Origin of the sequence: Streptomyces sp. NBC_00984 (assembly GCF_045162475.1) — a bacterium.
Classification (GTDB): domain Bacteria; phylum Actinomycetota; class Actinomycetes; order Streptomycetales; family Streptomycetaceae; genus Streptomyces.
Map to the genome: position 1 here is coordinate 1 of NZ_CP108734.1, position 57,671 is coordinate 57,671.

Here is a 57,671-nt window from a genome sequence, read left to right on the forward strand (position 1 = left end):
CGAACGCGACGCGGTGCCGCTACGCGGCACTTCCCCGAATTGCTTCGCAATTCGGTTGCTGGGCCACTCCGTGGCCCAGGGTCAGGGTCGGCGCTCCGCGCTGACCCTGACGATCCGCCAAGGCGGATCACTACCAGCCGCTCCGCGCCTGGTAGTTGGGCCGCTACGCGGGCAGCGGGCTACGGGAGGTTGGCCGAGGGTTGGGTGAGGTGACGAGCCATCAAGCTGCGGGGGCGGATTCTGTCGAGGTTCGCACCTGATCGTATCGAGTGCGAACACTTCCGGTCATCCTCCCACGAACTGCATGCGTCATAGTTCTGAGTCAGCTACCTTGTTCCTAGAGGACAGACACCCACCAGCACTGGAGAGTCCGAGGAAATGACACTCTGGCTGCGTCCATAAATCCTGTTGAGGATGCGTCAAATTCACGGCCTGGATGGTTTGTCCGCCCGGGGGCGGATGCCTCCGCGGCACTGGAAGCTGAGAAATAGTGTCGCTCTTTCTTTCGTGTCCGTTTCTGATTGAGGAGAAGAGAATGTCTCGGGTGAGTTTCTACGGAAGCGGATACTGCGAAGAGTGTGACTCGACGTGGGAATTCGGTCCGGTAGAGGACGGAACGCTCCTGGAGTCTGACCACGAGTGCGAATCCGAGCGGGACGGCGAGTAACGGGGAATGGTGACAGACCAGGGCCTGAGGGCGCACCAGATCGAGGCGGTCGACGCCGTGCTCCGTCATCTCCAGTTCCCGGCCGGCGTCGCGGTGCCGGAGGAGGGGCTGCGGTGCCAGGTGATCGCGGCGACCGCGTCAGGGAAGACGAGGATCGCGGCGGTGGCCGCTCAACGACTGCGTGCCCGGCGGGTGTTGGTGCTGGTACCGACGGTGGATCTGCTGGCGCAGATGGCCGCGGAGTGGCGTCGGGCAGGGCGTGCGGGGGCGATGGTCGGTGCGTGCGAGTCACGGGTTTCGGCGTCCAGCGGGATGCCCTGCACCACGGACGCGGCGGAGCTCCTGTCCTGGGTGGGGGACGAGGATGTGGTGACGGTGTTCTCGACGTACGCCACTGCCTCCACGGCGGTGCAGGGGGCGCACCGGCTCGGGCTGGACGCCTTCGACCTGATGGTCGTGGATGAGGCGCACCGCACCTCGGGGGATGCGGCGAAGGCGTGGGCGGCCGTGCACGACCAGGTGAAGATGCCGGCCGTCCGGCGGCTGTACATGACGGCGACGGCGAGGATCTGGGAGTCCGCCGAGGATGCCCGCCGGGGCGGCCGGGAGGCTCCGCGGCTGATCGCGAGCATGGACCCCGAGTCGCCCGTGTTCGGGCCTGTGGCCTGGAAGCTGACGCTCTCCCAGGCTATTCCGGGGGCTGGTTGCCCCCTATCAGGTTATTTGCGTTGATATTTCCGATCCGGACTTGTATGCCGCGCAGGCGGGTGGCGACCGGGGCTCGGACCTGGTGCGCGGGGCGCGGCTCGCGGCGCTCCAGGCGGGGCTGCTGACGGCGGCTGCGGACGAGAACCTGCGGAAGTGCCTCACCTTCCACTCCCGGATCGCGGAGGCCGAAGCGATGGCCGAAGGCCTGCCCGCCGTCGCGAAGCGGCTGTATGCCGAGGATCCGAAGCACTACCACCCGGCGGAGCGGGTGGGGGCGTCCTGGCTTCATGGAGACCACAGGGCCGGCTACCGAAAGGCAATGCTGGAGGAGTTCGCGTCGAACGTGGTCAAGGTGCCCGACGGGAAGGGTGGCACGGTCTCCTGTCCGGCCATGTTCAAAATGATCGCGTCGGTTCGCGTCCTGGGGGAAGGAGTCGACACGAAGAACTGTGACTCTGTTGCCTTTTGTGACGCGCGCGGGTCAATGGTCGATATTGTGCAAATGGTCGGGCGGGCTCTCCGAATGCAGCCTGGCGAGGGAAAAATCGCCAGCCTGGTCGTCCCTGTTTTCCTTGCTCCTGGTGAAAGTCCGGACGAAATGATGACCTCCAGGGGGTACGAAACCCTCGCGAAGGTCCTCGGGGCGCTGCGTGCTCACGACACGGACGTGATCGAGGCGCTCGCCGACTCCCGTCCCCGTACAGGGCGTTGGAAGCCCGACGGGGCCGAGGGCGTCGACGGGGCGGAGGGCCGGGAGCGGACGGGCGAGGCGAAGGGTCCGAGCGCGCCCGCGCAGGGGCTGCTGAGGTTCTCCACTCCGCGGGATCCGGCGGAGGTGGCGCGGTTCGTCGCGCTGCGCGTGCTGCACCCCGAGACGGACTACTGGCGCAGCGGGATCGCGGCTGCGGCGCGGTACGTGCGCGAGGTGGCGAAGGACGGGGTGCTGAAGGTTGCGTACGACTACGTGACGCCGGTGGATGAGGGTGGGAGTCTGCGGGGTTCCCGCTGGGGACATGGCTGCGGAACCAGCGCATGGACTACCGGGCCGGAACACTTGCCCCGGAGCGCGTGAAGGCGTTGGAGGAGCTCGGGGTGGTCTGGTCCCACCGCGATCACGCCTTCGAGGAGGGGCTTGCCGCTGCCCGGCGCTGGGCCTCCGAGCACGGCCATTTCCTGCCGCCGGCCCATGCTGTGTGGGACGGGTATCCGGTCGGGACCTGGGCGAAGAATCTCCGCACGGCCGCGAGGCTCGCGGATGCGCGCGCGGAGCAGTTGGAGGCCGGACTGCCCGACGATGCTTTCGCGGGTGGCCTGTCGCAGGAGCGGCGGGAAGCACTGGACGAGATTGACCCGGGGTGGTCACCGGTCTGGGACGCGGGGTGGCAGCGCTGCCTGCGGCTCGTGCAGAACCATCTCGCCCAGGGCGGCAGCGTGCCTTGGGAGGCTGGGGAGGTCGTGGTCCAGGGCGAGGACTTGGGGCGGTGGGTTAAGGGATGCCGGTTGGGATGGGACGCCCTGCAACCGGCACAGCAATGGCTTCTGGAGAACGCCCTCGGGCTCGGACCCGCCGGTGAGGACGAGCGCCCGGTGCAACGCACCCAGGACGACAAGTGGATGCTCAACCTGGCGGCCGCGCGGCAGTTCCACGCCCGCGAGGGGCACCTGCGCGTACCCCGCAAGCACGAGGAGCAGCTGGTTTCCGATGGCGGCGGGTTCGGTGCGCAGGTGGGCGCTGGCGGGGTCGTGGTGGTCAAGCTCGGCACGTGGATTGACAACGTCCGCAAACGCGCTGGGAAGCTTCCCGAGCAGCGGCGGGCGGAACTCGACCAGCTCGGCATGCAGTGGGCGGCGGGCACGGCGGGGCGGTCGCGGTGAACGCCGGGGTGTTACGGCTGCCTCCTCTCGCCGGGGAGACGACGTTCTCCTTTCTGTGCCGTATCGCTGCTTGCTACGGAATGGAGGAGCAGACGTTCATGGCGCGCTGGCAGGCGGTGAACCACCGGCCCCGTCATGAGGGTGGGGCCGTGCGTGCGGATGGGGAAGTGCTGCTGGACGCGGCAGCCCGAAGGACGCTGGGCGCTGTGTGCGGGGTCGGGGAGCTGTCGCTGGGGCGGGCGTTGCCGTCGTGGGGGCGGGAGGATCCCAAGCTCGACGGACCGGAGGGCGGCCGGGGGCGGGTGGTGTGGAGGGTCGGGGGCGTGGTGGCGGGGCCGGTGGCGTTCGGGTGCCGGCTGTGCACGGCACGGCGTACGGGCGAACCGGCCCGGGTGATGCGGTACGCGCCACGGTGGGAGCGGGTGTGCGTGCGCCATGGTCGGTGGGCTCTGGACGCGGACGCCGACCAGCCCCGCGAGTACCTCGATCTGCGGGGTCTTCCGGAGGTGGTCGCGGCGCAGCGGCGGTGGGCTGGTGTGGTGCGTCGTGCGGTGCGGGCCGGTGTGGACCCGGGTGAGGTGTTCGGGCTGGCTTATGCGGTGGTGGCGCGGTGGTGGGAGGGGGCGTACGGGTGGGAGCGGGAGGAGATCTGGCCGCGGCGTCTGCACCTGGTCGCCGGGGGTGATGCGGGGGTTGATCTGGAGTGGTGGCGGGTGGTGGGGCGCGATGCGGTGATCTTCCCGGAGGTGGTGGCGGTCGCGGATGCGCTGCTGGATCCGGTCATGGCGCAGCTTGTGTGGGTGGACAGCGGGGGTGAACGGCCGCGGCCGTTGGGGGCGGACGGGAAGTTCTGCCGCCGTCTCGGTGAGCGGGTGGGGCGGTCTTGGTTGGGGCCGTTGATCGCGGTCGACTACGGGGGTCCGCTGATCGCGTGGATGGGGACGGTTGTCCGCCTGCGTCGTCATCCCGAAGGGCGGCCGGGTCTGTATGCGCGGTTCGGGGAGAACGTGTGGTGGGTGCGGCAGGAGCATCAGCCGTCGACGGTGGCTGCAGGGCTGCGGGTCTTGGCCGGGGAGAAGAAGTTGCCCGGCTCGGGGACGAACTGGCGGGCCGTGGTGCCTGCCGAGCAGCGCTTTTTGATCACCAATCTCCTCGGTGAGGTAGAAGAGCAGCTGCAGCAGTTGCGTGGTGCGCAGGTCGGTACTACCGCCGAGGTGGCCCGGTCCATGCTGGAGGGTTTGAGCCGGGGCACGGATCTGCTCGACCAGGTGCTGGGGCGGGTCATGGTGGCCGCGGTGAACGCTGGGATGAGGGTGGACGAGGTGGCCCGGTGGGCGCGGCTGTCCGAGGAGGAGGCGGTAGAAGTCCTCGGGACGTACCGGGGTGCGGACGGCGAGTAGAGCCGGGGCTGGCCGGGGTGGTCCGGTCGCTGCTTTTAGCGCATGAGGCGGCGGCTTGTGATCAGAACCCGTGAAACGTGTCCGGTGCGGTGGGGGCACCGGTGGGGTGGGGGGGATGAGCGGCAGGAGCGTGGTGGGCGGCCCTGAAAGGGCGGCCGGGCAGCGGGACGTGGTGGTCGGGGCGGGGTTCGAAGCCGTCTTCCTCGATCCGGTGGGGCGGATGGTGCAGCAGCGGTGGGCGGACGCGGCGGTGGCGGTGGCTTTCGAGGAGCTGGATCCGGTGTCGGCGTTCCCTGTCGTGCCGGGCCGCCGGTGGGGGCCGGGCCTGTGGTGGTCGGCCACCACCGGACGGCACGTGGCGTCGGGATCGAACGCGATGCGGGCGCAGCTGATGGTGCTCGACCGCGACCCCATGGTGGTGGGCCTGGCCGGGCGGCCGGTACGGGCGCTGTGGCGTGATGGCCGGGGGCGGGTGCGCTCGTGGGTGCCGCAGCTCTTCGCCCGCTACAAGGACGGCACCGGGATGCTGGCCGACTGCCCCAGCCACACCGAGGCCGGCGGCGAGCGGGCGTTGGAGGCCGCGGAGACGGTCGCGGAGGCGTGTGCGCAGGTAGGGCTCGTCTACCGGCGCCTTGAGCCGCTGGAGAAGACTCTGGTGGCGAACCTGAAGTGGCTGGCCGGCTACCGGCACCCACGCAACCAGGGCCGCCCGGGACTTGCGGCCGACGTGCTGGAGGCGTTCGCGCGGCCGCGGCCGCTGATCGACGGCGTGGAGGCGGTCGGCGACCCGATCGAAGTCCTGCCCGTCGCCTTCCACGCCTTGTGGCACGGGCAGCTGACCGTGGCGCTGGACGTGCCGCTGCACGAACGGGTCCTGGTCCACTCCCCCATGGTCCCTGCGGGTACGGGCGGCCCGGTTGATCAACGGGCCGCCGCCGTGCAAGGTTGCGACGTCGTCCGTGGTCGCGGCGGACATGAGGTGGGTGGCGGAGCAGGGGGCAGGCCGTCAGCGGCGGCACGAACCAATGCGAAGGCGGCGCGGCTGGCGGCAGTGGCCGGGGCGGGGAGGCGGTGTGAGCGGGGTACGGCGTGGTGGGCGGCCGGTCGTGGCCGTCGGTGCCCACGTGCGGTTCCGGGGGGTGCGGTGGCAGGTCGTCGCCCTGGCCGGGCAGGGCTTCCATCTGGTCGGCCAGGACGGGATGGATGAGGTGGTGCTGTCCGGGCATCTGTTCGCCGACCCAGGCTTCGCGGTCCTGGGCGCGGAGGCGGATCAGGCGCAGGCGGTGCCGCGGTGGGGGCTGTTCGAAACGGCGCCGGCCGCGGCGCGGGAGAAGGCGCTGGCCTGGGAGCGGCACATCCGGGAAGTCGAGTGCGGCCTTCCCGGCGGGGTCGGCAGTGGCGGGACGGTACGGGAGCAGTACGACCCGGATCGGTTCACACTGGCCCAGCGGGAGCAGGCCAAAGCGCAGGAGCTGACCGCGCTGAGGTTCGGGCGGGTGTCGCGGGCGACGGTGCAGCGCATGCGGCTCGCCTACCGTAAACAGGGGCTATGGGGGTTGGTCGACCACCGCGCCACCCGCGGCCCGAAGGGCCGTGGCGGTCGGCAGGACGAGCGGGTCGTCACCGCGATCAAGGACGTGCTGCGCGGGCAGCGGGGGCGTTCCAAAGGCACCGTCAAGGCGCTGATGCCGCTGGTCGCACGACTCCTCAAGGACCGGCATGGAGACGCGGTGCCCATGCCCGCGCAGGCCACTTTTTACCGGCTCGTCCATCAGCTCGCCCACCCGGCCGACCACCCCGCGCGGCCGGTCCGAAATCCGCCGATCACGGAAGACGGGCGCGCCATGACCCCGACCGTGGCTCTGCGGCCCGGGGAGCAGGTCCAGATCGACACCACCCGTCTGGATGTCCTCGCGCTGTTCAACGACGGGACGCTGGGGCGGCCCGAGCTCACGATCGCCGTCGATGTGGCCACGCGGGCGATCCTGGCGGCGGTGCTGTGTCCGGGCGGGACGCAGGCCGTGGACGCGGCGCTGCTGCTCGCGGAGATGGCTGTACCGCGCCCGGCGAGGCCCGCGTGGCCCGACGCCCTGCGCTTCACCCACGCCAGGCTGCTTGCGGGCGATCGGCTGCTGTCGCTGGACGAGCGGCTTCAAGGGGCGGCCGCCCGGCCGGTCGTGATGCCGGAGACGATCGTTGTGGACCGCGGGAAAGTGTTCCTGTCGCAGGTGTTCACCGCCGCCTGTGAGACGCTCGGGATCAGCGTGCAGGTGGCGCCGCCGTTCGCGCCGACCGCCAAGAGCATCGTGGAGCGCACCTTCGGGTCGATCAACTCCCTGTTCTGCCAGCATCTGCCCGGCTACACCGGTTCCGACGTCACCCGCCGCGGCAGAGACATCGAACGCGAGGCGTGCTACACCGTCGCCCAGTTGCAGGACCTCCTCGACGAATGGCTCGTGCACTGGCACCACCGCCCGCACGAAGGACTGCGCCACCCCGTACTGCCCCGGGCGGCGCTGACGCCGAACCAGATGTGGGCGGCGCTCGTCGCGGTCGCCGGGTACGTGCCGGTCCCTTTGAGCGGCAGTGATTATCTGGAGTTGCTGCCGGTGCGGTGGCAGGCCATCACCGAGCGCGGCATCCGTATCCATCACCGCACCTACGACTGTGATCTGCTGGGCCCCTACCGGGGCCAGGAGTCCGAAGTAGCGGCCCGCGGCGGGAAATGGGAAGTCCGCATCAACCCGCACGATGTCCGCCAGATCTGGGTACGGCTCCCCGACGGGCAACTCGCCGAGATCCCGTGGATTCACCGCGACCACGCCCACCACCCGTTCAACGACCGCACCTGGCGGTACGTCCGCACCACCGTCACCCGCCACCTGGACCCTGACCGGTACGAGGCCGGCCTCGCCGACGCCCTCGACCAGCTCCTGCGCCGTGCCCGTACCGGGCATGCCACCCCCGCCGAACAGCACCTGATCACCCGCACCGCCCCTGTGCGGATGCCTATGCCCGCACAGCGGGCCTCAGACGGCCCGCAGCACCCGGACCAGGCTGCCGATGAGACGGTTTCCGGAACAGACGACGACAGCCTCGACGCTCTCGACGACACGCCGGATGAGCCGTCGCCCCCGGACCAGGACACCGGTGAGGACGACGGCTCACCGGACGTGCCGTATACCGGGTACGGGCTGTACGACGCCCGCGCGGAGGCCCTGAAATGGTGAACACCAAGGCATCCACGGCCAGGGGCAGTCGCCCTGTCGGCACCCGCGACGAACACGTGGGCAGCGGGCCCGGGCAGGGGGCTGCGGGTGCTGTCCCCGAAACGGGTAGCGCCGGCAGGCCGGTGACCACGTGGCAGGGCTGGCAGCACTTCGCCACCACACCACCGCCCGTGCCTCCCGGGCCCGGTGCCCCGCCACGCAGCACGGAAGAACGCCTGGCCTACCACTCCGCGTTCGTCACCCTCCGCACCCCGGTCATCGACACCCTCGCCACCAGCGTCCGCACCCTGATGATCCTCGGCCGCCACCAGACCGTGACTGCTCGTCCTTCTCTGATCGTCACCGGGCCCGCGGCGGCCGGGAAAACCACCGCGCTCCTCCACGTCGGACGCACCTGCCACCTCGCCCACACCCACCGCAACCCGCCATCACCCGGCCTCCAGCATCCGCACGTACCGGTCGCGTACGTCCTCGTCCCGCCCGGTGCCACCGCGAAAACCCTCGCCACCGAATTCGCCCGCTACCTCGGCATCCCCGTCACCACCCGCATGACCCAGGCCCAGATCACCGACGCGGTCTGCCACACCTACCAGCAGGCCGGTGTCCGTCTCGTCCTGATCGACGAGATCCACCGCCTCAACCCCCGCACCACCACCGGCGCCCAGAGTGCCGACCTCCTCAAAGACCTCACCGAACGCATCGGTGCGACGTTCGTGTACGCGGGCATCGACGTCACCACGACCGCGTTGTTCAGCGGTGTGCGTGGCGCGCAGCTCGCCGGGAGGGCCTCACTCATCGAGTGCGGGCCGCTGCCCGCCCGGCACGGGACACACGAGCCGTTCAAAGAACTCATCACCGGCCTCGAGAAGGCTCTGAACCTCCAGCAGCATCGGCCCGGAACCCTCCCCCGTCATGCCGCATATCTCCACCAGCGGACCGCGGGCCGGATCGGGAGCCTGACCCGGCTGATCCGCCAAGCCGCGATCACCGCGATCTGTGACGGCACCGAAAAAATCACCAAAACCTTGCTCGACGGGATCCAGCTCGACCACCTCGCCGAAACCCACCACCGCCCCACCCCGACACCAACCCGGCCCCGTACACGACGGTCCTGACCCCCCGCCACCCCACTGACCAGCAAGAACACAGTCAATGCCTTTAGACCCAGGAACATATCCGCGACATCCCGCGCTCTGTCTCAACGAAACTGCAACAGCCCCAGGTCAGACCCCCATCCCACACCCTCAAAACCACCCCGAAACCGTTCTCAATCAATCATCAACACCCCAGCTCACAAACCACACACCACCGCAACTAACCACCCCCAGCGTTAGGTGGTGTTTGTGCAACCGCTTCTTCATCGCGTCGAACCAGTCGATCCACTCGCGTGGACTATCTGGCTCGTATTCCGCGCCGACGATGAGCGCCTGACCACAGAGCGGACAGAGTCCTTTCTGACGGGCTGCCAGAGTAAGGCTGATTCTGTCCATCGGTGGGGGTGTGCGCGTCTTGCGGCGTTGGCCCCAGTAGTCGCCGAGCGCGGGATCGTCAAGTGAGGACTTTCTCCTGACTAAGAGGTTGTCTCACGTGGCAAGTTTCGCGAGCTTCTTGTAGCAGGTCAGGGCCGCGGCCATGGCCACTCCTCGGCTCTGCCAGTCGTTGCGGACCACGTACGGGATCTTGAGACCACGAGCAACCCATGGAAGGTTCATGCCGCATGATCGATAAATTCGCGAAGGACAACCTGCACGGGAGACTGCGGCGGGACCGCAAGGCGCTGCTCTGGAAGCTCGACGGCTTGTCCGAATACGACGCCCGCCGACCTTTGACAGCGACCGGGACCAACCTCCTCGGCCTGGTCAAACACGTGGCCACCGTCGAGGCCAGGTACTTCGGCGAGGTCTTCGACCGCCCTTCCCCGGAGCCGCTGCCCCGGTGGCAGGACTACAACGGCAGCGATCAGTGGGCGACCGAGGACGAGACCCGCGATCAGATCATCGGGTTCTACCGGCGCACGTGGGAACACTCGGACGCGACGATCAACGAGCTTCCCCTCGACGCCCCCGGCCACGTGCCGTGGTGGCCGGAGCCTCATCCCAACACGAACCTGTTCGCCATCATGGTCCATGTCCTCGGCGAGTCCAACCGGCATGCCGGGCACGCCGATATCCTGCGCGAGGGCCTCGACGGCCGGACCGGGGTGCGCCCCGAACACGAGAAGCAGATCGACGAGGAAGCCCGTGCAGCCTACTGCGCGAAGATCGAGCAGGCCGCCAGGTCGGCCGCACCAATCGGGACTGTAAAACGTTCGGTGTAACTCCCGATCATGGAAGATGCATCGATGACCAGCAATAACGTGACCGAGGCCGAGTCCGTCGAGCCGTCTGAGACGGTGCCGGCGAAGTCTGTGGACGACCGGCTGATCGATGAATTGGTGGGACGGGCTCAGGCCGAGGGCCTTCAGCTGACCGGCGAGGGCGGGCTGCTCCAGCAGCTGACCAAGCGGCTCCTGGAGTCCGCTCTCGAGGGCGAGATCACCGACCACCTCGGCTATGACAAGCATGATCCGGCCGGGAAGAACGGCGGTAACTCACGCAACGGCACCCGGGCCAAGACCGTGCTGACCGATGTCGGCCCGGTCGAGATAGTCGTGCCCCGAGACCGGGAAGGCAGCTTCGAGCCGAAGATTGTCAAGAAGCGGCAGAAGCGTCTGTCCGGCGTGGACGAGATGGTCATCTCGCTCGCGGCCAAGGGCCTGACGACCGGTGAGGTTCAGGCCCACCTGGCCGAGGTCTATGGCGCCGACGTATCGCGCCAGACGATCTCCACGATCACCGACAAGGTCCTCGAGAGCATGGCAGAGTGGCAGAACCGGCCCCTCGACGCCGTCTATCCCGTGATCTTCATCGACGCCATCCACGTGAAGATCCGCGACGGCGCGGTCGCCAACCGGCCCATTTACGTGGCCCTGGCGGTCACGACCGAAGGCCGGCGGGACATCCTCGGCCTGTGGGCCGGCGACGGCGGCGAGGGCGCCAAACACTGGATGCACATCCTCACCGAGATCAAGAACCGCGGCGTGAACGACGTCCTCATGCTCGTCTGCGACGGGCTCAAGGGCCTGCCCGACGCCGTTGAGAACGTCTGGCCCCGCACGGTCGTGCAGACCTGTGTGGTCCACCTGCTGCGGAACTCCTTCCGCTATGCCGCCCGCCAGGACTGGGACAAGATCGCCAAACTCCTCAAGCCCGTCTACACCGCGGCGACTGAGGAGGCCGCCCTCGAGCGGTTCGCCGAGTTCGCCGACGCCTGGGGCCGGAAGTATCCGGCGATCGTGCGGCTCTGGGAGAACGCGTGGGAAGAGTTCACCCCGTTCCTCCGCTTCGACACCGAGATCCGCCGCATCGTGTGCACGACGAACGCGATCGAGTCCGTGAACGCCAGGATCCGCCGGGCGGTCAAGGCCCGCGGCCACTTCCCCAACGAGCAGGCCGCGTTGAAGTGCGTCTACATGGCGATCATGTCCCTGGACCCCACCGGCAAGGGCCAGGCCCGCTGGACCATGCGCTGGAAGACCGCACTCAACGCCTTCGACATCACCTTCGACGGCCGCCTCTCCGCAGCCCGTCAGTAACTCCAACAACCTGAGTTACACCGTTCCTTTGACAGACCCGTACTAGGACGCGTCTGGGATGCGTTTTGGTCCGGTGGGATCTCGAACCCACTGGAGGTGACAGGGGCCTTGACCCCGAATCCTGAACACGGTTTAGGATTCGGGGTCAAGGCCCCGCCTCGATCCACGCCGCCAGTAGGCGTCCTCCGGGTCGATACCCCGCAGCCGCATGAGCTGCGCCGCCAGCACGGCCGGGTCGCGTTCCTCGCTGAACCGCAGCACCCCGGCCGCCGCCCCGATCGGCTGCCTTTTCTGCGGCTGCGACTGAGCATCCAGGCCCGGGCCTGTCCGTTGAGATCCACCCTCAGTGGGCTGTGCATCAACGTCATCGGCCGTCGTAGTACGAGTACCACTCACCTCCGACGATCTTGCAGCCCGGTTCGACAGTGACGGAGTGGTGTGGTCAGGTTCCCAGGTCGGCGTCTCGTGCCAGCAGTGCGGCCTGCACTCGGTTCTCGCAGTCCAGCTTGGTCAGGATCCGGCTCACGTACGATTTGACCGTGGCCTCGCTCATATGGATCCGCTGACCAGCGTCCGCGTTGGACAGGCCCTCACCCAGCAGTGCCAGGACCTCCAGCTCGCGGTTGGTCAGCGCGTCCAGCCGGCAGCGGGCCTGCTCAGCACGGTGGGCGCTCTGGCTGGACGCCAACGAGTCCACGACACGGCGGGTGGCACCCGGCGACAGGTACGCGTCTCCGGCCGCGGCAGCCCGGACCGCGCGCATGAGTTCCGCGGGCGCCGAGTCCTTGAGCAGAAAGCCCACGCTGCCCCCAGTCAGTGCGCGCAGTACGTTTCGCTGTTCCCCGAAGGTTGTCAGGATCAGCACCCGCGTGTCAGGCACGGTCCGGTGCAGCTCGGCCAGGGCCGTCAGTCCGTCCATGACTGAGGTTCCCCCGAGATGCGGGGATGGGTGACAGAGGGTCAGATGGGTCTCATGAGAGGAGCCCAGACGATGCCTGCCCCGAGAAAATACCCGCTGGAGTTGCGTGAGCGTGCGGTGCAGATGTACCGGACTGCCGAGCCGAAGCCTGTGATCCGTCGTATGGCCGAGGAGCTCGGCGTGCACCACGAGGCCCTGCGTAACTGGATCCGCCAGGCCGAGGCCGACGCCGGCGAGCGGGGCGACCTGCTCACCACCGCCGAGCGTGAGGAACTTGCCGCCCTGCGCAAGGAGAACGCCCAGCTCAAGCGGGCGAACGAGGTCCTGCGGACGGCCTCGGCTTTTTTCGCGGCCCAGCTCGACCCGACCCGGCCCAGGTGACCGCGCTCCTCGACGCGCACCCGCATCTGGGGGTCGAGCCCGTACTCCGGGAACTTTCCATCCCCTCCTCCACCTACTACCGGTGGCGCCAGGCCGAGACCGAGCCGTGCGAACGAAGCCGCCGGGACGCCGAGCTGACCAGCAGGATCCGCCAGGTCCACGCCGAGTCCGGCGGGATCTACGGCTCACCCCGCGTGCACGCCGTCCTCAGGCGTGAGGGCGTCCACGTCGGCAGAAAGCGCGTCGAGCGGCTCATGCGCCAGGCCGGCCTGGCCGGGATTAGCCCCCGCCGGGGCAAGGGCTTCACCCGGCGCGACCCGGACGCCGATCTCGCCCCTGACCTGGTCGGGCGCGACTTCACCGCGAACGGGCCGAACCGGCTGTGGGTCACCGACCTGACCATGATCCCCACCGGGGAGGGGCCGCTGTGGCTGTCCGCGATCCGCGACGCGTTCTCCCGCCGGGTGGTCGCCTGGGAGACCTCCGCCCGCGCGGACGCCGACCTGGTCCTCACCTCGCTGGAATACGCCCTGGCCAACCGCGAAGTCGCCCCCGGCGAGCTCATCCACCACGCCGACCACGGCTGTCAATACACGTCCGTGAAGCTCACGACACGCCTGGTCAGGGCCGGTATCCAGGCGTCCATGGGCTCGGTCGGCGACTCGTTCGACAATGCCCTGGCGGAGAACCTGTGGATGGTCATCAAGACCGAGTGCATCCGCGGCCGCGTCTTCGCCACCAGGGCCGAAGCGAACCTCGCGCTCTTCGAGTACATCGACGGCTTCTACAACCCCCGCCGCATCCAGAAACGGCTGGGCTACCTCAGCCCGATCGAGTACGAGGAGAAGCACTACGCCAACCAGGCAGCAGCCGAACAAGTGAACCTGAAACCACGTCAACCCGCCCTGACCAGCTAGTCAGCCACTCCCGCACAGCGGGGGAACCTCAGACCGGCATCTGGATATCGAGCAGCACGACGTCCACGCGGCGGGTCTGGGCCAGTTCGACAGCCTCACGGCCGTTCACCGCCTCGGCGACGACTTCGATGTCGTCGGCGGAGGAGAGGATCATCCTGACGCCTGCCCGGATGAGCGGCTCGTCATCCGTGACGAGAACCCTGATCATGACTCCCCTGCGCGGTCCTTGAGTGTCTGCCTGCGGTCACTCGCCATCATCCCTGATCGAGCGCCCGCTACTCCTCAGTTCCTCACCTCGAAAGACTTCTTCTCGGTCAACTTGCCGTCCTTGAAGCAGAACCGGAAGACCGGCTCCATATCCGGATTGTTGCTGGACTCCGTGGAAGTCAGGCTGAGGCACTTCGCGCCCTTGGGCACGGGCGGCGCATCCGTTTCCAGGCCGTCGGTCACGAAGGAGTTCTCCTTGGGCAACTGCTTGCGGATCTCTGCCTCGGACTGGCCCACCTCCACCGCGTCGTACTGCTTCGGCTCGATCCTGGCCTCTTCCGCCTTGTTCAGGAGGAAGTATCCCCCGACGCCGAGGGCGGCGATCACCAGCAGCAGAGAAATCAGTACCGCCATCCCGCAGCCGATGGCTATGCCGCTTCCGTTCTTCCTGCTCATTGCCTTGGCCAGCTCCTTCAGACCGTTCCCGTTCATGACGGGACCACCCTCGTCCAAGGAGTCCCCCGGGGTCTGCTGCCAAAAGGTGTTCGTTGGATCAACGAACGTCGTCGTCACGTTGCCGGGCTCGGGGCTCGGGATCCCGCCTTCCGGAGATGTGTACGGCAGCACGCCCGCCAGCCGGAAGCCGCCGTCCGCCGTCGGGCCCGCGTGCGCCAGGCCCCCGATAAGCCGGGTCCGCTCACCGAGCCCGGTCAGCCCCTGGCCGCCGCTCACCACGCCCCGGCCGTTGTCCGTCGTCCCGGTTGCGGGTCCGTTGGCGACCTCCACGACCAGCGAGTCCGGCTCATACCGCAGCTCGACGGTGATCGGGGCGCCCGGGGCGTGCTTGTGGGCGTTGGTCAGGCCCTCTTGGACGATGCGGTACGCCGCGTGATCGGCGGTCGGGGGGAGCGGGCACGGCTCGCCGGAGTGCCGCAGCTTCACGGCCGCGCCCACGCTCCGGGACGTTCCTACCAGGCCCTCGATGCCCGCCACCCCGCGCGACAGCGCCGTGGTGTCCTCCGCCTCCGCCGCCGCAGCAGCCGCGACGCCTGGGGTGGTGCGGTCCTCGTGTGGAGCCTCCGTGCTGTCCCGCATCACCTGTACCACCTCGCGCAGCTCATGCATCGCGGCCACCGACGCCTCGCGCAGCACCCCCACTGCCTCCCGCTGCCGTCCGGTCAGCTCGCGGTCCACCTCCAGCGCGCCCGCGTGCACCGAGATGAGCACCAGCTGATGGCCGAGGCTGTCGTGCATGTCCTGCGCAATGCGCTGACGCTCCCGCGCCCGGGCCTGTCCGGCGATCATCGCGCGCTCGCGTTGCTGCTGGGCCTCGTACTCCCGAAGCGTGTCGGTCAGCGTATGGTGCTGCGACCGGTAGCGGCCGGCCAGGCCGGGAACGATGATCGCGACCAGCGGCCACAGGACGCCGAAGACCAAGCGGGGCAGTGAGAGGTGAGGCAGCGCCTGCACGACTGCCAGGCCGAGGTTGAGGACGTATGCGAGGGCGAAGGTGCCGACGGCCCTGCCGACCCCGTCGATCCGCCGCCCCGCCGACCACGCGGCGACAAGGACCAACGGAGCGAGACCGCCGAACAGGACAGAGCCGACGGCCGTCACCAGCAGCACGGACGCGGGCAACGTCCGGCGCAGAAGTGACAGCGCTGCGATCGCCAGCCCGGCGGCAGCGATCCGTACGGTGCCGCCGTGGTCCAGGGCCGCGAGACCTGCTCCCAGCAGCCCAAACGCTACGCTCAGCAGCGATTCGCCCACGATGCGCCAGGGAGACCACATTCCGGGAACCAAGAGAGCCCTGCCCGGGGCAGCCAGCCGCAAGGTAGCCGAACGCAGCCTCGCTGCCAGTGCCTGGCGAGCCGATGCTTTAAGGGCCGTAGATTCCACACGAGTCACCCGGCCACGTTAAGCCCCTCTCAACCCGCTCCGCGCCGGCCATTGGTCGCGACGGCCAACGACGAAAGTCCAACCTGGCGTGGCGGCCCGGCATCCGTCGGCCACCCACAAGACCCCGGCCGCAGCAGAGCGCCGACGGGCTCGCCGGTGTCTTCACGGAGGATGTAGCTGATCGTGCTCATGGACGGGGAGCGCCGCCGCAGAGCGGTCAGGCCGATCATCTCGTCGGCGGCGAGGATGCCCCAGCTCCACTGCACGCAGGGGATATCGGCGGCTCTGGTGAGGGCTGCATGGACCTTCTGCTGTGCCTGGGCGAGGGTAAGTTCCGCGCTGGTGGTGTGCCGCACGGAGGCGCCGCTGTAGATGCGAGTGAGGGCCGGGGCGTCGTCGGGGATCAGGTCTCGCAGGATCACCATGAGGCGGCCAGCTCCTTTGCGGTGGGTCGGTCGGCGGGGTCCGCAGCCAGGCAGGTGGTGATGGCTTCTTCGAAGGCGGGGAATGGCCACGGTCGGACGTCGCCGACGGCCCTGGTGCTGCCGGATCCGGCAGGCGCCGGGTGAGAAATCCCGCCACTGCGTCGCCCGTGCGGTCTGCCACGGCGGCTGAGGCCGGATCCGCCAGGCGTACCGCGACGGCCCGCTGTCTGAGCCGTCGTCGCCCAGCTGCGCCCTGAGACTATCGGAGGAGGATCGTCGCCGCGTGCCTACATCAAACCGCCTCTCAGAACACGACCGAGCGCTGCCCTGCCTGAGGGTCCCCATGTCGGCTTGCCGCCAGGAAGGCCCCGGTCTCCGTTCTGGCCCATCAGCATGAGGAACAGGCTCTTCAGAGCGGCCAGCCCGCGGGCGCGCCGGATCGTCCCCTCGTCCGCCTGCGCGTACACGTTGAAGAACCGCGAGGCGCAGCCTGCGGGAAGGAGTACCCATGCGGCCGCGAGGTCCCACGCCGGATCGCCAGCGAACATGGCACCGAAGTCGACGATGCCCGAGAGCGTCCCGTCCGAGACGACGACGTTCGCGGGATGAAGGTCGCCGTGCACCCAGAGCGGCGGGCCCTCCCACTCGGGCGCCGCGACGGCGTCGTCCCAGACGGCCCGGACATCGTCGGCGAGGTCGTCGGGAACGACAGCGTGGAAGAAGTGGTCGAAGCCGTCCGTGCACTTCTTGGGGTGAGCGCCGAAGTCCGAGCTGATCGGCGCCTCGGCGGGCGCCTCCACGTGGAGCGCCCTGAGGAAGCCCGCCAGTGTGTCGGCCGCGTGGGCGCCGCGGCTGATCGAACCGTGGTCCAGCGGCTCGCCGGGAACCCACGTCATCACGGTCCAGTGCTTGGGGAAGCACTCGGACGGTTCGCCGAACCGCACCGGGGTCGGCACCGGGAGCGGCAGGCGCGGGGCCAGCACGGGCAGCCACCGCCGCTCCTTGAGCTGGAGCTCCGGGGTGGGGTCCATGCGCTGCATGCGCACGGCCAACTCGTCCCCGAGGCGCCACATTTGGTTGCCCCAGCCGCCCGCCACCTCGCGGATGGCCAGCCCTGCAAGGTCTGGATGTTGCTCCTGCAGCAGGTCGCGGACCAGGTCTGCGGTGATCTCGATCTCGGAGTCGGTCATGCGAAGCCACACTACTGGGGCAGGATTCTGGCTTCACTCGTGATCCGCGACTGGCTAGCTGCCTGAGCCGGTGGCCGACAGCGGTACCTCGACGACGAAGAACAGGAAGTTGGGACGGGTCGAGAGGTCCTGGAAGCTGTCCGGGAACAGCTCACGGGCGGCCGAGTCGGGCTGCGGCTCGCTGATGACGGAAAGTCGGAAGCCGGCGGTGGTGAAGGCGTCGGTCATCGCGTGCAATGGCCTGCGCCAGAACTCCATCGGGACGGACTGTCCGTTGAGTGTCCAGTCAAAGGTGTAGCTGGTGGTCGCGTGGTAGTCGGGCCGGGGATCCCGGTGCGCGTAGGCCGCGAAGGGATGGCTCACCGACGCGATCAGGCGGCCGCCGGGCCGGAGTACCCGCCGGAACTCGGCCAGCGTCGGCCCCCAGTCCTCCAGGTAGTGCAGGACCAGTGACGCGACCACGTCGTCGAACACACCGTCGTCGAACGGCAGAGGGTCGCATAGGTCGACCACGTGCAGGGCCACGTCGTCGCCGAGCCGCCGCCTCGCCAGTGCCAGCATCCCGGCGCTGGCGTCGATGCCGGTGACGGCGGCGCCGCGGTCGCGCAGCACGGCGGCCAGCGGGCCCGAGCCGCAGCCGGCGTCAAGGATCCGACGGCCGGTGACGTCCCCGGCGAGGGCCAGCATCGCCGGCCGCTCGTAGTACGCGTTCACGAGGCTGCTCTCGTTCTCCGCGGAGAACATCTCGGCGAAGCTGTCGTAGTCGTTCGCTTGGTTCCGATCCGCGGACTGCATCGTCGCAGCCTAGTAGTCACATGATCCGCCGGACAGGCCCCCACACACACCGTCCGCCGCCTGACCGCCCTCCATCCAACTCACTGCGATTTCCTGCACCCCAGCTACTCACGCTCGCAGTCGTTGCCGTCACCGCCCATCGCTGCCCACGCCCTGTTGCTTTCTGGAGCTCCTCGGCTGCGGACTGGCCTGCGAGGACGACGCCCTCGCCAGATGGGTCAATAACAGGCAAAGGAAGCGAGATAACTCAGGAGCTGACGCCGATGCTGAGCGGCTTCGACCACATCACCGACTCCTGACCAGACCTGCCGTGGTCAGGCAGCGCCCGCGACTACCGGCGGCATCCGAACAGGCCGCCCCTCCTCGTCAGCTCTTGGAGGGGCAAAACAGGGGCCCACCCTGCGCGAGGAGCCCATGTGCCACCGAATCAGCGGAAGGAGACCCTCCGCAGCGATCAGCGGTTAGTGTCCGCCATATGACACATATGAGGAAGATCCAGACGCGACGAATGGCAGTGGCGCTGGTCGGCGCGGCAGCTGCGGCGGTACTGGGCGTGGGCGGGGCGATTGCAGCGGCCGACCAGGACGGCGGATCGTCCGGCCCGACTCCTGTGCCCACAGAGACGTCCGATACGGGAAGCGGCGGTGTCGTAGGCGGCGTGGACACCGGCGGCGGGGACAGTGGCTCCGTCAGTGGTTCAGGCGGCACCGACGGCGGCAGTTCCAGTGGTACGGATGCGGGAGGCTCGGGTGGTACCGAGTCCCCATCTCCTACGGACGGACCCACACCTCGTCCCACGGATCCGGCAAGCCTGGACGACCTGGCGGAACGCATCGACGGCCTGGAGAAGAAGGTGGATGAGTTGCCCACCAAGAAGGAGCTGGCCGATGCTCTCCGCGCCTTCGCCGACGAGTTGGAGCAGCAGGACTGAGCTCACGGGACATGCTGCGGCGCACCCAGGGACGAGGTCGCACCCTAGGGTGTGTGGCCCTGTGAGCTTGTTCGAACGGATTTAGCGGACTCCCACCTCTGGCAACGCCTCCGGTCCCCGCCGCGTGCAACCGTCCAGGCACCGGTTCAGCCTTCCTCCGGTGCAACCCTCTCCGTGGTCGCCCGGGACCGGGGAGGGCGCGGCGTGACCCAGGTCGGCTCCCACCGCCAGGCCGCCCACCGCTCCGCATGCGCTAACAGTCCGGCACGTGCGGCGAGCATCGCCAGCACCTCCGCGCGGGCGTCGTCGACAGCTTGGTGCTCGGTGCCGGAGACGATGCCGAGGCGACGCACGTGCGCGTACTCGTCTTCGTCCTTCCACTCCCAGCGGGTGAGGTCGGGCGTGATGACCAGATCCACCGTGAGGTCGAAGGTGTCGAACCCGGCCTCGGTGCGGCGGGTGGGGTGCTCGAAGTTGACGTACCAGTTCCGCAGCCAGCGCCCACCGCCGCTGTCGGGGACGAAGAAGGAGTTGACGCTGAACCAGGCCGCAGGCGGCTTCCACAGCAGCAGGTCGGTCTCCCGCCACACCGAGCCCAGGCTTTCGTGACACGGGGGTGGCCTTCGGCGATGTTCGAGAGCAGGTGGATGCCGCCGGCGTTGTCGGAGACGCTGGCGGCGGTGACCAGCACGGCCAGGAGAAGGCCAGCGGTGTCGACGCCGATGTGGCGTTTGCGTCCTGCGATCTTCTTGCCCGCGTCGATGCCCTGGCCGGCCGCGGGCACGTTGGCTGAGGTCTTGATGCTCTGGGCGTCGAGGACGCAGGCGCTCGGCTCGGCGTCGCGGCCTTCGGCTTTTCGGACCAGGCGCCGCAGGAGACCGTTGAGCTGGTCGAAGACCTCATCCTTCTGCCAGGCGGCGAAGTATCCGTAAACCGTCTCCCATGGGGCGAAGTCGTGTGGCAGGTACCGCCAGGGGATCCCGGTTCGGTCGACGTAGAGGATGGCGTCCATGATCCGGCGCAGATCGTGCTCGGGCGGCCGCCCGATGTCCAGGCCCTTCCCTCTTCGTTCGGCCCGCCATGCTGTCAGAGGGCGTTTGATCTAGGTAGATTGCCCTTTCTGCCCTAGTAGGTTCCTCGCCAGGTGGGGGTGATCTCGTCCGATATGCGCTTGGTGAGGTTGTCGATCGACGCAATGTGGATCATGGCCTCGGAGCTGGCGGTGAGGGTCTCGTAGTCGCGGGCGAGGCGCCGGTGCATCGTGATCCAACCCAGGCTTCGCTCGACAACCCAGCGCCTTTTGACTACGTGAAATCCGCGAACTGCTGGGTTTCTGTTGACGACTTCGACATCGATTCCAAGGTTCGCCCCGTGCTCGATGACTGCGTTCTTGAAGCCGGTGTCGACCCAGCTCTTGGCGATGGTGGGGTAGGTCTTCTTGGCCTGGTCGAGGAGGCGTATTCCCACGGCGTTTTCGGAGAGGCTGGCGGCGGTGACGGCCACCGCAAGGATCAGGCCGATCGTGTCGGTGAGGATGCCTCGCTCCCTGCCTACGATCTTCTTCGCGGCGTCCGTTCCCTGGCTGGTCAGGGGTATGTTGGTGGAGGTCTTCACGCTCAGGGTGTCGATGACGGAGGCGGTGGGTTCGGGATTGCGACCCTCTTTCACTCGGGCCAGGCCGGTCAGGTCGTAGTTGAGCTGGGCAAGGATTCCCTCGTCGCGCCAGGCGGCGTAGTAGGCGTAGACGGTGCCGTGGTTCGGGAAGTCGTGCGGGAGGTATTTCCAGGGGGATTCCGGTGCGGTTGATGTAGAGGATTGCGTTGAATATGTCGCGGAGGTCGACCTTGGCCGGCTGGCCGGTGGGCCTGCGGTCGAGCCGGGCTTTCCGCCAGGCCGTCAACGTCGGCTCGATCAAGGCCCATCGGGCGTCGGACAGGTCGCTGGGGTCGGCTTGCGCTGGCTCACGCCGTAGCGTTGGCATGGACGCGGCGGAGGATGCCGTTCCTCTACTGATGGGCGTTTCTGCCTCATCTTCAAACCAGACGGACTTCATGCACGAGAACCGGAGTAAACGGGTGGCCAGGTCGGTAGCTCGGCGGCCATGAAGACGCGCGTATGAGGGTGAATAGCTTGAAAACGGGCAAGCGCAAAGGTCACCCAACGACGCAGATCATCTCTAAGGGCCCGTCGATGAATTAGTGGTGCGCGTCGCGTCAACTCGTTGTTGATGTCGCATTCATGACGTATCTGGCGAGTTCGCTGGGGTCGATGAGGCGGACGGGCAGCGGCTCGCTGTGGTGGCCGTGTTGCTGGAGCAGGGGCCGGGTCTGCTGGATGAGGGCGCGCATCTGGTTCTCGCCGATGTGGAAGAGGTGGGCGATCAGCGAGGCGGGCAGTCCTCGCTGGTCCAGGATGGTGGCCCAGATGATGTTCTCCACGGCCAGTTTGCGGTGGCGGGGCCGTTGTTCCGGCGGCAGCGTGTCGATCATCTCGCGGATCTCGGCGACAAGGTGGTCCAGGGCCTGACGGGTAAGGCCGGTGAGCACGGGGTGTGTGGCCAGGGCCGCGTCGAAGGTATGGGCCGTGCGGGGGTGGGAACGACGTCCGCGGGCCTGCAGTGGCACTGTCGGGACGCCGGGCTGCGGCGGAATGGTGTAGTTCCACTCGCCGTGGAAGCCGTCGGAGTCGACCTTCAGCGCGGCGGCGTGCTGTGCGTCGATCTCGATCCCCGTGGGGTAGGCGTTCTCGTCCAGCCGTGCGGTCACACGCAGCCCGGTCGCGGTGGTCGTGGAGGCGATCAGGTTCAGGGCCACCTCGAAGCTGGTCAGCGGGCGGGCTCGCCAGTTCATGGAGATGAAGGAGAACAGCCGGTGTTCAACCTTGTTCCACTTCGATGTTCCCGGTGGCAGGTGGCACACTCTGATCTGAAGGCCGGACTCGGTGGCCAGAACCGCGAGGTTGGCCTTCCACGCTTTGGCACGGGTGCTGTTGGAGCCGCCGCCGTCGGCGGTGATCAGCAGCCGCTTCGCGCCCGGATATGCGGTGCTGCCTTCCTCGTTCCACCAGCGGCGCAGGGCGGCGACCGCGAACGCGGCGGTGTCGTGGTCGGTGCCCACCACGACGAAGCCGGTGTTGCGCCCCACGTCGTAGATGCCGTAGGGGATCGCCGTGCCGGTCGCCTGGGAGGGGAAGTCGTGGTCGAGGACCTTGACCGGGGCGCCCGGCCCGGCCCATTCCCGCCCGCCTTGCGCGAACAGCCCGATCTGCTCCTTCTTCTTCGTGTCCACGCTGATCACCGGGTCCCCGGCGTCCAGGAACCGGCTCACCACGGTGTTGAGGTGGCGGAACTGGGCGTCGCGGTCAGGGTGGGTACTGCCCGCCAGGACCCTGGCGTTGCCGCGCAGGCTGAACCCGGCCTCCTTCAGCAGCGCGGCGATCGTGTCCCGTCCCGCCGCGTGTCCCCGGGCGGCCAGCTCGCCGGCCAGGTTGCGCAGCGATTTCGTGGTCCACGTCAGCGGTCCTATCGGATCGCCCTGCGTGCTGTCCTCGACCAGGGCCAGCAGCGCGGCGCGCAGCCCCGGGTCCTTCTTTGCCGCGGCCGGGCGGCCCCCGCCGGGGCGGCGTACCCGGCCGTCCGGCTCGGCGTCCTCCTCCAGGTCGGCCAGTCCCCGGCTGACACAGCCCTTCGAGACCCCGGCCGCCGCGGCGACCGCGGCGATCCCGCCGTGTCCGAGCTGCCGAGCCTCCGCGCCGTACAGCAACCGGCACTGTCGCTCGTTCAGATGCGGAACCACCGCTTCGAACTTCGCCCGCAACGGACCGATCAACTCATCAAAACGTCCCATACCACATCAACGAGCCCAAGTCCCGGAAGCAACCCGTAGATTCCCGACGAGCCCTAAATGCCCTCTCAGAGGTCGTTTTCGCCTTGTAAGCCTGCTGTGTGCCTTCACCTCGCTCAGGGCTGCTTCGCACAGGTTGTCGGGTCGGGTCCGGGCGCGGTTCCTGGATCACTCCAGGACCGTTTCCCGGACCCGCCCGCCGAACCCGGCGTGCGACTTTCACCGCACCGGGCTCTCCACGAGATCATGCCGTCAGAATCGGTTCGGTCAGAGTTCCGGCCAGGGTGTTGGGATGCTGTTTCCTCGGTAGCGGTAGCGGGCGACCGGCACCGTGGCGAGGTTGAACAGTTCGATCCCTTCCATGCGGATCGCTCCCCATCCTTGCGGAGTGTGGAGCCATCGCCGAATGGCCCTCCACGTCATGCGGTTGCGGTGCATCACCCAGTGCACGACTCGCCACCAAACGAAGGTGGCAAGGCGCGAAAGGGTGTGCTTGGCGACCGCGTGCTTGAAGTAGTTGGCCCAGCCGCGCTGGATCTGGTTGATCCTGATCAGCGCGACCCTGTAATCGAGATGCGACAACCTGAGGGTCAGTGACTTGATCTTCCGTTTCAGCGCCTCGACCGGCTTGTCGGCGATGAAGGTGTAGACGCACCACTTGTCCGTTCCCCGCTTGCGGTTCCACACGATGCGGAATCCGAGGAAGTCGAACCCGTCTGCCAGGTGAACGATCCGGGTCTTCGACGGCGACAGGGACAGCCCCATCGTCGCCAAGACCCCACTCACCTGCCCGCGAAGTTCTTCGACGTGTCCTCTGGTCCCGTGAACCATGACGACGAAGTCGTCCGCGTAGCGGACGAGTCGCCAGGTGCCCAGGCCATGTTTCCGTCGACGTTCGCGGTCCCGCCGGGTTGCCATCGTGTTTGTCCACTGCTCGGCGGCGAAGTCGTCGAGCGCGGATAGAGCGATGTTGGCCAGCAGGGGTGAGAGGATCCCTCCCTGGGCTCGTCGGGAATCTACGGGTTGCTTCCGGGACTTGGGCTCGTTGATGTGGTATGGGACGTTTTGATGAGTTGATCGGTCCGTTGCGGGCGAAGTTCGAAGCGGTGGTTCCGCATCTGAACGAGCGACAGTGCCGGTTGCTGTACGGCGCGGAGGCTCGGCAGCTCGGACACGGCGGGATCGCCGCGGTCGCCGCGGCGGCCGGGGTCTCGAAGGGCTGTGTCAGCCGGGGACTGGCCGACCTGGAGGAGGACGCCGAGCCGGACGGCCGGGTACGCCGCCCCGGCGGGGGCCGCCCGGCCGCGGCAAAGAAGGACCCGGGGCTGCGCGCCGCGCTGCTGGCCCTGGTCGAGGACAGCACGCAGGGCGATCCGATAGGACCGCTGACGTGGACCACGAAATCGCTGCGCAACCTGGCCGGCGAGCTGGCCGCCCGGGGACACGCGGCGGGACGGGACACGATCGCCGCGCTGCTGAAGGAGGCCGGGTTCAGCCTGCGCGGCAACGCCAGGGTCCTGGCGGGCAGTACCCACCCTGACCGCGACGCCCAGTTCCGCCACCTCAACACCGTGGTGAGCCGGTTCCTGGACGCCGGGGACCCGGTGATCAGCGTGGACACGAAGAAGAAGGAGCAGATCGGGCTGTTCGCGCAAGGCGGGCGGGAATGGGCCGGGCCGGGCGCCCCGGTCAAGGTCCTCGACCACGACTTCCCCTCCCAGGCGACCGGCACGGCGATCCCCTACGGCATCTACGACGTGGGGCGCAACACCGGCTTCGTCGTGGTGGGCACCGACCACGACACCGCCGCGTTCGCGGTCGCCGCCCTGCGCCGCTGGTGGAACGAGGAAGGCAGCACCGCATATCCGGGCGCGAAGCGGCTGCTGATCACCGCCGACGGCGGCGGCTCCAACAGCACCCGTGCCAAAGCGTGGAAGGCCAACCTCGCGGTTCTGGCCACCGAGTCCGGCCTTCAGATCAGAGTGTGCCACCTGCCACCGGGAACATCGAAGTGGAACAAGGTTGAACACCGGCTGTTCTCCTTCATCTCCATGAACTGGCGAGCCCGCCCGCTGACCAGCTTCGAGGTGGCCCTGAACCTGATCGCCTCCACGACCACCGCGACCGGGCTGCGTGTGACCGCACGGCTGGACGAGAACGCCTACCCCACGGGGATCGAGATCGACGCACAGCACGCCGCCGCGCTGAAGGTCGACTCCGACGGCTTCCACGGCGAGTGGAACTACACCATTCCGCCGCAGCCCGGCGTCCCGACAGTGCCACTGCAGGCCCGCGGACGTCGTTCCCACCCCCGCACGGCCCATACCTTCGACGCGGCCCTGGCCACACACCCCGTGCTCACCGGCCTTACCCGTCAGGCCCTGGACCACCTTGTCGCCGAGATCCGCGAGATGATCGACACGCTGCCGCCGGAACAACGGCCCCGCCACCGCAAACTGGCCGTGGAGAACATCATCTGGGCCACCATCCTGGACCAGCGAGGACTGCCCGCCTCGCTGATCGCCCACCTCTTCCACATCGGCGAGAACCAGATGCGCGCCCTCATCCAGCAGACCCGGCCCCTGCTCCAGCAACACGGCCACCACAGCGAGCCGCTGCCCGTCCGCCTCATCGACCCCAGCGAACTCGCCAGATACGTCATGAATGCGACATCAACAACGAGTTGACGCGACGCGCACCACTAATTCATCGACGGGCCCAGCCTGGGGCGTCCCGGAGGTGGTTTCGTTCCGTTCGCCGAGCTCAGTCATGATCCCGGCCTTGAGGAACGCCTTCACCAGCGCAAGCACCCGCTTGTCCTTCAGCCGCATCCGGACGCGGCCCATCAGGGCCGTGTGGTCGATGCGGTCGAAGCACGCCTCGATGTCAGCGTCCAGCACCCATCGGTAACCCTGGGTGCCGAACAGATGGATCTCGGCAATCGCGTCGTGCGCGCGTCGGTTGGGGCGGAACCCGTATGAGCACGGACGAAAGTCCGCCTCGAAGATGGGCTCCATAGCCAGCTTCAACGCGGCCTGGACCACCCGATCCGCGATGGTCGGGATTCCCAGACGGCGCAGTTTCCCGCCCGCCTTGGGGATCATCCGTTCGCGCACCGGCATTGGCCGAAAGGCCCCTGCTCTCAGCTGAGAACGGATCTGTTCCAAGTACGCTTCCGCCCCGAATGCCTGCACGTGGTCGGCGCGAAGGCCGTCCACGCCCGCCGTTCGGGCTCCGGTGTTGCCTGCGACCCGTTCGAATGCCACTACCAAAGTGGCCGGGTCACACACGAAGTTGAACACATCGTCGAACCGGAAGCCGTGATCGGCTACCGCCCAACGGTGCAGCTTGATCTGCATCTTCCGTACCCGTAGCTCGGCGTACTCAGCCACCGGCCACGTGACCGGGGCATCCACCCCGGTGACTTCGGACATTGCAGTACCTCCCATGCAATCTCGCTGCCGCCCTTCGCCATGTGGCCGGCTCTCCCGGCCTCGGACTACTACGACGGCTCCGCCCCTTGCCCAGCCTGTTCGGCAGACGATGTGCCCAGCCCGTCCCGGCCGCGCTGGCAGCGCGGACGAAGGGCGAGACCGGGAAGGTTCCCGTGTTCACCGATCGATCGATCGACGGAGTAGGCACCCGGCTATACCCCCGCGGCATCGCCACAACTAACCCGCAGCACTTCGCTGTGGCCTCCCGGGCCGTCTAGCACAAACCACCCGGAAGTTCCCCGGCACCAACAACCCCGGTGCGGGTGCGCGCCGCTACCAGCCCAGATCCGCCAGGTTCGAGCTGGTGGCACCTTAGGAGGCTTCACACACCGGTTCCTCGCGTATACCTCTCCATCTCGCTCGCCGGACCCGCACCATCTGGCAGTGCTGATACGTCCCGGCTTTGTAGGGGCCGCTTGCCACCCTCCCCGGCATCTCCCGGATCAGACTGCCCCCAGCTTCACCGCCCTGCTGCGACAGGACAGCGGCGAAGGTCTCCCACCTCCACTCGATCAAACGGCGCTTCACGGCGCACGTGCCACAGATGCCAGCGATCAGTGACTTGCGTCGCGGCGGGCAGGGCGCGGTGGATGGCCTCGGCGTAGGTTGCTGAGCCGTCGCGGCACACGATGTCGATGCCCGGATGCTCGCGCAGCCACGCTTCCAGAGTGTCGGCTGTGCGGTCGGGCAGTACGTCGATTCGCTCATGCGACTCGGCATCGATGATCACGGTGGCATAGCGGTGCCGCCGACGCAGAGCGAAGTCATCGACGCCGATCACGCGGGGTATCCGCCCGGTAGGCAACGGGATCCGCAGAAGGGTGCGCAGGGCCGTGTGCCGCGATACGCCCGCCGCGAGTATCGCCAGCAAACGTGCGTGGACACGGTGATGCTGAGCTCCAGCAGCCGCGCGCCGAGTCGTCGGTTTGGCCACCAGACTCCCGTACGGCGGCCAAGCGTTGGAAATTCGGCGCATCGCATCTGGTGCCGGGTCAGACCCCCGCGGACGTCCGGGTGTCCTTGGAGGGTGTCACGGGCGCCGCCTCGGGGTCGCTGTCGTGCCCTTTCGGGGATCCGAACCAGGCCACTGCCACCGCGCCCGATACGGCGAGCACGAACCCGGTGATCGCCGCCCAGGCGAAGCCGGGACGGGAGGCATCGCCGAGCCACAGCACGCCGATGATGCCCGGCAGGACGGTCTCGCCGACGACCAGCGCGGCGGTGGCGCCGTTGACCGAGCCGATCTGCAGGGCGACCGTGTGCAGGTACATGCCGCCGATGCCTGCCACCAGGATCGTGTAGAGCGCCGGGTCGCAGAGCAGCGCTCCCGGGTCGAAAGGGTCGATGCCGTTCAGCACACGGACCCCGACACCGAGGGCGCCGAAGCCCAGTCCGGACAGCAGGCCGGCCAGGATCGCGGCGCGCGCCCCCAGTAGGCGTACGACCACGGTGCCGCCCACGATCAGGAGCAGCGAGATCCCCAGCAGCCACCAGTGCGTGGAGATCGGGGTGTCGCCGCTGCCTTCCGGGCCCGCCGCCGTCGCCAGAAGCACCAGCGCGGAGCAGACCACGGCAATCGAGGTCCGCTCGGCGCGGTTGAGCCGGATGCCGAGGAGCTTGATGCTCAGCACCGCCGTGATCACCAAGTTGGCGCTGATCACGGTCTGCGACAGGAACAGCGGCAGGAGGCGCGCCGCCAGTGCGCCGAGCCCGAAGCCGACAAAGTCCAGGATGGTCCCGACGATGAACTCCCAGGTCATCGCCGCCTTCGCAGTGGATGACAGGCTCGGGCCACCGTGCTGGGTCACGCTGCCCGCGGCGGCCTCCCGGCGGGCTGACTTCTGTGATCCGACGGCCTGAAGGACGGAGCCCGTGCCGTAACAGATCGATGCTGCCACAGCGGTGAGCAGTCCTATGAGCACCGAAAGCTCCGTTCATGTATGGGTCGGTGGGGTTCGGTCCCGTTCCCCCCTGGCAGACGCGGGTTTCGGCGCAAAAGTTGCTTCCGGCGAGTCAGTTGCACCGAATCCGAGCAACTCCAGCTCAAGAACGTGCGGACGCACTGCCCCGAACTCGACGCGCTCACCCGGCACGTCCGTTCCTTCGCAGCCATGCTCACCGGGCGTCAAGGCGAGCGCTTGCCGGACTGGCTCGACGCCGTCCGACAGGACGACCTACCGAGCCTCCACACCCTGGCCGCCGGCATCGACAGAGATCGCGACGCCGTCATCGCCGGCCTCACCCTGCCCTGGAACTCGGGCGTCGTCGAGGGACACGTCAACCGGATCAAGATGCTCAAGAGGCAGATGTTCGGTCGCGCTAGCTTTGCTCTCCTGCGGAAGCGGGTCCTCCTTGCTCGGTGACGGGCCGCTACACGGTCAGACAGCGGCTTTGGCCGCCACCCGAGTGACAAGCTTGTCGCGCACGGATGGCCATTCATCCACGAGGACGCTGTAGTACAACGAATCACGACGCGTACCGTCCTGGCGCACCATGTGGCTGCGCAACGTCCCTTCATAGACCAGCCCCAGCCGCGTCATCGCCTGCTGGGACCGTACGTTCAGGTTGTCGGTACGCAAGGCAATTCGAGCAAGGCCCAGATCGTCGAAGGCGTGTGCCAACAACAGAAGCTTGGACTCGGCATTGTAGGGACCGCCCCAACAAGCACGATCGAACCAGGTCGCACCAATCTCAGCGCGGCCCCCAGCGAGGTCAAGCTCGTACAGGCTGGTCGAGCCGATCACTGTCTCGTCCGTGAGGCGTTGGACGGCGAAGCATCTCCTCGCCCGATCCGCCAACATCTGGCTGATCATCTCCCGCATCTCTATCAGGGAGCCTGGGCGAGGTCGCGGCATCCAACGCCAGACCTCAGGATCCGACGCTGAGGGGAACAACGCCTCTACATGATTGACGGACAGCGGAACGAGACGGACAGCGCGGCCGAGGAGGGAGTCGTTGCTCATCGCTGCACCATAGCTTCGGGATTACTGCCCCATCGTCGAGACGCAGATCATGTCGCCTTCATCACGCACAGCAACCGCTGCACGGAACCTGAGCCAGAACCTTCTCGGGTTCTGGCTCACATTCCGTGAGGCGGTGACTGGCCGTCACCTGGAAGTTGTCTTCGCTCCGGCCCAGACGCCCAAACGCCTCCCGGAGTCGGCCCGGCCCATATCACGATCGCGACGGGGACAGTCAGCGAGAGGTCCCAGCCGATCACAGCGGTGAGCAGCACGCACAGTCACAGCGCCTGCGGCAGCGATACCTACGACCGGGTCCTGGCCAACCCCGTGATCCACTCGTCCCTGACGACACCACCACCGCCTCAGGCGCCTGCATGTACACCTGATGACTGATGACCCCCGAACCAATTGACCGATCATCACACTTTGGGGATATGTGTTGGAAGCCTTGGCTATCAGGGTAAATCTGAATCGACTCATCGTCTCCGGCCCAAAGGCGAGTTGGTCTCCATCGTCCGATTCCCGCGGCGATGCGGCTCTCGGCTGCACGAGACATGGGCGGCATCCCGCTTCGCGAACAAGGGGTACGCCATGTCTGTCCTGACCGATGCCCGCTCAATTCCGCAGAGTGAGACGCGTTTCTCGCTGACCGCGTTTTCCGCCGCCGTGATTCCGGTTGGTGGCAATCCCCTGGGTGTGGTTCTCACGCCCGGCGGGACACGCGCCTATGTGGCCAACAGGTCGTCGAACGCGGTCAGCGTGATCGACACCGCCACCGACACCGTCACCGCAACCATCCCCACAGGCGCGGGGCCCACGCTCCTGGCGATCGCACCTGACGGGGCCCACGTCTACGTGAGCGTGGCCGACGCTGCGCTGCTCAGCGTGATCGACACAGGGACGAACACCGTCACCGCGAGCGTCGCGGTGGGGGCGGGAGCCACGGGCGTGTCGGTCACCCCGGACGGGGCCCGCGTCTATGTGGCGAACCAGAACGCGAGCACGGTCAGTGTGATCGACACCGCCACCAACACCGTCATCGCGACCATCGCGGTGAGCAATGGGCCGACCGGTGTGACGGTCACTCCGGACGGCGCCCACGTCTACGTGGGCAACCTCGCCAGCAACACCATCAGCGTGATCGACACCGCCACCAACACCGTCACCACCACCATCAGCGGGCTCAACGGACCCGCTCTTGTGGGGATCACCCCGGACGGCGCCCACGGCTACGTCAGCAACAACGGCAGCGACACCGTCACCGTGGTCGACATCGCGACAAACACCATTACTGGCAGCATCGTGGTGGGCGACCAGCCGCGTTTCGTGACCGTCAGCCAGAACGGCGCCCACGTCTACGTGGCGAACTACGGCTCCAACACCGTCAGTGTGATCGACACCGCCACCAACACGCTCGCCGGGAACCTGCGCGTCGGGGCAGGCCCCACCGGCGTCGCCGTCACGTCGGACGACTCCCGCCTCTACGTGACCAACACCGACGCTGGCACGGTCAGCGTCATCCCCCTGACCTTGATCCCCAACGAGGGAAGCACCGCGGGCGGCACCATCGTGACCATCAACGGCCACAACCTCGCCAACGCCACCGCCGTCTACTTCGGCACCGCCAGCGCCACCATCCTCACCAACACCGCGACCTCGATCACCGTCGTCAACCCTGCCGGGTCCGGGGCGGTCCCCGTGACGGTCACCACCCCCGGCGGCACCGGCTTCCTGGGGGACTTCATCTACTTCCCAGCCCCCCAGGTCAACGACGTCAGCCCCACCGAAGGCCCCTCCGACAGCGGCAACACCGCCGTCATCACCGGCTTCAATCTCGTCGGCGCGATCTCCGCCTCCTTCGGCCCCAACCCCGTCACCATCCAGTCCGCCACGGACACCCAGCTCGCCGTCACCGTCGACCCCGTCCAGAACCCGGGCACCGTCCCGGTCACCGTGACCACCCCCGGCGGAACCGTCGTCGGCCCCGATTACACCTACTGGCCCCAGCCGACCATCACCAACGTCACCCCCAACACCGCGTCGACCAGCGGCGGTACCTCCGTCACTCTCACGGGCACCGACCTCACCACCACGCAACAAGTCACCTTCGAGAACGTCCCCGCCGACTTCTCCGTCATCTCCGACACCCAGATCACCGCCGTCGCCCCACAACAATCCCCAGGCCAGAACATCACCATCTCGGTCACCACCGCCGGCGGCAGCAACTCCTGGAACTCCTTCACCTACCAGGACAACCCATCCGTCTGAAAAGCAAGTCAGAAAGCCTCCCGAGCCCCGCCGCAGAGCGCCCAGCCCCGGCACGGCGGCCCGCGCGCTCACCCCGGCAAGAGGGATGGCACGGAGCTCGGGACGATGGCTGAAGTCGAGGCTGACCCGGCGCGGCGCGAGTTCCTGGACGGGTTCCCGGAGGGGTTCGGGCTCCTTCAGGATGTGGCCTGAGCTGTGCTTCACGAGTAGAGCAGGACGCGCTTGCGGAGCAGGTCAAAGCCTGCGCGGCCGAACATCTGGCGCTTGAGCATCTTGATCCGGTTGGCATGGCCTTCGACGACACCGGAACTCCAGGGCAGGGTGAGGCCGGCGATGACCGCGTCGCGGTCACGATTGATGCCTGCGGCGAGGGTATGGAGGCTGGGTAAGTCGTCCCGCAGGACAGCGTCGAGCCACTGCGGCAGCCGCTCGCCCTGGCGCTGGTGAACCTGGTGTTCTCCAGGACTGGGGTGATCGTGTCGGCCGGACCGGACATGGCCCGTTTCCCGGACTTCGGCAGTCGTCCGGCGGGCCAGGGCCGGTCAGTCCAGGTCGGTGGTGCCGGAGGCGGCGCGGGGCCGGTTGCGTGCCCAGCGCTTGAGGTCGCCGACGCGGTAGAGGAGTTCGGCGCCGCGCTTGTCGACCGAGCCGGGGAAGGTGCGGTCGTTGGCGTGGGCGTAGCGCAGCGCAGCGATGGTGATGTCCGGCAGGTGGTGCTGGTGGGCCTCGCACAGTCCCACCGCCTGGTCGTCGTCGGCCGGGGCCGGGCTCGTCGGCGGTGTCGCCGTGGTGCTGGCCGTGCTGTCGCCCGGGCCGGTGGCCGGGGTGGGGCTCCAGGCATCGGCAAGCAGGTCGCGGTTGGCGGGCGGTTTCTGCAGCTGCACCGGAACCGGTTGGGCGGCGGCTCCGGCCTTCTTGCTGGTGGTGGCCCAGTGACGGGCTTCGGCTTCGGTGAAGAAGAGGACCTGTGTCTCCCGCGCGGATCCGCCGCTGACGACCTGGGCGCGCCCGTGGTGCTTGGTGGACTTCGGAGCCGGGTGGATCTCGGGGGCGAGCATGCGCCAGGCGTTGACGCTGTAGCGGGCGAGGATGCGGGTGGAGAATTGCTCGCGGACCTCCGGGCCTCCGAGAGCGCGAGCGGTCGCGGACTGGGCGACCAGGAGTACGTGCATGCGCAGCTGGCGGCCCATGTAGAGGGTCGACGGCCGGGGAGACCTTCGGGTCTCCTGACTCGCGGATCTTCTCCCAGTAGCGGGCCAGCTGCTTCATCGTCGCGTTGACCTCTTCGAGGAGGATCAATATCCGCGGGCCGATGGCTTTCGGGTCGGCGTCGATGCCCAGTTCGTCGGCGATGCGGGTGCGGCGCCGGCCGATCGTGCCGAGTTCGATGAGCTGGTCGTGGATGTCGGCGATGTCGGCGCAGTAGGTGACGCCGTCGATGCCGCGCGCCCACGGGTGGGAGATCCGCTTGAAGTCGAGGACGAACACGCGCGAGCCGTGGTGAAGCATCTGGCAGGCGATGCAGCGCAGGGTCACCGACTTGCCGCCGCCGGTGGAGGCGTTGACCAGGATGTGCGGGGAGTCGGCGTCCAGGTCGACGGAGACGATCCGGCCGCCGGAGCCGATCCCGATGATGGGCGCGGACTCCTCGGCCTTGGCCACCAGCTCCCGCGTCTTGGGGTCTTTGAAGGCGGCCTTGGCCGGGGGCTTGCGGGTCTTCTTCACCAGCAGGTGCGTGTCGCGCCCGGCGACGTTCCAGGCGAACGTCACACCCTGAAGGGCTAGTTTCTGGGTGATGAGGTCGGCGACCTGGTCCTTCGAGAACTTCAGGTTCCGGGGCAGGTCGACGCGTATCTGCGCGTCGTCGTCGGAGAAGTTCTTCGGGATGTGGAGGTAGCGGCGCGGGTCGGTCTGCTCCGCGTACCCGAGCGGTCCGGCGATGGCTTCGTGCAGTGGGACGACCCACTCGCGCATCAGCTCCCGGCGCTCGCGGGTGAGCACCATGTACGCCGCGCTGCCGGCGGTCAGAACGGAAGCCGCGCCGATCCCGCTGGTCTCCAGCGCGGCGAGCGCCGTCTCCCGGTTCTCCCAGAGGTCCTGTGCGGTCTGCACGGTGGCGTTCGGGTCGCGGCCGGCGAGGTAGCCGCTCTCCGCGATACCCGCCCCGAGGGCGAGGCGGAAGGACAGGCGCCGCCACCCGGCCTTGTACGAGCGGCGCCGGACCTTGCCCTCCACCTTCGGCAGGACTCGGGTGCCTGCGCGCCAGAACGTGGCGTCGGTGCGCTTCACGCCGTCCAGGTCACGGCCGGCCAGAACCCGGCCGATGCCGAACATGAGGGATTCGGCGTTCTCCTCCACCTGCTTTGTCGAACTTCGTCTGCGCCATGGACGTGCCCTTTCGATCTGCGTCCCGGCACCTCACACCCGGAAGCGGACACGAACCGTAAATCCGTTGGCCTGTGGATAGATTCAGGCGAAATGCGGGCCCCGAACTGGGACCTGTGGACAACTTCGCGGCCCAAAAATCCGCAGGCGCCCCGCCTGTGGGGCGCGGTCGGTACAACGGTGGGAGGGATCAACCGGGAGGGGCCGCGCATGACCGCACACGAAGAAGCGACGGAACGCGCAAAGCAGTACGAAAGGTTCGCCAGGGTCTACGCCAAGAAGGCACAGGAGGGCGATGCAGGTGCGGCACAGCTGGCGCGGGCGTTCGCGTCGCTGGCGGTCGCGGCCCGGATGGAGCGTATGGACTGGCGCATGCGTGTGCTCGGTGACCAGCTCGAAGACGTGAAGAAGTCGATGGACGGCCTTCGCCGCAAGTGCCCGAGCGGTGACATCCATCAGCTGGCAGCGGCATTGCTTACCGTGGGGCTGTGACCACTGCCTCCGATGACGCGGCCAAGCCGGTGCCGGGGCGGGGCGGCGACGGGCCCGGCCTGGGTGAAGGCCGGGCCCGTGGCGGTGCGGTACGGCTATCGGGTCTGGAGGGCGCCGCGGTCGATGAGGCCCTGAATGTAGGGCGGCCAGTCCCGTTCCAGGCTGGTGGTGAGGGCGGCGTGGACGTCGGCGCGTACCTGCGGGGTGACGTGTTCGACGTCGCCGCCCGGGTAGTACAGGCGCACCCCGTCGCGGCTGGCGTCGCACAGGATGGCGTGGGCCTTCTGCACGAGCGTCATGTAGAGCTGCGGGACCGGCGCCTTGACGAGTTCCTCGATGACGGCTTCGTAGTCGGCTCCGAAATCCGCCCAGTCCTTGCCCTGCTTGTCGAGCCAGAGGGTGACGTCGGAGAAGAAGACCGCTTTGCCCGGCCCGTCTTTCGGGTCGCGGGCCAGGCCGGTCGCGAGATCGAGCGCAATGCCGGCGCCCTTGCTGACGAGGTGGCGGGGAATCATCGTCGGGGCGACGGCCACCGCGCACTCACCCCAGCCATCTTGGGTCTGCTCCGGCCAGGGCAGTCCCAGTACGAGCCAGCCGTCCGGTGCCAGCAGCTTGTTGCTCACCGTGTTCTTCCCCCTCGGTCGTGGATGGTCCGCATCCGATCCTTCCGCCCCGGCCCGGCAGCGGACAAGACGTCCTCCACCCGCCGGCCCACGCGCCGCTACCGGCGGCGGCCGAACAGTCCGCGGTTCTTCTTCGCCTCCGCTTCGGCCGCCTCCCGGGCTGCGGCTTCCTCCGCCTGGAGCCGCGCAGCTTTCTCCGCCTGCGCCTGTTCATGGTGTTCGCGCAGGCACGGTCCGCACAGCTCGCGGTGCTGCTGCGCCGGGTACTGCCGGACCGTGTCCCAGCGGTCGTCGGTGAACTTCGCTCCGCAGCGCCTGCACACGGGCCGCTGCGCCTCGCGGGCCGCGGCTTCGCGCTCCTTCTGGCGCTTGCGGGCCTGCTCCCGCTGCACCACGTACAGCCGGTCACCGTCGGGGTTATCCAGGGCCTCCGTCAGCGTCTGCCACTCATCGCGCCCGAGCCTGCGCCACACCTTCCCCGCCGCCCCGGCCGGGTCGGCGGTGATCCGCTCCAGCTCGGTCACGACCACGGGCACCGCCTGGTGGTAGTCGACGGCCGTGATGCCACCGCCCGCGTACTTGGTGCCGGCGAAGTAGGAACGGGCGGCCTGCTCCAGTCGCTGCATCCTGCTGGCCCGCTGCGCCGTCGTCTTGCCCGTGAACACGAACGCCACCGGCACGTAGCCCGCGCGGCCGGTCGCCGGGTAGATCCGCGACCACAGCCGGAAGTCGTGCACCGCCGCACCGTCGTGGCGGGCCGCCTGCGCCTTGGCCTTGTCGGCCTTCGGCGCCAGGAGCTCGAACCACTCGGTGTAGCGGCGCACCTTGGCCACCAGGACGTCGACGGGCTCGTTCACGCGGTCGACCTCCAGGAGCATCGCGGGCACTTCGGCATCCGGGGCCCGCATCGTCAGGTCGGCGTACTGGGTGTAGCCGTAGGGGAGCTTGTGGCCGATCTCGGTCTGCCAGGACAGCGGTGTGCCGAAGCCGGCCCCGGTGAGGACCGCAGCGGTCATCGTGACGGCGGCCGCGTGTTCGTCGAAGCCCTCGCCGGTAACCGGCTCACCCTCATCGTCGAACTTGAGCTTGCGCAGTGCGGAGACCCGTACGTTCCCCGGCAGCAGTTGCTTGGCCTCCTTGTGTCCTCGCTCGGTGAGCACCCACAGCTGATGGTTCGACTCCAGCCGCGTCTCCACTCGGACTTCGCCGTCCTCCTTGAGCGCGTTGAGGGTGTCCCTCATGCACCGGTCGTGCCGGTCTCCGGGCCGCAGCATGCGCCACAAGGGCGCTGTCACGTTGGCGGGTGGCGTGGGAGGATCCTCGGTTGATCATGGTGGAGGGGGATCGTCCGTGGGGAGCGTGTCGCCGTCATACAGGGGGCACCGGTACCCGGTCGAGATCATCGCGCACTGTGTGTGGCTGTACTTCCGGTTCCCGCTCAGTTTCCGTGAAGTCGAGGAGCTGATGCTAGGGCGCGGTGTCATCGTGTCCCACGAGACCGTGCGCCGCTGGTGTCTGAAGTTCGGGCAGGCGTACGCCAACGCGCTGCGCCGCCGACAGCCACGGCCAGGGGACAAGTGGCATCTGGACGAGGTCTTCATCAAGATCAACGGTGAGCAGAAGTATCTGTGGCGGGCTGTCGACCAGGACGGCAATGTCCTGGACATCCTGGTGCAGAACCGGCGGGACACGGCCGCGGCCAGGCGCTTCTTCCGCAGGCTGATGACGACGGGCGGGGTGCCGCGAGTGGTCGTCACCGACAAGCTGCGTTCCTACGGCGCCGCCCACCGCGAGGTCATGCCCTCGGTGGAGCACCGCTCCCACAAGGGATTGAACAACCGGGCCGAGAACAGTCACCAGCCGACGAGGCAACGCGAACGGGCCATGAAGGGCTTCCGCAGCGTGGGCGGGGCCCAGCGGTTCCTGTCCGCGTTCAGCGGTATCTCACCCCACTTCCGGCCCCGACGCCACCTGATGACCGCATCCGAACACCGAGCCGAAATGACCATCCGCTTCACCACCTGGGAGCAGATCACCGGCGTCACCGGCCGACTTACCGCGGCTTGAGCCCAGGCCGGCACCCGGCCCCACCACACCTCGGCGCACAGTCAGACACCCACACACCCAACAACGTGAAAACGCCCGACGACCACCCAATCGAGACGGCCGTTCGAGCACCAAGTCCCCAGAGCACTACGACAAAAGCTACTTACGCGTTGGGGTGCTCCGGCAGGGCGAGCCAGTCCGACCAGGAGATCTCGCGGCCGAGGAAGCGCGGCTGCTCGAACGGCCAGTCGGCGGCGATCCACTGCGGCACCAGCTCGTCGAGGGCCTGCTCGACCTTGCTGCCCACCAGCTCGTCCACCACCCACCAGGAGATCTCGCCGTCCGCGCCGGCCCTCTCCGGTGGGTCGATGTAGACGCAGCCGAGCAGAGCTGTCTCCGCCGCGCCGAACAGCGCGTAGTTGAAAGACTGGTGTGCGGCGATCTCCTTCTCGTGCCGCAACAGGTCGGCCTGGTCGGCCTCGTAGGTCATGGTGGCCGCGGGCCAGCCCCAGGCGACTCTGCTGCGCAATTCCGTGCGGGGGTGAAGGTGGGCACGGGATGATCGTCTGTACGGTCGTTGTCCTGTCGTGCGGCCGTGGGGGTGGTGTGGATGTCGATGCGGCCGGAGGGGCTGCCGGAAGTCCCGGAGCAGACCGTGATGGTGGCGCGGGCGGCGTTCCCGCAGGGGAGCCTGGCGATACGGGTGCGAGACCGGCTCGCGGAGGTTTTCGCGGACGAGCCGTTCGCGTCGGCGTTCGGGGTGCGTGGGGCTCCGGGTTTGTCTCCGGGGGTGTTGTGCCTGGTCACGGTGTTGCAGTTCGCCGAGGATCTGACCGATCGGCAGGCCGCGGCGATGGCGGTGCGGGCGATCGACTGGAAGTACGCGCTCGGGGCGGAGCTGACGGACACCGGCTTCGATGCCAGTGTGCTGAGCCGGTTCCGTTCCCGCCTGTCCGACAACGGCATGGAACGGGTGGTCTTCGACCGTCTCCTTGAGTACTGCGTGGAGGAGGGGCTGGTCGCGGCCGGGGGCAGGCAGCGGACCGATTCCACCCATGTGATCAGTGCGGTGCGGGACTTGAACCGCCTCGAGCTGGCCGGGGAGAGTGTGCGGGCGGCGCTGGAGGCCCTGGCTGTCGCGGCGCCGTCGTGGCTGGCCGGGCAGGTCGATGTCGCCGAGTTCGCTCACCGGTACGGGCCGCGGGTGGACGGCTGGCGCATGCCCGCCTCGCAGACGAAACGCGACCGGCTCGCGCAGGTCTTCGGCCAGGACGCGCTGGCGTTGTGCCGGGCGGCCTGGTCACCCGGCACACCCCCATGGATCCGTGAGATCGAGTCCGTACAGATCCTGCGGCAGATCCTCGTCCAGACGTACTACCTGAGCACCGACACCAGGGGACGGGAGGTGATCAAGAAGCGGGCCGCCGACGACGAGGGTGTCCCGCCCGGTCATCGCCGCCTCGCCTCCCCTACGACGCGGACGCACGCTGGGCGGCCAAGGGCGAGGGCCTGTTCTGGATGGGCTACAAGGTCCATCTCACCGAGACCCGCGACACTCCCACCGAAGCCGAAGCCGAAGCCGAAGCCGAAGCCGAAGCCGGTGTCCGGGCGGCACCGAATCTGATCACGGACGTGTGCACCACCGATGCCACCGTGCCCGATGTGAAAGCGACCGCCCCGGTCCAACAGCGCCTGGCCGAGCACGGCATCAGGCCCGCCGAGCACTACCTCGACTCCGGCTATCCATCCGCCGACCTCATCGCCGCCGCGCTGAAACAGGGCACCCGTATGGTCACCCCGGTTCTGCTGGATCATTCCGCCCAGGCCAAGGCCCACGCCGGCTTCGACAAGAGCGCCTTCATCATCGACTGGAGGGCCCGCCAGGTCCGCTGCCCCGCCGGCAAGACCAGCGCGCACTGGAACCCCGTGAAACAGCACGGAACGGACACGATCGTCATCACCTTCGGCGTCCGCACCTGCCGCCCCTGCCCCTTCCGCGACCAATGCACCAGCTCCGCGAAAGGCCGCCGCATGCTCACCCTGCGCCCCAGAGAGCCAGAAGAAGCCCTCACCCAGGCCCGCGCCGAGCAGAAGACCGAGACGTGGAAGGCCAAGTACGCCCTGCGAGCGGGTGTGGAAGGCACTATCAATCAAGCCCTCGACATCACCGGCATACGCCGGGCCCGCTACCGCGGGCTACCGAAAGTCCGCCTCCAACACGCCTTCTCCGCCACCGCACTCAACGTGATCAGACTCGACGCCCACTGGACCGGACACGACCAGCATCACACCCGCAGCAGCCGGCTCGAACGCCTCGCCTACCGACTCACAGCCTGACCCAGGAATTGCGCAGCAGAGTCCACGAGCCGTTCAAAGACCTGGTACGGGCGATGGAGAACGCGCTCGATCTGCGATATCACCGGGCCGGGAGCCTGGTGAGGCTGGCGCCGTACCTGCACGCGCGCACCGCCGGACGGATCGGGTCTCTGGCCCGTCTGATCAAGCAGGCGGCCCTGACCGCGCTGGCCGACGGCACCGAACGGATCACCAGGACCACCCTCGACGCTGTCCGCCTCGATCACCTCGCCGAACAGCACTACCGGCCCCGCACCCGGACCAAGACCAGCACTCGGTGAGCCAGACCGTTCTCACGGCCTCTTGGGCGGCCGCACCCGATGCCGCGGGAAGCGGCGTACCCGCCGGTGGGGCATGGGCGGCGCGGATCCCGCCTTTGGCACCGGGGGTGTTCCGGGTACGGCCACTGCTGTTCGAAGCGACCGCCTCATACCTACAGCGCCTCGCCGGTGCCTACCGGCTGACGCTGCCGCAACTCCTCGACGGCAGCGGTATCACCGTCCACGGACACGGCACCTCACCCGCGGCTGGCCTGTGCCTGACGCCCGGCGCCGCCCACCGCATCGCTGTACTGGGCCGGATCCCGCTGGCGCACCTCACCCGCGCCCTGCCCCACCTGACCCACCACCGCCGTTCTGGTCCCGGGCCGGCCGCCGCGTACTGGAAACCCCTCGAAGCCGAACATCAGCCCGTGGCCGCCTGCGCCTTGTGTACGTGGCACCACAGCCGGGGCGTGACCGGGATGGCGTGGGTTCATCGGCCCTGGCACCGGCTGGTCTGTCCGCGCCACCAGCAAGCCGCTCCCGGCCCGCGGCTCACGTCCACGCTCCACACCTGGGCCGTGCCCGAACTGATCACGGCCCACCACGCCCACCAGCGTCTGAAGCGTCACCCCCAGGCCGCGAGCGCCTGGATGACGGCACGCGCGGTCACCACACGCTGGTACGACCACCAGCAGCATCTGACCGGCCGCTGGCAGCATCGCCTGGGCCGGCTCGTTGCGGGCAACACCCATCTGGGCCGTGCAGGGACTGCCTCGGCTGTTCTCCTGGCCCGTGATCTGGTGACCTACCCCGAAACCGTCGCCCTCGCCCGCACCCTGGCAACCCTCCCCCACACGCGCCGGACCCGCACGGGCGATCTCCTCGGCGTGATCGCCCACCGCCTCAAACTCGACACCCTGACCCCCACCACCAGCGATCCCCTGACCGTCTACCTCACCCACGCACGCCCCTGACCAGCACCAACAAGCACCAGGCACGGCCGACACCCCTACAGGCACCTATAGACGTGCCACCACACCCACAACAAACACAAGATCAATCCCGCCCAACTACCAAACCCCAGATCAACAGCCCGAACAACCAAACCGAACACCCCTGCACAGCACCCGGACACAGCCACTACCGGCCACTGCACCCACCCATAAATCCCCAGCCCAACAACAAGACACCAGGCCAGAACAACCCAAATACCAAAGATCTAAAACTCCGTCACATCTTTCACGGAATGTGTGCCAGAACCGAATCTCGTGAACAACGCCAGTCATCGTACGGGCAGCGCATCACCGATCGCCCCGGCCGCCGGGCTCCCGTGCAACGGGGTGCCGGCGCGGCGGCCGGGATCGTGGTCCAGGAGCAGCGTGTTGGCCCTGGCCTGCGGTGGTCGGGTCTGTGGTCGGCCTGCGTCGGCCCGTGGTCGGGTCTGTGGTCGGGCCCGTGGTCGGGGCGGGCCCGGCCGGCTAGTTGAGGACCTGGACCTCACCGACACGTACACCGAAGCCGGTCTGTCGGGTCTCGGTGAACTCGCCGCCGTCGTTGAGGGCGGGGGGCCGTCCACGTGACGGTCCAGGTCGCGGTGGCGGTGCTGCGGACGCCCCTCAACACCGCAGCCTGACCAACCGCGAGCTTGCGCGGCCACAGCGCATCATCGGTCCGCTCGTGGCCAAGCGCGGACGACCGAAGCGTTGTGAAGATGATCTCGGCTGGGCAGACCCGGAGCCCCGAACGGGGCCGGTTCAGGAGAAGGACGGCGCCAGAGGAGGATGACTCAGGAGGCGGACGGCTCGATCTCCCCCGCGAAGACGATGACCTGGTCGATGAGGCTCCGCCGCAGATGGACGACGTCCGTTCCCGCCAGGCGGGGGCCTCCATCCGGCGTCGTGAAGACCCACTGGTACCGGGCCCACTCGTCCGGCATGTCCACCGCCGAACAGCGCACCATCGTGCCGGTCCCCGCGGGGTGGCGCCGGATGTCCAGCACGAACCGCTCGACCGCCTCGATCCCCTCACTGCGGCCCAACGGTCCCCAGAAGACCACGTCCGAGGTTAGGGCCTGGGAGAGCAGCGCAGTCACATAGCTGTCGTCCGAGGCGTTGAACGCGGAGATGAACGTGTCGATCGCGGACCGCGCGGTCTCTTCCTGCATGCACCATTAATACCAGTCGCCTCGCGGACCGCGCTCGTCCCGTGAGCCGTCTCCCGACCACGGTGAACCATCCCGGTCACAGCACTAGATGCGCAACCTGGTGCTCCGCTCCCTGAGGACTGCTCCTGGTCGCGCGCTTCTGGTCGCGCCTCACGTCGCGCTCCTGGTCGCGCCAGGATCCAACGCGATGGAGGGAAAACCGCAGGCCGCAGGGTCCGCCACGGCCAGGCGGCACGCCGACTACTTACCGACAGAGAGGTCTGTGCGCAGCCGGACCCGTCATCGCCGTCCGATGCAGCAGCCACCCGGCCCGGCCGGCGCGGTCCTCCTGGCCGTCGCCGCGGTACGTCACCCCGGAGAGGTACGCGCCGGACGGAGACGTGCACGGCCACTGCGGCCGGGCCCGACCCCCTTGGCCGCTGACCCAATTGCCGACCCGCCCGGCACGGTCGGGGTCAGGTGCTGAGGCGGCAGGAGCGCCAGCGGTGGCCGGTGCGGCTGATCAGTCCGCGGGCTTCGAGGCGGCCGAGCTGGTAGGCGGCGGAGCTGGTGCTGGACAGGCCGAGCCACCGGAATATCTCGGGCCTCGCCTGAGACATCGTCACCAGCACTCTCCTGTGCATCGTTTCTCGCTTCAGTCCCTGCCAGAAACTCTCGGCCAGGGCGTTGTCGTAGCTGGAGCCGACCCTGCCCATGCTTCTGCGGATGCCGTGCAGGTCGCAGACCTGGGCGAACGCGGCCGAGGTGTAGTGCGATCCGTGGTCCGCGTGGAAGATCACTCCGGTCACGTTGCCGCCGCGGCTCGCGACCGCGGCCTGGAGTGCGTCGATGACGAGCTCGGCCCGCATGTGCGGGGCCGTCGACCAGCCGAGCACTCGGCGCGACCGGATATCGATGACGCAAGCGAGGTAGAGCCACGCGGCTCCGACCTGCACATATGTGATGTCGCCGCACCACTTCTCGTCCAGCGTACCGGCGGTGAAGTCCCGCTGGACCAGGTCCGCCACCGGCGGCGCGAGGGGGTCCGGGATCGTGGTGCGCTTCTTCTTCCGCAGGTGACGGCCGACGATGCCGTGCTTGCGCATCAGCCTGGCCACGCGCTTGTGGTTGACCGTGTGGCCGAAGCCGCGCAGTTCGGCATGGACTCGAAGCGCGCCGTAGTTCCCGCGGTGTTCGGCATGGATTCCGCGGATCTCCTCGACCAGGGCGTCCTCCTCGAACTGCCGCCCCGCCCGCGCCTCGGCGCCGGTGCTCCACCGGTAGTAGCCCGAGCGGGAGACCTCCAGCACCCGGCATATCCGCTTGATGCCGAACATCTCGGCGTGGGTGGAGACGAAGTCCCAAGCGGCGGTCTTCACTTCATCTCCCGGGCGAAATAGGCCGCTGCCCGACGCAGGATCTCCCGCTCCAGCTGCCATTCCTTCCCCGCCTTGGCCAGCCGCGCGTTCTCCGCCCGCACCCCGGGCCAACTCGGCCTCGGTGTCCTGCGACGCGCCTGCGGCGACTGGACGACCGTCGGCATCACGCACCCAGGTCCGCAGCGTCTCGGGGTCGACGTTCAGATCAGCCGCGACATCCTTGAACGTCCGCCTGCCGGCCGAAGCCCGCCACAACGCGATCGCGTCGGACCGGAACTCCGCACTGAACTTCGAGGGCCGTGCCACGTAGATCTACACCTTCCAGGATCAGCAAGATCCATTGTCAGGTGTGTCCACACCACAGGGGTCACCTCAGGGGAGGTGTCCGGGGCGTATTTGGCTGGAGGCATGGAGCAGCTTGGCGGTGCCGGCCGTGTGGTTGTTGAGCAGGAGGGGCTGGAGGTGGTGTTCGCCGATTCTGGCGGGCGGGTGAGGCAGCTTTCGTGGGAGCAGGCGGTGGTGTCGGTGCGGTTCGAGGAGTTGGGGCCGGTGTCGGCGTTTCCGGTGGTGCCGGGGCGTCGGTGGGGGCCGGGGTGGTGGTGGTCGGCGACGACGGGCCGTCATGTGGTGCATGGGTCGGCCGCGATGCGCACGCAGTTGATGGTGCTGGACCGGGAACCGGAGGTGGCGGGGCTGGCGGGGCGGCCGGTGCGGGGCGGGACGAGGCGGACGGCCGGGTGCGTTCGTGGGTGCCGCAGGTGTTCGCCCGGTACGCCGACGGCACCGGGCTGTTCGCGGACTGTCCGTCGAGCCCGGCCTCGGGCGGCGCGGGGGCGTTGCGGGCTCAGGCGGTGCTGGAGGCGGCGTGCGCGCGGGTGGGGTGGGCGGTACCGGCGGCTGGGGCCGCCTTCTGCGGTGGTGGCGGCCAATCTGCGGTGGCTGGCCGGCTACCGGCATCCGCGGTACCGGGGGACGCCCGGGCTGCAGGACTCGGTGGCTGGGGCGTACGCCGTGTCGCGGCCTTTGCTCAACAGGGCGGCGTCGGTGGGTGATCCTCTGCAGGTCCTGCCTGTCGTCTATCACGCGCTGTGGTGCGGGCAGTTGGTGACGGATCTCAATGAGCCGCTGCACGGCGGATCGCTGGTCGGGGTGTCCGCGGGTGGTGGTCCGGGCGGTGTGCGGATGGCTGGGGCCGGTCTGCGGGAGAGCCGGTGAGCGGGGTGGGCGGTCGTAAGGGGGGCGGGGCGGCGTCCGGTGGTGGAGGTCGGCGGGCATGTCATCTACCGGGGGCAGACGTTCCAGGTGGTCGGGCTGCAGGGGCAGCGGGTGTATCTGCTGGGTGAGGACGGCACGGACATGTCGTTGCTGTCGGGCCGGTTGTTCGCCGACCCGGGCTTTGCGGTGGTGGGCGCGCGGGAGGCGGATGCGGTGCCGCAGTGGGGGCTGTTCGAGACGGTGCCGCTGGCGGCGCAGCAGCGGGCACTGGCGTGGCTGCCGCACATCCGGGAGGTGGAGACGGGATGGCCGCATCCCGAGGGCAACGGTGAGGGGCAGGTGATGCGGGAGGAGTACGACCCCGGGCGGTGGACGCTGGCGCAGCGGGAGGCGGCGAAGGCGCGGGAGCTGGCGGCACTCGGGTTTGCGCGGGTGACGCGTACGACGGTGCAGAAGATGCGGCTGGTGTACCGGGAGCAGGGGTTGTGGGGGCTGGTCGACAAGCGCTCGGTGCCCTCGTGGGGCCGGTCTTTGACGGGTTATACCGATGAGCGGGTCGTGGCCGCGGTGCTGGAGGCGTTGCGTCGGCAGCGGGGGCGGTCGAAGGGGACAGTGAAGGGGCTGCAGGTGCTGGTCGGGCAGATCCTCAAGGACACGCACGGGCAGGAGGCGGTGGAGCTGATGCCGTCGCGGTCGACGTTCTACCGGCTGGTGAACGCGCTGGCCGATCCCGTCGAGCGGCCCGGGCGGGCGGCGCGGACGGCGACCGGGTCGGCGCGGGGGCAAGCGGTGCAGGGGGCGCTGCGGCCCGGGGAGCAGGTGCAGATCGACACCACCCGCCTGGACGTCATGGCTGTGCTGGAGGACGGGAGTCTGGGACGTCCTGAGCTTTCGATCGCGGTGGACGTGGCGACGAGGTCGATCCTGGCGGCGGTACGGCGGCCGCACGGTACGAAGGCCGTGGACGCGGCGCTGTTGCTGGCCGAGATGGCCGTTCCCCACCCCGCTCGGCCTTCGTGGCCTGCGGTGCTGCAGCTGTCGCGGGCGCAGGTGCCCTACGCGCGGATGCTGTCGCTGGACGAGCGGCTGGAAGGGGCGGCGGCCCGTCCTGTGATCGTGCCGGAGACGATCGTCGTCGACCGCGGGAAGGTCTACGTCTCCGAGAGCTTCGTCGCCGCGTGCGAGATGCTCGGGGTGAGCGTGCAGCCCGCACCTCCTCGGCGGCCGCAGGCCAAAGGGGTGGTGGAGCGGACCTTCGGGTCCATTAATGATCTGTTCTGTCAGCACGTCGCCGGCCACACCGGATGCAGTCCTCTCCGGCGGGGCAAGGACATGGAGGCGGAGGCGCGGTGGACGGTCCCGCAGCTGCAGGACTTCCTGGATGAGTGGATCGTGTGCGGGTGGCAGAACCGTCCGCACGAGGGGCTGCGGCATCCGGTGCTGCCGAAGGCGGTGCTCAGCCCGAACGAGATGTGGGCTGCGCTGATCGCCGTGTGCGGGTACGTGCCCGTGCTGTTGGACAGGGCCGACTACCTGGAGCTGCTGCCGGTGCGGTGGCAGCCGGTGACCGAACGCGGCATCCGTATCGACTACCGGACCTACGACCACGAGGTGCTGGATGACTTCCGTGGCCGGCGCTCTGATGCGGTGGCCAAGGACGGCAAGTGGGAGGTTCACTACAACCCGCATGACGCCCGGCAGGTCTGGGTGCGTCTGGGCGACGGGAACCCGTGGATCCACCGCGATCACGTCCACCAGCCTTTCAACGACCAGATGTGGCGGCACGTCCGCAGCGAATTGGAACAACGCGCGGACCGTGAACAGCACGAAGCCGGCCTCGCCGACGCTCTCGACCAGGTGCTGCGGCGTACGCGTGGCGAGGTGAGGGCGGCGCCGAAGCGCAGGGGCCGCAAGCCTCCGATCACCGCACCCGGTAGCGCGGCCGTTCTTGACGGCCTGGCGGGGGGTGCGGGCCTGCCGGCGCCGCGGCAGGCCCGTGAATCCGAAGACGGTCAGAGCCCGGGGGCCGAAACTGCGGCAGGTACAGGTCGGGACGCAGGAACAGGAGCAGGAGCAGGGCAGCCTGCGGATGCCCTGGGGGGCGGCCCGGCAGGGGGCCTGGGGGGACGGGGAATGGGGCGAGAGCCTGGACGACCTCGCCGCCGGTCAGGGCGACGAAGACGAAGCAGAGGCGGACGGTGCTGATCTCCCGCTCGGCGAAACCGGCGAGAGCGAGGGCGGCGGGTACGGATTGTGGGACGCCGAGGCGGAGGCCGAACGGTGGTAAGGATCCCGCCGCATGCGGGCGGGGGTGGGGTGCCGGGGGGCGGTCGCCCGGCGGAAGGACCCCTCACGGACGCGGCAGACGTGACGGGCGCTTGGGGTGAGGAGGGGCCGGGGTCGGTGACGACGTGGGACGGATTCGCCCGCTTCACCACCACACCGGTGACCGCACCTCCGAAGCCCGGGGCACCACCGAGGAGCCTGGACGAACGGCTGGCCTACCACTCACGGTTCGTGACCGTACGCACCCCGGCCATCGACAGACTCGCCGTGAACGTACGAACCCTGATGATCATGGGCGGCGACCAGCAGGTCACCGCACGGCCCTCCCTGATCGTCGCCGGCCCGGCCGGGGCGGGAAAAACCACCGCCCTCCTCCAGGTCGGACGCACCTGCCACCTCGCCCACACCCGCCGCCGCGGGGAGAACGCGGTGGGCGGGCAGGTACCGGTCGCCTACGTCCTGGTCCCGCCCGCCGCCACCGCCAAGACCCTCGCCGCCGAGTTCGCCCGCTACCTCGGCATCCCCGTCACCGCCCGCATGTCCCAGACCCAGATCGTCAACAGCTCTGCCACACCTACACACAGGCCGGCGTGCGGCTGGTACTCATCGACGAGATCCACCGGCTCAACCCCTGCACCACCACCGGCGCCCAGAGCACCGACCTCCTCAAGGACCTCACCGAGCGGATCGGCGCGACGTTCATGTACGCGGGCATCGACGTCACCAGCACAGCGTTGTTCAGTGGGGTGCGCGGGGCCCAACTCGCGGGCCGGGCATCGCTGGTCGAGTGCGGGGTCTTCCCCGCCCGGCTGGGCACCAGCGAGCCGTTCAAGGACCTCGTCACCGGCATGGAGAGGGCCCTTGACCTGCGACGCCACCGTCCCGGCACCCTTCCGGGGCTGGCCTCGTATCTCCACGAGCGCACCGCCGGGCGGATCGGCTCCCTCGCCCGCCTCATCCGCCAGGCCGCGATCACCGCCCTGACGGAGGGCACCGAACGCATCACCAGAACCACCCTCGCGGGCATCCGCCTGGACCACCTCGCCGAACAGCACCACCGGCCCACCAGCCGGCACAAGGCACCCGCCCGGTGAACCGGACAGAACAGAGGGGCAGTTGCGGAGCCTGGACGGGCGGGGCACAGCACGGGTCTCGCCTCGCAGGCGTGTGGGCGGACATGGCGCCCCTGGCACCGGGGGTGTTCCGGGTACGGCCGCTGCCGTGCGAAGCGACCGCCTCCTACCTGGAACGTCTCGCCCGCACCTACCGACTGGCGCTGCCCCAGTTCCTCGACGGCATCGACATCACGGAGCACGGCCACGGCAGCCTGCCCATCAACGATCTGCGCCTCACCCCCGGTGCGGCCCGCCGGGTTGCCGCGGTGGCCCGTATCCCGCTGGACCACCTCCTGCAGGCGCTGCCCTACCTCACCCACCACCCCAGCCCTCACAACCCGCGCCGGGCAGAAGACGAACCCGGAGCGTCCTGGACGGCCCTCGACGCAGAGCAGCAGCCCGTGCGTGCCTGCACCCTCTGCGCACGGCACCAAAGTCACGGACAGGCCGGCGCTGCATGGGGTTACCGGCACTGGCACCACCTGGTCTGCGTCCGCCACCAGCAAGCCGCCCCCGATCCCCGGCTCCACGCGCCCGTGCGTACCGGGGCCGTGCCCGAACTCACCGTGGCCCACCACGCCCATCAGCGTCTCCTGCGCCACCCCCGCGGGAGGAATACGTGGATGGCGGCGCGGGCGATCACCACCCGCTGGTACGACCACCGCCAGCACCTGACCGGCCGCTGGGAACACCGGCTGAACCGCCTCACCGCGGCCAGCCCTCATCTCACCCACACCGGCAATGCCTCGCCCGTACTCCTGGCCCGCGATCTCGTGACGTATCCCGAGACCGTCACCCCCGCCCGCACCCTGGCCACACTCCCCCGCCCCCGGCCACGCACCACCCGCGGTGTCCACGCAGTGATCACCGACCGGCTCGGACTCGACACCCTGACGCCCACCACCAGCGATCCCCTGACCGCCTATCTGACCCACACACACCCCTGAACAGCACCAACGAACACCCCACACGGCCACACCCCAGCAGCTACCTAAAGGCATATCCTCACAATCACCACAAAATCGAGATCAATCCCACACAATCACGACACCCCAGACCAACCACCCGAACAACCACACCGAACACCGCCTCCACACGCTCCGAAGACACCCACCCCTCCCCCACACCCACACCAAAATTCCCACCCGAAACACAAAACACCAGGCCACAACAACCGAACCACCGGAAACCTAAAACTCCGTCACAGCATGACAGTTCGTCATCTCGTATGCGGAATGGTCTTTTCGGGTGAAACGCAGTCAAGGGCGTAGTGTCGTATTGCTTATTTCGGGTTAATGGCAGTGACCGTTTTCCGGTGGGCTACCTCTCTTCCCGGGGAGAGAACCAACCCCTATGGTGCGCCCGTGCGTGGTACGTGTCGGTGCGTCCTCTCTCTGTCCCGGTTTCCAAGCGGTAATCCGGTTCGCGTATATCGGCGCCGTGCGACGCGGGCCCCGGTGGGAATTCCTGGGTGGCCCTCTCAGCTGAGAGAGGTTTGTCATGGAATCGAGTGCGATTTGGTTGGCAACTCCGTTGGCAGCTCGCGGGGTTCGGCCGGTTGGCCCGGCGGGTGGATCTGAGGCGCCCGCTGTACGGGGGCTTGCGGTGCTGCCCTTCAGTGCGGAGTTCTCCACGGTGACGATCCCGGCGGGCACGAGCCCGATCCCCGTGGCGGTTGCGCCGAACGGCAACGTGTACGTCGGCAACAGCAACTCGGACAACGTGACGGTGATCAGCAGCACCACCAACACCGTCCTGGCCACCGTCCCCGCCGGCTCGAACCCGGCCATGATCGTGGCGGCGTCGAACGGCAACGTCTACGTCACCAACCAGAGCTCGAACAACGTGACGGTGATCGACAGCGCCACGAACACCGTCCTGACCACCGTCCCCGCCGGCGGGGGCCCGTTCGCGCTGGCGGTGGCGCCGAACGGCAGCGTCTACGTCGGCAACAGCACGTCGAACAACGTGACGGTGATCGACAGTGCCACGAACACCGTCCTGGCCACCGTTCCCTGCGGCGCGGTCCCGGACGCGGTGGCGGTGGCGGTGGCGCCGAACGGCAACGTCTACGTCGCCAACCGGAACGACAACACCGTGACGGTGATCGACAGCGCCACGAACACCGTCCTGACCACCCTCCCCAGCGGCAGTTTCCCGGGCGCGGCGGCGGTGGCGCCGAACGGCAACGTCTATATCGCCAACCAGCTCTCGAACAACGTGACGGTGATCGACAGTGCCACGAACACCGTCCTGACCACCGTCCCCGCCGGCAGCGTCCCGGGGGTTTTCGCGGTGGCGTCGAACGGCAACGTCTACGTCACCAACACCATCTCGAACAACGTGACGGTGATCGACAGCGTCACGAACACCGTCGTGGCCACCGTCCCCACCGGCGCGGGCCCGTTCGGGATCGCGGTGGCGCCGACCGGCAACGTCTACGTCGGCAACTCCAACTCGAACAACGTGACGGTGATCAGCAGCGTCACGAACACCGTCGTGGCCACCGTCCCCGCCGGCGCGTTCCCGTTCTATGTGGCGGCGGCGCAGAACAGCAACGTCTACGTCACCAACGCCAACTCGGCGAACGTGACAGAGATTTCGCCGTTGACGGTGATGACCTCGCCGGCGGCGCCGGTGTGCGGGCAGACGGTGACGTTCAGCATCTCCGGCGGGACTCCGAACGGGACGGCAGTGGTGAACTTCGGGGACGGCAGCCCCACGGTCACCGTCGCCCTGGACGCCACCGGGAGCGGGCAGACCACCCACGCCTACACCGTCGGTACGTTCACCGCGACCGTGAACGGCAACCCCACCCCCGTCACCGTGAGCCAGGACTCCACAACGCCGACGCTGTCGGTGACGCCGAACCCCTCCCTCTGCGGGCAGAGCGTGACCATATGCGCCACCATCACCCCAGGAACAGCCACCACCTCGGTGCCGACCGGCACGGTCACCTTCACCCTCCCCAACGGCCAGACGCAGGTGGTCCCCGTCAACGCTTCGGGGCAGGCCTGCTTCACCACCACCGCCCTGACCACCGGCACCCTCACCGCCGCCTACGGCGGTGACAGCTGCTTCACCGGCTCCAGCGCCAGCACCTCCGTCACCGTGAACCCCAGCCCCACAGTGCTGACCGCACAGACGGGCACCATCCGGCTCCGGTTCACCCCGCTGCCGGAGTTCTACATCCCCACCCTCAGCGCCACCCTGACGACCACCTCGGGCACGCCGGTGGTCGGTCAGCCGGTGACCTTCACCGCCACCACGCTCTTCGGCCCGATCACCCTCGGCACCGCCGACACCGATGTCACCGGCACCGCCACCATCACCAACGCCGTCGTCCCCGTCTACGTCGTAGCCACCCCCTTTTACACCGCCACCTTCGCCGGCACTTCCTGCTACGAGGCCGCCTCCGTCCGCGGTCTCCTGGTGTTCATTCCCCTTCCGGGCTGACCTCGTGGGGTCTGAAATCCCCGGGTCACATGGTCTGCTGCGGCTGGAGAGCGTGTCAGAAAGCCGTGCAAGTCGATGATCTGGGAGGCTGACCGGGGCCCGGTCGAGGGCTCTGGCCAGCCTGCACGGCCAGGGGATGGGCGAGAAGGAAGGACCGGTCGACGAGCGGCCGGTGGACGAGGTCAGAACCCCCTCAATTCTGCCGGCAGGGCGTCAGGTCGCCGACCACTCCGATCCGGATGCCCAGCCACGGATAGGTGTGGTTGAAGAACACGTTGTCCTGCGGCTGCAGCCCGACTGCCGAAGGCCACATCTGGTAGGCCGACGCGTTGGAGATTCCGCCGTGCAGCCGCCGCCAGACCCGCACGGAGTTCCGTCCCGCCGGAGGCGGGGTGATCGTGTCCGTCCATTCGACCGCGTTGCCGCCCTGGTCCAGGGTGCCCCACGGCGACGTGCTCCTCGCCTGGCCGACCGTGCTGAGGCTGCCCTGGTAGAGGTCGGCGTAGGTGCGCGGGTCGAGCCCGATCGGGTGGACGGTGGAGCACTCCTGCGGCTGCACCTGCGCCGGGTGTCGACGTACATGTGAACGCGCATAGCCGCGTACGGATGAACGTACAGAGTTCTTGATGCGCTGAGAGTCGGCCCCCGGCATTCTGCTGCCTGTTGTCCAAGGTTGCAGAGAGGGGTGGGCCATGGTCTTGGACCCGCAGCGCTGGCTGGAGCTCCGGCGCTTCCGCGGCCTGGTGGAGTCCGGGGCGATGAGCCTGTCGGAGGTCGCCAAGGAGACCGGGCTGAACTGGCGAACGGTCAGCAAGTACCTGTCTGCTGACTCGTCTGCGCCGCCGCGCCGGACGGCGAGTGGTCAGCCGCGCAGGCGGGTGGTCGACGAGGTTGCTCCGCTGATCGACGCGATGCTGCGGGCCGAGGTCCTGATGAAGGCCACGGTGATTCATGAGCGGTTGGCCACGGAGTACGGGTTCACCGGGAACTACCAGCGGGTCAAGCTCTACGTGCAGGAGGCCCGCCCGCGGATCGCGGAGGAACTGGGGATCACCCACGGGAGTTGGCGGGGATGCACCGCAGGTTCGAGGTGATCCCGGGTGCTCAGGCTCAGGTGGACTGGGGCGATGAGGGAAAGGTCCTCGCTCATCTGGGCATTCCGAAGGTCTACTCCTTCCACATGGTGCTGTCGTACTCGCGTGATCCGTTCTGCTGCTTCACCACCAGCCTGGACCTGCAGACGTTCTTCGACTGCCACCGGCGGGCATTTGCGCACTTCAACGGGGTGCCGATGACGATCGTCTACGACCGGACCAAGACGGTCGTGCGCCGTCACGTCGCCCCGGGTGAGGCGGTTCCGCTGCATCCGGAGGCGGTCGGCTTTGCCGGCCACTACGACTTCGACATCGATGTGCTGGCCGCCTCCCGGACCGCGCCGGTCGGGCGGGTGGCCCGGGCCAGGGCCTTGCTGGCGGCATCCGACGGTGCGTCCAACGCGGCGATCGCCCGGTCGCTTCACCGGCACGTGGACACGGTCCGCGCCTGGCGCAAACGGCTCGCCGCCGAAGGGATGGCCACGCTGGCCGAGCGGCCCCGACCACTGGGCCGTCCCCGATTCACCGTCGAGGACCGACTCAAAGTGATCGCGGCGGCGACTGCGACCCCGCCGGGCGCCGACGCCACCTGGTCCCACCGGCTACTGGCCGGACATCTGGCCGAGCTGGGGATATCGGCCTCACAGATCGGGCGGATCCTGTCCGGCACGGATCTCAAGCCGCACCTGGTACGCGGTTGGCTGACCCGGCCGGCCGACCCGGAGTTCTTCGACAAGGCCGCCGAGGTGTGCGCGCTCTACCGGACCTGCCCGCCCGGCGCGGTCGTGCTCTCCATCGATGAGAAGACCGGGATCACTGCCCGCTCCCGCAAGCACCCCGACCAACCAGGAGGTCCAGGGCGGCGCACTCGCCGAGAGTTTGAGTACGTCCGCCACGGCACCGTCTCGATCATCGCCGCCCTCAACGTCCACAGCGGCCAGGTGCTGACCGAGACGATCACCCGCAACGACTCCGACGCCTTCATCAGGTTCCTGCGGCTGCTGGACTCGGCTATCGCCGCAGGCCAGGACATTCACCTGGTCATGGACAACGGCTCGTCGCACACCTCAAAGAAATCCCGTGCGTGGCTGGCCGCGCACCCACGCTTCAACGTCCACCACACACCCAAACACGCGTCATGGCTGAACCAAGTAGAGATCTTCTTCTCCACCCTCACCCGCCGGATCCTGCGAAGAGGCCAGTTCACCAGCCAGGACGAACTCGCCGAAAAGATCGACGAGTTCGTCCTGGCCTACGACCAGACCGACGCTAAGCCTCGATCCGCCGACGTGGTCTGGAAGTGATCTTCTGACGGGCTTCTGAGCCGGTTTGGGGTCGACCGATGGGCATGGGCGTGCTGCATCCGCTGGTCTGCCCAGCTTTTCCACGGTTTGGTTCCGGTCGGGCCCTGGCGGGCGGGGTGGGCAGAGACTGTCAGGCGGGTTCGGGTGGGCGGTGGACGGTGTCGAACAGGTGCGTCCAGGCTTTTTGCCAGCGCCAGTTGCGCGGAAGGTGCAGGGTGACGCGCCGTGCGGAGCGGGCGATCCGGGCCGGGACCTGGACCAGGTGGGCGCGGAGGGTGGCGGTGGTGGCCTTGGCGTGGAAGGCGGAGGTCAGTGCCCCGGCGGCCCGCAGCAGGTTGTAGGCCATCGCCCACTGGATCAGCCAGGCGGCGTTGGCGTGGAAGTGTCCCGACGGCAGGTGGGCCAGGGCGGAGGCTTTGCTGTCGGCGATGACCTGCTCGACGACGGCGTGGTGGCGGTGCTCCCGCTCGGCCTCGAGCGTCGGCGCGGGGGTGTCGGTGAAGAACGGGTGGTGGCGCCAGACCGGGAACAACTCGCCCTGCTCGCCGACGACGGCGGGTTTGGCCAGGTCACGGACCCGGCGCACGATCAGCCGGGCCGTGACCCGCTCGCCTTTCTTGCGGCTGGCGAAGGCGGTGTAGGCGGGCATCTCGGCAACCTCGGCGTCCGAGATGAGCTCGCCGGTCTCAGGGTCGGGCACCGCGGTCGGGTAGGTGATCTGCTGCCACGCGGTGTCGGGGATGCTGTGGATGGCTCGTTCGATGGAGGGGTTCATCCCGGTGGTGAGGGAGAAGCGGGCGCCGGACCGGCGGCAGGCGGCGATGACACCGGCGTTGCAGAACTGCGAGTCCGCGCGCAAGATGCGCATGCCGGTGCAGCCGGCCTCGACGGCGGTGGCCAGCGCCTCGCTGACGAATTTCGGGGCGCCCCGGGAGTCGGCTGCTTTGCCGCGGCGCATCCGCACGGTGGCGATCACCGGTCGGGAGGGGTGGGGGTGCAGATCGTGGCGAGCAGAGGGTGCAGGGTGCGGATGCCCTTGAACCGGCCGTACTCGCCACCCTGCTTGGTGCGGCCGTAGACGCGTTTGTGGGTGGAGTCGACGTCGATGAACGCCTTCTCGCCGGAGCCGGGCAGCAACGGGGTGTGCGCGGCCAGTTCGCCGAGGAACCTGCGGTGTACCGCGTGCAGTTGGAGGGCGTGACCGTGGGTGAAGGAGCGGAGGAAGGTGCCCAGGGTGGACGGGGCACGGACCCCTTCGAACACGGCCGACATCGCACCGTGGCGCAGAACGTCGAGGTCGTCGATGCTGTCCGCCCCTGCGGCCATGCCGCCCACGATGCCGGTGACCTTGGCGTCCGCCGAGGCACCCGCGCCGTTCTTCGTCCCGGTCAGCCTCACCTTCTCCCTCACCAGCCGGGGCAGACCGCACCGCTCGGCCAGCCGCATCACCGGAACCAGCCCGGCATGCGCGATCAGGTTCGCGTCATCGAAGGCAGCGGAGACCGCCGCCCGCGTGTGGGAAACTTGCATCTCGGAAGTGCCTTGCTGATTGTGCGTGATGGAGCCTGAAGAACTCCCATCATCGCAGGTCACAAGGCACTTCTTCGTTTTCCGAGACGTTATCCACAAGGCACGGGTCGGTGGATCGAGGCTTAGGCGGGAGTGGAAACGTCGCGGCCGTGTCCCACCCTGCAGCCATCACCCGGCGCACCGGCTCGGCTCCCAGGTAGCCGCTGCCGCCGAGAATCAAAACCGTCATGGCGCCATACGCCAGGGGAGCCCAATGTCGTCGAGAGGCCTCGTTCTACGCTGCGAGGGCGTGATGGTATCGCTGCCTGGTCTCGGCTGGCGTGAGGCAGCCGAATCCCGACGCCCGCCTGTTCACCGATCTTGAACCGCTGGTAGAGGATGGTGGCCAGGAGTCGGTCGACGAGAGTGAGGCCGGGGCGCCGGCCGGTGTAGAGGCCGGTGGCGGGGTCTTCTGCCCGGCGCTGGTTTCTCGCAGCACGCGATCCTCACCGACAATGCCCGCCTTGAGGAACGCCTTCACCAGGTCAAGAACGTGTCTGTCCCCGATCCGAAGCCGCGCCCGGTCCAGCAGGGCCGGATGCGAAATCTCGTCGGAGCAGGCTTTGATGTCACCCTCCACGATCCACTCAACGCGCGACCACCCTCCTGCGGGCCCTGCTCGTCCTGGCGAACAGCGAAGTGCAGAGGTGACAGACGATCGCCCTCTGCCGATCATGTCCTGGCCAGCACGAGTACCCCACTACAAGCTCACACCAGGCCCGTGACCAGCGAAATCAGGATGAAATTTCCTCATTGAGTTTCGGATCAATAGGCACCCTTGCCCCGCCGCACCGCCCGGCAGGGCTGTGACGGCGTCTGTCGAGGGGCTCCGGGCGTCGGCATGCCCGAAGCACGGGCCCCTGCCGGCTCCCTGGGTCCCCGGCATCCTCGGGATCCCCACCTCCGGGGCGTCGAGGTGGCGGGCCGCCGGAGCACACGATGCCCGTGAGACCGACGGCGTAGAGCGCCAGTGGGAGGGCCGCGAGCCGGCCGGCGGGAGCGAAGCCGCCGATGGCAAGGGCGGTCAGGGGCAGGAAGCAAGCGGCCAGGCCGCACACCAGGAGCAAGGGGGACCACCAGGCCGTCGGACCCACGCCTGTGGGAAGGCGGCGGAGCGGGCGCTGGGCCCGCAGAAGGGCCAGGGTGAGCGGGATCAGGGCAGCGGTCAGGAGAGCGAGCCAGGGGATGCGAAGTGCCAGCCACGCGATGGAGCCGATGGCGGGCTGGGGTGCCAGGCCCGTCGGGTAGAAGGCGACGGCCACCAGGATCACCGGGACCATGTGCCACAGGTAGACGGTCATGACCGCCTGGTTGAGGTGGGAGACCCGTTGCCACAGGCGGGGGCGGGTGAGCAGGCGTTGCAACGCGGGTTCGGCCATCAGCAGAAGGCCGGTCTGGGCAGCGGCGAACGCCAGCAAGGCGATCGACGGTGGGTTCGTATTGCCCACCCGCGTGCCGGCACCGATCATGTCGACGGGGAACGGGCCCCAGCCCAGCAGTGCAGCCAGGAGCACGACGCCCCCCGCCGCCAAGGCGCGGCATCGCCATCGCGGGGTGGTCAGCGTTCCGTCCTGCCAGGCGAATCCCCACTGATGCATCGCCCCCCACACCAAAAGGTAGTTCGCGAAGCCGATCACCGGCAGCCGGGGGCCGAGTACCAGCACGTCCACCCCGGCGGCTCCCAGGGCCATCACCGTTGGCACGGCCAGCCCCCAACGGCGGTGCGCCGCGTGCAGGAGCGGGGTCAAGGCGATCAGCAGCAGGTAGACCGGCAGGAACCACAGGTGCAGCGCCACCAGCCAGCCTGCCCGGGCCAGCACAGCGGGTTCCGCGCCCGCGAGGCGGGCCGCGACTGCGGCGAGCGCGCACACCGCCGCGTACACCGTCGTCGGCCACAGCAAACGCACCGCCCGCCCCTGTACCCAGGACCGCCAGCCCTCGCCCTGTTGCCGACGGGCCTGCCAGGACACCGCGTTGGCGTACCCACCGACAAGGAAGAAGACCGGCATGACCTGCAGCAACAGGGTGGGCCAGCGGACCCAGCCGACGTGGTCGAGCGCGTCGAGTCCGGACAGCCGACCGCCCCGGTAGGTGACGTCGACCAGCAGCCAGTGACCGGCCACCACCGCGCCGATCGCGCACACGCGCAGCAGGTCCGCACAGCGGTTCCGTTCCGCCCTCACACCATCGATGATCGCGCG

At 68.5% G+C, this 57,671-nt stretch carries 44 protein-coding genes and 13 pseudogenes; 28 read left to right on the forward strand and 29 right to left on the reverse strand.

Translation table 11 applies throughout. The annotated features are described in order from the left end of the window. Positions 1–673 precede the first annotated feature (673 nt). The 7 genes from OG520_RS00005 (at position 674) to OG520_RS00035 (ending at position 8,995) form a co-directional block, all read left to right on the forward strand. Positions 674–1,399 carry a DEAD/DEAH box helicase family protein gene (locus OG520_RS00005; protein ID WP_331747551.1) on the forward strand — a complete coding sequence of 242 codons (726 nt, stop codon included), beginning with the start codon at positions 674–676 and terminating at the stop codon, positions 1,397–1,399. 16 nt (positions 1,400–1,415) lie between these two features. Beyond that, positions 1,416–2,447 carry a helicase-related protein gene (locus OG520_RS00010; protein WP_331747552.1) on the forward strand — a complete coding sequence of 344 codons (1,032 nt, stop codon included), beginning with the start codon at positions 1,416–1,418 and terminating at the stop codon, positions 2,445–2,447. Beyond that, complete coding sequence (locus OG520_RS00015) at positions 2,408–3,250, forward strand: helicase associated domain-containing protein (RefSeq protein WP_331737066.1); 843 nt, start codon at positions 2,408–2,410, stop codon at positions 3,248–3,250. The genes OG520_RS00010 and OG520_RS00015 overlap by 40 nt, the downstream gene beginning before the upstream one ends. Before the next feature lie 98 nt (positions 3,251–3,348). Further along, positions 3,349–4,650 (forward strand): DNA-binding protein, encoded by a 1,302-nt coding sequence (locus tag OG520_RS00020; protein WP_331747553.1) that lies wholly within the window; start codon positions 3,349–3,351, stop codon positions 4,648–4,650. A gap of 115 nt (positions 4,651–4,765) precedes the next feature. Further along, positions 4,766–5,857: a TnsA-like heteromeric transposase endonuclease subunit gene (locus tag OG520_RS00025; protein ID WP_331737070.1), complete on the forward strand. Its 1,092-nt coding sequence runs from the start codon at positions 4,766–4,768 to the stop codon at positions 5,855–5,857. After that, on the forward strand, positions 5,757–7,880 hold the full coding sequence (locus tag OG520_RS00030) for a Mu transposase C-terminal domain-containing protein (protein WP_331747554.1): 2,124 nt from the start codon (positions 5,757–5,759) through the stop codon (positions 7,878–7,880). The genes OG520_RS00025 and OG520_RS00030 overlap by 101 nt, the downstream gene beginning before the upstream one ends. Before the next feature lie 122 nt (positions 7,881–8,002). Continuing rightward, a complete protein-coding gene (locus OG520_RS00035) occupies positions 8,003–8,995 on the forward strand; it encodes a TniB family NTP-binding protein (protein WP_317862449.1) in 993 nt (330 codons plus the stop codon). Between the two features lie 156 nt (positions 8,996–9,151). On the opposite strand, the gene OG520_RS00040 is transcribed toward OG520_RS00035, so the two are convergent. Beyond that, entirely contained in the window at positions 9,152–9,370 is a 219-nt protein-coding gene (locus tag OG520_RS00040) for a hypothetical protein (RefSeq protein ID WP_406011678.1), read from the reverse strand. 93 nt (positions 9,371–9,463) lie between these two features. After that, complete coding sequence (locus tag OG520_RS00045; RefSeq protein ID WP_331747555.1) at positions 9,464–9,592, reverse strand: hypothetical protein; 129 nt, start codon at positions 9,590–9,592, stop codon at positions 9,464–9,466. 5 nt (positions 9,593–9,597) lie between these two features. Here OG520_RS00045 and OG520_RS00050 point away from each other — a divergent pair, with 5 nt between their 5' ends. Both OG520_RS00050 and OG520_RS00055 read left to right on the forward strand, forming a co-directional pair. Next, positions 9,598–10,197, forward strand: coding sequence for a DinB family protein (locus OG520_RS00050; protein WP_331747556.1), 600 nt, complete (start codon positions 9,598–9,600; stop codon positions 10,195–10,197). A 24-nt stretch (positions 10,198–10,221) separates the two neighbouring features. Next, on the forward strand, positions 10,222–11,514 hold the full coding sequence (locus OG520_RS00055) for an IS256 family transposase (RefSeq protein ID WP_331747558.1): 1,293 nt from the start codon (positions 10,222–10,224) through the stop codon (positions 11,512–11,514). 442 nt (positions 11,515–11,956) lie between these two features. Here OG520_RS00055 and OG520_RS00060 read toward each other — a convergent pair. Then, positions 11,957–12,436: pseudogene (locus tag OG520_RS00060) on the reverse strand (DNA-binding response regulator); the annotation flags it as partial. Between the two features lie 69 nt (positions 12,437–12,505). Between OG520_RS00060 and OG520_RS00065 the strand changes: the two are divergent. Both OG520_RS00065 and OG520_RS00070 read left to right on the forward strand, forming a co-directional pair. Beyond that, positions 12,506–12,814 carry a transposase gene (locus OG520_RS00065; RefSeq protein WP_329196993.1) on the forward strand — a complete coding sequence of 103 codons (309 nt, stop codon included), beginning with the start codon at positions 12,506–12,508 and terminating at the stop codon, positions 12,812–12,814. After that, positions 12,811–13,731, forward strand: a complete 921-nt coding sequence (locus OG520_RS00070; RefSeq protein ID WP_331747561.1) for an IS3 family transposase — start codon at positions 12,811–12,813, stop codon at positions 13,729–13,731. Before OG520_RS00065 ends, OG520_RS00070 begins: the two co-directional genes overlap by 4 nt. 31 nt (positions 13,732–13,762) lie before the next feature. Here OG520_RS00070 and OG520_RS00075 read toward each other — a convergent pair. The 5 genes and pseudogenes from OG520_RS00075 to OG520_RS00095 all read right to left on the reverse strand — a co-directional run. Continuing rightward, positions 13,763–13,939 (reverse strand): annotated as a pseudogene (locus OG520_RS00075) (response regulator transcription factor); the annotation flags it as partial. 74 nt (positions 13,940–14,013) lie between these two features. Then, entirely contained in the window at positions 14,014–15,729 is a 1,716-nt protein-coding gene (locus tag OG520_RS00080; protein WP_406011679.1) for a sensor histidine kinase, read from the reverse strand. A 137-nt stretch (positions 15,730–15,866) separates the two neighbouring features. Then, on the reverse strand, positions 15,867–16,262 hold the full coding sequence (locus tag OG520_RS00085) for a GNAT family N-acetyltransferase; N-acetyltransferase (protein WP_406011680.1): 396 nt from the start codon (positions 16,260–16,262) through the stop codon (positions 15,867–15,869). 287 nt (positions 16,263–16,549) lie between these two features. Then, positions 16,550–17,452 (reverse strand): aminoglycoside phosphotransferase family protein, encoded by a 903-nt coding sequence (locus OG520_RS00090; RefSeq protein WP_406011681.1) that lies wholly within the window; start codon positions 17,450–17,452, stop codon positions 16,550–16,552. Between the two features lie 54 nt (positions 17,453–17,506). Beyond that, on the reverse strand, positions 17,507–18,247 hold the full coding sequence (locus OG520_RS00095; RefSeq protein ID WP_406011682.1) for a class I SAM-dependent methyltransferase: 741 nt from the start codon (positions 18,245–18,247) through the stop codon (positions 17,507–17,509). 475 nt (positions 18,248–18,722) lie between these two features. Here OG520_RS00095 and OG520_RS00100 point away from each other — a divergent pair, with 475 nt between their 5' ends. Beyond that, positions 18,723–19,178 (forward strand): hypothetical protein, encoded by a 456-nt coding sequence (locus OG520_RS00100; protein ID WP_406011683.1) that lies wholly within the window; start codon positions 18,723–18,725, stop codon positions 19,176–19,178. A gap of 146 nt (positions 19,179–19,324) precedes the next feature. Here the strand turns inward: OG520_RS00100 and OG520_RS00105 are convergent, their stop codons facing one another. The 6 genes and pseudogenes from OG520_RS00105 to OG520_RS00130 all read right to left on the reverse strand — a co-directional run bounded on the left by OG520_RS00105 (position 19,325) and on the right by OG520_RS00130 (position 24,070). Further along, complete coding sequence (locus OG520_RS00105; RefSeq protein WP_406011684.1) at positions 19,325–19,768, reverse strand: DUF402 domain-containing protein; 444 nt, start codon at positions 19,766–19,768, stop codon at positions 19,325–19,327. Further along, positions 19,756–20,280 (reverse strand): annotated as a pseudogene (locus OG520_RS00110) (IS5 family transposase); the annotation flags it as partial. The pseudogene OG520_RS00110 and the gene OG520_RS00105, both read right to left, overlap by 13 nt. Positions 20,281–20,303: 23 nt before the next feature. Continuing rightward, positions 20,304–20,906: pseudogene (locus tag OG520_RS00115) on the reverse strand (transposase); the annotation flags it as partial. Positions 20,907–20,949: 43 nt separating this feature from the next. After that, positions 20,950–21,231 (reverse strand): annotated as a pseudogene (locus OG520_RS00120) (transposase); the annotation flags it as partial. Between the two features lie 580 nt (positions 21,232–21,811). Then, positions 21,812–23,023, reverse strand: a pseudogene (locus OG520_RS00125) (ISAzo13 family transposase); the annotation flags it as partial. 264 nt (positions 23,024–23,287) lie between these two features. Continuing rightward, entirely contained in the window at positions 23,288–24,070 is a 783-nt protein-coding gene (locus OG520_RS00130) for a group II intron maturase-specific domain-containing protein (protein ID WP_406016374.1), read from the reverse strand. Positions 24,071–24,075: 5 nt separating this feature from the next. On the opposite strand from OG520_RS00130, the pseudogene OG520_RS00135 reads away from it, so the two are divergent. Next, positions 24,076–25,287: pseudogene (locus OG520_RS00135) on the forward strand (ISAzo13 family transposase); the annotation flags it as partial. A 405-nt stretch (positions 25,288–25,692) separates the two neighbouring features. On the opposite strand, the gene OG520_RS00140 reads toward OG520_RS00135, so the two are convergent. The 3 genes and pseudogenes from OG520_RS00140 to OG520_RS00150 all read right to left on the reverse strand — a co-directional run bounded on the left by OG520_RS00140 (position 25,693) and on the right by OG520_RS00150 (position 28,436). Beyond that, on the reverse strand, positions 25,693–26,454 hold the full coding sequence (locus OG520_RS00140) for a reverse transcriptase domain-containing protein (protein WP_406011685.1): 762 nt from the start codon (positions 26,452–26,454) through the stop codon (positions 25,693–25,695). A gap of 598 nt (positions 26,455–27,052) precedes the next feature. Continuing rightward, positions 27,053–27,496, reverse strand: a pseudogene (locus OG520_RS00145) (transposase); the annotation flags it as partial. Between the two features lie 10 nt (positions 27,497–27,506). Further along, a complete protein-coding gene (locus OG520_RS00150; RefSeq protein ID WP_406011686.1) occupies positions 27,507–28,436 on the reverse strand; it encodes a hypothetical protein in 930 nt (309 codons plus the stop codon). Between the two features lie 102 nt (positions 28,437–28,538). Here OG520_RS00150 and OG520_RS00155 point away from each other — a divergent pair. Continuing rightward, positions 28,539–28,877: pseudogene (locus tag OG520_RS00155) on the forward strand (transposase); the annotation flags it as partial. Positions 28,878–28,892: 15 nt separating this feature from the next. Here OG520_RS00155 and OG520_RS00160 read toward each other — a convergent pair. Further along, the gene (locus OG520_RS00160; protein WP_406011687.1) at positions 28,893–29,477 is read right to left on the reverse strand and encodes a GNAT family N-acetyltransferase; all 585 of its coding nucleotides are present in this window, start codon (positions 29,475–29,477) and stop codon (positions 28,893–28,895) included. A gap of 591 nt (positions 29,478–30,068) precedes the next feature. Here OG520_RS00160 and OG520_RS00165 point away from each other — a divergent pair. Then, a complete protein-coding gene (locus OG520_RS00165; protein WP_406011688.1) occupies positions 30,069–31,745 on the forward strand; it encodes an IPT/TIG domain-containing protein in 1,677 nt (558 codons plus the stop codon). A gap of 200 nt (positions 31,746–31,945) precedes the next feature. Here the strand turns inward: OG520_RS00165 and OG520_RS00170 are convergent. The 3 genes and pseudogenes from OG520_RS00170 to OG520_RS00180 all read right to left on the reverse strand — a co-directional run. Continuing rightward, positions 31,946–32,179: pseudogene (locus tag OG520_RS00170) on the reverse strand (transposase); the annotation flags it as partial. A 108-nt stretch (positions 32,180–32,287) separates the two neighbouring features. Continuing rightward, a complete protein-coding gene (locus OG520_RS00175; protein WP_406016675.1) occupies positions 32,288–32,935 on the reverse strand; it encodes a hypothetical protein in 648 nt (215 codons plus the stop codon). A 340-nt stretch (positions 32,936–33,275) separates the two neighbouring features. Then, positions 33,276–34,079, reverse strand: a pseudogene (locus tag OG520_RS00180) (pRL2-11); the annotation flags it as partial. 261 nt (positions 34,080–34,340) lie between these two features. On the opposite strand from OG520_RS00180, the gene OG520_RS00185 reads away from it, so the two are divergent. Then, positions 34,341–34,622: a hypothetical protein gene (locus OG520_RS00185; protein ID WP_406011689.1), complete on the forward strand. Its 282-nt coding sequence runs from the start codon at positions 34,341–34,343 to the stop codon at positions 34,620–34,622. A 95-nt stretch (positions 34,623–34,717) separates the two neighbouring features. Here the strand turns inward: OG520_RS00185 and OG520_RS00190 are convergent, their stop codons facing one another. Together OG520_RS00190 and OG520_RS00195 are read right to left on the reverse strand one after the other, a co-directional pair. Then, positions 34,718–35,245, reverse strand: a complete 528-nt coding sequence (locus OG520_RS00190) for a hypothetical protein (RefSeq protein ID WP_406011690.1) — start codon at positions 35,243–35,245, stop codon at positions 34,718–34,720. 98 nt (positions 35,246–35,343) lie between these two features. Next, positions 35,344–36,519, reverse strand: a complete 1,176-nt coding sequence (locus OG520_RS00195; protein ID WP_406011691.1) for a replication-relaxation family protein — start codon at positions 36,517–36,519, stop codon at positions 35,344–35,346. 76 nt (positions 36,520–36,595) lie between these two features. Here OG520_RS00195 and OG520_RS00200 point away from each other — a divergent pair, with 76 nt between their 5' ends. After that, entirely contained in the window at positions 36,596–37,312 is a 717-nt protein-coding gene (locus tag OG520_RS00200; RefSeq protein WP_406011692.1) for an IS6 family transposase, read from the forward strand. Positions 37,313–37,454: 142 nt separating this feature from the next. Here the strand turns inward: OG520_RS00200 and OG520_RS00205 are convergent, their stop codons facing one another. Next, positions 37,455–37,943, reverse strand: a complete 489-nt coding sequence (locus OG520_RS00205) for an N-acetyltransferase (protein WP_406016375.1) — start codon at positions 37,941–37,943, stop codon at positions 37,455–37,457. Between OG520_RS00205 and OG520_RS00210 the strand changes: the two genes are divergently transcribed. From OG520_RS00210 to OG520_RS00225, 4 genes are read left to right on the forward strand one after another with little or no spacing between them, the layout of a single operon-like run. Continuing rightward, positions 37,902–38,915 (forward strand): transposase, encoded by a 1,014-nt coding sequence (locus OG520_RS00210; protein WP_406011693.1) that lies wholly within the window; start codon positions 37,902–37,904, stop codon positions 38,913–38,915. The two genes, OG520_RS00205 and OG520_RS00210, sit on opposite strands and share 42 nt — an antisense overlap. An 8-nt stretch (positions 38,916–38,923) precedes the next feature. After that, positions 38,924–39,628, forward strand: coding sequence for a transposase (locus OG520_RS00215; protein WP_406011694.1), 705 nt, complete (start codon positions 38,924–38,926; stop codon positions 39,626–39,628). 8 nt (positions 39,629–39,636) lie between these two features. Continuing rightward, entirely contained in the window at positions 39,637–39,927 is a 291-nt protein-coding gene (locus tag OG520_RS00220; protein WP_406011695.1) for a hypothetical protein, read from the forward strand. Further along, the gene (locus OG520_RS00225) at positions 39,924–40,883 is read left to right on the forward strand and encodes a hypothetical protein (protein WP_406011696.1); all 960 of its coding nucleotides are present in this window, start codon (positions 39,924–39,926) and stop codon (positions 40,881–40,883) included. The genes OG520_RS00220 and OG520_RS00225 overlap by 4 nt, the downstream gene beginning before the upstream one ends. Before the next feature lie 812 nt (positions 40,884–41,695). Here the strand turns inward: OG520_RS00225 and OG520_RS00230 are convergent. Together OG520_RS00230 and OG520_RS00235 are read right to left on the reverse strand one after the other, a co-directional pair. Continuing rightward, positions 41,696–42,073 (reverse strand): nuclear transport factor 2 family protein, encoded by a 378-nt coding sequence (locus OG520_RS00230; protein ID WP_024757633.1) that lies wholly within the window; start codon positions 42,071–42,073, stop codon positions 41,696–41,698. A 455-nt stretch (positions 42,074–42,528) separates the two neighbouring features. Then, entirely contained in the window at positions 42,529–43,737 is a 1,209-nt protein-coding gene (locus OG520_RS00235; protein ID WP_406011697.1) for an IS3 family transposase, read from the reverse strand. A gap of 102 nt (positions 43,738–43,839) precedes the next feature. Between OG520_RS00235 and OG520_RS00240 the strand changes: the two genes are divergently transcribed. From OG520_RS00240 to OG520_RS00260, 5 genes are all read left to right on the forward strand, one after another. Further along, on the forward strand, positions 43,840–44,646 hold the full coding sequence (locus OG520_RS00240; protein ID WP_406011698.1) for a TnsA-like heteromeric transposase endonuclease subunit: 807 nt from the start codon (positions 43,840–43,842) through the stop codon (positions 44,644–44,646). A 141-nt stretch (positions 44,647–44,787) separates the two neighbouring features. Beyond that, positions 44,788–46,851 carry a Mu transposase C-terminal domain-containing protein gene (locus OG520_RS00245; protein WP_406016376.1) on the forward strand — a complete coding sequence of 688 codons (2,064 nt, stop codon included), beginning with the start codon at positions 44,788–44,790 and terminating at the stop codon, positions 46,849–46,851. Positions 46,852–47,522: 671 nt separating this feature from the next. Further along, positions 47,523–48,026: an ATP/GTP-binding protein gene (locus OG520_RS00250; RefSeq protein ID WP_406011699.1), complete on the forward strand. Its 504-nt coding sequence runs from the start codon at positions 47,523–47,525 to the stop codon at positions 48,024–48,026. A gap of 83 nt (positions 48,027–48,109) precedes the next feature. Then, positions 48,110–48,994: a TniQ family protein gene (locus tag OG520_RS00255; RefSeq protein WP_406011700.1), complete on the forward strand. Its 885-nt coding sequence runs from the start codon at positions 48,110–48,112 to the stop codon at positions 48,992–48,994. Positions 48,995–49,652: 658 nt separating this feature from the next. After that, positions 49,653–51,503 (forward strand): Ig-like domain repeat protein, encoded by a 1,851-nt coding sequence (locus OG520_RS00260; protein WP_406011701.1) that lies wholly within the window; start codon positions 49,653–49,655, stop codon positions 51,501–51,503. 193 nt (positions 51,504–51,696) lie between these two features. Here the strand turns inward: OG520_RS00260 and OG520_RS00265 are convergent, their stop codons facing one another. After that, complete coding sequence (locus tag OG520_RS00265; RefSeq protein ID WP_406011702.1) at positions 51,697–52,062, reverse strand: hypothetical protein; 366 nt, start codon at positions 52,060–52,062, stop codon at positions 51,697–51,699. A gap of 133 nt (positions 52,063–52,195) precedes the next feature. Between OG520_RS00265 and istA the strand changes: the two are divergent. After that, positions 52,196–52,959, forward strand: a pseudogene (gene istA, locus OG520_RS00270) (IS21 family transposase); the annotation flags it as partial. Continuing rightward, on the forward strand, positions 52,951–53,901 hold the full coding sequence (locus tag OG520_RS00275; protein ID WP_406016377.1) for an IS630 family transposase: 951 nt from the start codon (positions 52,951–52,953) through the stop codon (positions 53,899–53,901). The pseudogene istA and the gene OG520_RS00275, both read left to right, overlap by 9 nt. A gap of 130 nt (positions 53,902–54,031) precedes the next feature. Here the strand turns inward: OG520_RS00275 and OG520_RS00280 are convergent. Together OG520_RS00280 and OG520_RS00285 are read right to left on the reverse strand one after the other, a co-directional pair. Beyond that, positions 54,032–55,431, reverse strand: a pseudogene (locus tag OG520_RS00280) (IS1380 family transposase). Positions 55,432–56,204: 773 nt separating this feature from the next. Next, positions 56,205–57,653, reverse strand: coding sequence for an acyltransferase (locus tag OG520_RS00285; RefSeq protein WP_406011703.1), 1,449 nt, complete (start codon positions 57,651–57,653; stop codon positions 56,205–56,207). Positions 57,654–57,671 lie beyond the last annotated feature (18 nt).

Bases quoted from the DNA above. Each gene is read 5' to 3' on its own strand.
- OG520_RS00005 (WP_331747551.1), top strand. From the start codon at position 674: ATGGTGACAGACCAGGGCCTGAGGGCGCACCAGATCGAGGCGGTCGAC.
- OG520_RS00015 (WP_331737066.1), top strand. From the start codon at position 2,408: ATGGACTACCGGGCCGGAACACTTGCCCCGGAGCGCGTGAAGGCGTTG.
- OG520_RS00020 (WP_331747553.1), top strand. From the start codon at position 3,349: ATGGCGCGCTGGCAGGCGGTGAACCACCGGCCCCGTCATGAGGGTGGG.
- OG520_RS00025 (WP_331737070.1), top strand. From the start codon at position 4,766: ATGAGCGGCAGGAGCGTGGTGGGCGGCCCTGAAAGGGCGGCCGGGCAG.
- OG520_RS00040 (WP_406011678.1), bottom strand. From the start codon at position 9,370: ATGGACAGAATCAGCCTTACTCTGGCAGCCCGTCAGAAAGGACTCTGT.
- OG520_RS00045 (WP_331747555.1), bottom strand. From the start codon at position 9,592: ATGAACCTTCCATGGGTTGCTCGTGGTCTCAAGATCCCGTACGTGGTC.
- OG520_RS00050 (WP_331747556.1), top strand. From the start codon at position 9,598: ATGATCGATAAATTCGCGAAGGACAACCTGCACGGGAGACTGCGGCGG.
- OG520_RS00055 (WP_331747558.1), top strand. From the start codon at position 10,222: ATGACCAGCAATAACGTGACCGAGGCCGAGTCCGTCGAGCCGTCTGAG.
- OG520_RS00065 (WP_329196993.1), top strand. From the start codon at position 12,506: ATGCCTGCCCCGAGAAAATACCCGCTGGAGTTGCGTGAGCGTGCGGTG.
- OG520_RS00080 (WP_406011679.1), bottom strand. From the start codon at position 15,729: ATGTGGTCTCCCTGGCGCATCGTGGGCGAATCGCTGCTGAGCGTAGCG.
- OG520_RS00085 (WP_406011680.1), bottom strand. From the start codon at position 16,262: ATGGTGATCCTGCGAGACCTGATCCCCGACGACGCCCCGGCCCTCACT.
- OG520_RS00090 (WP_406011681.1), bottom strand. From the start codon at position 17,452: ATGACCGACTCCGAGATCGAGATCACCGCAGACCTGGTCCGCGACCTG.
- OG520_RS00095 (WP_406011682.1), bottom strand. From the start codon at position 18,247: ATGCAGTCCGCGGATCGGAACCAAGCGAACGACTACGACAGCTTCGCC.
- OG520_RS00100 (WP_406011683.1), top strand. From the start codon at position 18,723: ATGACACATATGAGGAAGATCCAGACGCGACGAATGGCAGTGGCGCTG.
- OG520_RS00140 (WP_406011685.1), bottom strand. From the start codon at position 26,454: ATGTCCGAAGTCACCGGGGTGGATGCCCCGGTCACGTGGCCGGTGGCT.
- OG520_RS00160 (WP_406011687.1), bottom strand. From the start codon at position 29,477: ATGAGCAACGACTCCCTCCTCGGCCGCGCTGTCCGTCTCGTTCCGCTG.
- OG520_RS00165 (WP_406011688.1), top strand. From the start codon at position 30,069: ATGTCTGTCCTGACCGATGCCCGCTCAATTCCGCAGAGTGAGACGCGT.
- OG520_RS00175 (WP_406016675.1), bottom strand. From the start codon at position 32,935: ATGGGCCGCCAGCTGCGCATGCACGTACTCCTGGTCGCCCAGTCCGCG.
- OG520_RS00185 (WP_406011689.1), top strand. From the start codon at position 34,341: ATGACCGCACACGAAGAAGCGACGGAACGCGCAAAGCAGTACGAAAGG.
- OG520_RS00195 (WP_406011691.1), bottom strand. From the start codon at position 36,519: ATGCTGCGGCCCGGAGACCGGCACGACCGGTGCATGAGGGACACCCTC.
- OG520_RS00210 (WP_406011693.1), top strand. From the start codon at position 37,902: ATGTCGATGCGGCCGGAGGGGCTGCCGGAAGTCCCGGAGCAGACCGTG.
- OG520_RS00230 (WP_024757633.1), bottom strand. From the start codon at position 42,073: ATGCAGGAAGAGACCGCGCGGTCCGCGATCGACACGTTCATCTCCGCG.
- OG520_RS00240 (WP_406011698.1), top strand. From the start codon at position 43,840: ATGGAGCAGCTTGGCGGTGCCGGCCGTGTGGTTGTTGAGCAGGAGGGG.
- OG520_RS00245 (WP_406016376.1), top strand. From the start codon at position 44,788: ATGTCGTTGCTGTCGGGCCGGTTGTTCGCCGACCCGGGCTTTGCGGTG.
- OG520_RS00255 (WP_406011700.1), top strand. From the start codon at position 48,110: ATGGCGCCCCTGGCACCGGGGGTGTTCCGGGTACGGCCGCTGCCGTGC.